This window comes from Massilia sp. 9I (genome assembly GCF_902506415.1).
Classification (GTDB): Bacteria; Pseudomonadota; Gammaproteobacteria; order Burkholderiales; family Burkholderiaceae_D; genus Telluria.
This window is the reverse complement of record NZ_LR733275.1, coordinates 4281242-4333833: the sequence shown is the minus strand read 5'-3', so window position 1 is coordinate 4333833 and position 52592 is coordinate 4281242. Positions and strand designations below refer to the sequence as shown.

Here is a 52592-nt window from a genome sequence, read left to right as displayed (position 1 = left end):
CCCCACCACCGCCGCCGGCCCCGCCCGCCGCGCCGGCCTTTTGAACAGGACCTCATGGATACATCAGTCAACTTCGATGCCGTCGACCGCCTGGTCGAATTCGGCCTGAGCGCGGCGGTCGCGCAGCGCATGGTCGCCTCGATGAACGGCGCCCTCGATGCGATGAACCTGCCGGGCCGCCAGCTCGGCGCTGTCGACACCGCGCCGCAGGGCTTCTGGATCGTCTACGAAGGCAAGCCGGCAGGCCCCTTCCAGGAAGCGCAGCTGATCCAGCTGATCGCGGGCGGCAAGCTGACCAAAGCCAGCTATGTCTGGAAGCCGGGCATGGCGCAATGGGCGACAGTCGAGAATTCGCCGGAAGTCCTGCGCCTGATCGTGCTCGCGCCTCCCCCATTCGTTCCCACGGAGTAGCCATGCGCATCCATCCATTGAACTTGCTCATCGCCCTGCTGGCGGCGGGCCTCCTGACCTTCGGCCTGGCCAGCAGCGACGCCAACAGCATCAAGGGCACGCTGGCCATCGGCAGCTTCCTGATCCTGGGCAGCACGCTCGGCGCCGCGCTGGGCCTGGAATGCGCCAACCCGCGCGCGGGCGTCAACCTGCGCATGGTGGCAGGGCTCTTCTTCGTGCTCGGGCTGGTGCTGCAGCTGGTGTTCTGCTTTGCCGGGTTCTCGCAGACCAGCTATGTGGTGGTGAACGGGATTGTCTTCCTGGGATTCCTGCTGGCGAGTAGCTCGGTCGCCAGCGCGCGTCAATAACTCCAAGCGCGCGCCTACTCTGGCGCCGTCACGTAGGGTGGGCGGGTTCTCCCGCCCACGCCGCCCTCTTCAGCCCTTTGCACCCGTAGCGTTGAGCATGCACTGCGACAGCTTGTCGAAGTGGAGCAAGGCGGCCTGGGTCAGGTCCACCTGCTTGCGGCGGGTGTCTTCGGTATCGGTCAGCATGATCCACCCCTTCTCGCGCATCGACTTCAGGCGGTTGTGCACGGTGGCGGGAGAGCCCAGCTGATCCTTCGCCATCATGTCGCGCACCGACAGGCGCTGGTTATCCTGGCGCGCGCGCGCCACCAGGGCCAGGATGCGCTCCTCGAGCGGATCGAGTTCCGGCAGCGTAGGCAATCCACGCAGCGCTTCGGTGAGCTGAAGAAAACGCAGGTAAATGTCGGCGGGGCGGGTTGGCTTCATTTTAGAACGGTTGCAAGTTAGCGAACGGATAAGCTATGCTCAGGTCCCTTGTATCGGCTGGATTGGCCATTTTACTGTAACGTTGTTCACAATGAGCCAATTTAGGTTGCATATGGCCATGGTCGCGGTGACCATGCTGTTGTTTTTCGCCGTGCTGAAAGTGAACCAGCTGCTGTTCGCAGCGCTCGAGTTCACGCCCGGGATCAACTGGATCTACCTGCCGGCCGGCGTGCGCCTGCTGGCCACCCTGCTCTTCGCCGAAGCCGGCGCCATCGGGCTGCTGTTCATCTCCTGGATCGTGTGCGTGGTCGAGTTCTTTCCGAACGACCCGGTGCGTTCTTTCGCGGGCGGCATCCTCGCCAGCGCCAGCCCCTACCTGGTCTACCGCGCGATGCAACACTTCTCCGGGTTGCAGCCTTCGCTGCAGAACCTGACGCCGAAGCGGCTGCTCATCCTATCGGTGATGTTCTCGCTGGCCAGCCCCTTCCTGCACCACCTGTGGTTTGCCCTGTACGAGCACAAGCAGGACCTGGGCGCCAGCTTCGTCGCGATGGCGGCGGGTGACCTTGGCGGGACCTTGGTGGTGCTGTATTTCGCCAAATTCCTCCTGTGGTGCGTCGAACGCGCCAGGCGCGCTACCTGACTGGCACCTGCCGCCGAACGGCATTTCTACCCTGACATTCGGTGCGCATGTTGATCGAATGGGTCTACGCTGCCGGTGGCGCGCGGGCGGGCTTGTGCGACCCCAAACCAGCTGGGCATTGAGGGCGTAAGGTCGTTGATGGGCTCGCCTGCTCGCGGGTGCAAGCCCTTGCGTCAAGGAAGTTGCTCATCAACAGTGCGGCAGCGTCCGGTGTTGCAAGTGTTGTCGCGCCGTACGAAAGAAGTCCGTGATGGCCGGTCTGGCCTGGCGGCGGGATGCCATCGTCGTGCCCCAGCCGCCATCCTTTCTGGAGATCGTCATGCAAACGCATCGTCATCAAGTATCGCTGTTCCTGCTGTCGCTCACCGTGTCGGTGGCGGCGACCGCCGCGCCCCATGTCGAATACCGGGTGACCGTCGTCGGTCCGCCGAACAGCCAGCCCACCGACATCAACCAGGCCGGCGCCGTGGTCGGCATCACGCCGAGCGGTTCGCTCACCTACCGCAGCTTCGTCAACTACGGCAAGGGGCCGCTCGACCTGGGCCTGCTGGGGGGCGCCTCTAATGTGGCGGTGGCGATCAACGACAAGGGCGAGGTGCTCGGCAACTGGACCACCAAGACGGGCCAACCGCGCGGCTACGTGTACTACCGCGGCAGCTTCCGGCAGCTCACGGGCCCTGGCGGCCGTGCCACCCGCTACGTGGACATCAACAACGCCGGGTATATCCTCGCATCGAGCAGCGCGCCGCCTTCGAAACCCGGCGCGGGCGATCCGACCGCCTACCTGCGCGCACCAGGTGGCAGCTACCAGCTCATTCCCGCGCTGCCGTACCCGAACCCAACCACCCAGGCGGAGGCGCTCAACAACTACAACCAGGTCACGGCGAATCCGGCCGGCTCATCTTTCCGGAAATCCCGTTCTACGCTTTCGTCTGGAGCAAGGGCGTGACGCGCCAGCTGGGCGACTTCGGCTACGCGCCCAACGACGGCCTGGACATCAACGACCGCGGACAAGTCGCCGGCTACACCTCGACGGCCACCTTCCGCGAGGCGCTTGCCACCATCTGGACATATGGCCGCCCGACCCTGATCGACTTGCGCCCGGCGGGCTCCAGCAACCGGTTCAGCACGGCCAACGCCATCAACAACTACGTTCATGTCGCCGGCAACAGCGACGACCTGGGCGCGTTCGTCTACCGCGGCAAGCGCAGGGAAAGCCTGAATGCGCTGATCGATCCGAAGTCAGGCTGGAGCATCACCTTCTCGCGGGGGATCAATGACGCCGGGCAGATTGTGGCGGACGGCGTGCGCGGTGGGGTGCAGTACGCGGTGCGGCTGGATCTGATACGGCCGCATGGGTTGGCGGCGCCGGCCATCGAAACTGATGATGAGGCGGACGTGATTGTTCGTCCCGAAGCGGAAGGTGGTGAGTGAAGAAGTAAGGCCGGTTGGCGCGGCGGCAAAGACAGGGGGTCGCGCCAACAAACGGTGAGCAAAACGATCGACAGTTCGCGCGCATTCGCGCAAGCAAGTAGGCGTCGACCTTCCTTAGGTTCTTCCTTCCGGGTGCTTGACTTACGTCAACCGTCCTTAGAAAACCATTTCCCCCACTCCCGAACGAGCGGGCCGGCTCCCAATCGCTGGTATTTAAGCCTGTGAATGACGGTCATGAATGAGCGAACGAGGTTAGGTCTGAAACCTGTACAGAAGTTCAACAATTTCATGGATGAGCCCGTGTTCAGATGTCGAACCCTACCCTCACTCTCCTCTAAAGAAGGCCGTCTACCGGCCTTCTCTGTTGCATTACCTGCCCCCCTGAACAAGACGTAACGCCGGTCGCTTGTCTTGGACCGCTGCGTTGATCTCATCCAGAGTATCCTGAGCAGCCTTTGCCCCAATGCGCTGAGCAACTTTCTTCATACCGCCGCCACGCTTCGTCCGTACAAGAAGCGCCGCTCCGCCTGATACAACGCGCCCTGTATCGGCGCGGACTTTCGAATACCACTCGTCATCGCTCATCATTACTCTCCTAAACTATGCCAAGGTCGGCAAGGGTAGTGTAAATATATCTTTGTAACTGTGCCGCACCCGTTGCACATATCTTGTACATCAATTCCCATACATGCCGAGCAGCAATGTATGCATGTATTAAGGCGCTCAGGGAGCCATCAGCAGCCCAGTCTAACGGCTGTTAGGTTCGAGTCGGCAGTCTTTGGTTACACAGAGCAATTCCAGAGTTGGTCAAAATTGTAGTAGTGCATGTCCTAAGCACGGCCAAGCGAACTTCGCCTTTACTGTGATAAGACTTCGCAGTTGATTCTTTTAATCGAAATTTGGGCGCTCGAGGCAGTAGCGGATGATTTTTATTTTCGGTACTATTTCACTCACAACTATAGGTCTATCGAGGAGAAACCGTGGGTGAAGCACGACGTCGTGGCAATCGGTCAGAACGCATAGACAAAATGCGCCAAGAATTCGGAGTAAAGGCGATTTCTGAAGCACGCTTCAACGCCTATGTGAGTTGGAGTCGCCTGCCACCAGCACGTATGATTTCTACAGAGCTAGAGTGGTACGCAGACCAAAACGAACGTGTGCTAGGCGTGGTCTCAGTTGATCATACCGATAGAGATTTTGCGTTCGTTGCCTTAGGGAGGGACGAAAAAGGCCGGTTCCGAACCGTTGATGTGGAAACAAGCTTCAGCTCTCTTGGCGACGCTCGACGTAAACTCTTTCACGCTCTGCAAAAACTTAGTTCTAGCGGCGATGAAACCTTTCCTCAAGGCGGCGCGGATCGAGGAGGGGTTGATCTGTTTGCGCCAGTTCATGGCGAAGAGAAACTCCATAAAGCTTTTAAATTGGTCGCAGAACATCCAAGCTGGTCGCCGGCAAAAGCAATTCTTTCAGAAATGATGAACCACTACGTCGATGTAGATGGCAACTTCGTCGAGCAATTTCAAAGCGAGGGCTTCGACTCTAGATTATGGGAATTATATCTGTATGCGTTTCTACTCGAAGAAGGTTTGTATGTCGAAAGGCCCGACCCAGCACCTGACTTCGTTGTGCGCCTTGGACGAAAGAAGGTTTTCATTGAAGCAGTTACTGTAAATCCTACCGATGGCGAAAAACCACCTACTGAGGAACACGGCGTCGTGGTTCGGAGCCAGGAGGAGATCGCTAAACTTCTTGAGGGGAAGATGCCAATTAAGTTCGGTAGCGCACTATATTCAAAGCTAAACCGCAAAACGCCCTATTGGACTCTTCCAGATGTGGCCAATCATCCCCTGATATTCGCTATTGCCGATTTTCACGAGCCACAATCAATGATGTGGAGCTCATCTGCGCTATTCAGGTATCTTTATGGTGTGAGTCATGACTTCAGTAAGGACGAGCACGGGCAACTTCTCATCAGTTCACTAAAGATAGAAAAGCACCAGCATAATGGCAAAGAGATCCCATCGGGCTTTTTCTTTCTGCCGAACGCCGAAAATGTTAGTGCTGTTTTGTTCAGCTCAACCGGTACTCTATCGAAGTTTAATCGCATGGGTCGATTAGCCGGGTTTGGAGTACCTAATATCATCATGACACGTTACGGCCTTTACCACGATCATGACCCAAATGCTGCTCTTCCAAAGCCATTTGTTCGGACCATAATGGAAGGACAAACTACTGAAACGTGGGCTGAAGGTATGTCAATGTTCCATAATCCAAACGCAAAGCATCCCGTTGACCCGGACTTGTTCCCCGGAATCGCTCATCACTGGTTTGAAGAAGGACTAATCAAAAGCACAATTCCGCCCTTTCATCCCTATTCGTCTATGACGATGAATGTATTGGTGACCGATAAAGAAGAAGACCTCGCTGATAAAGAAGGAACATCGGTTACCCCACCCATAGAATAAAACATTTCGCAGCTAGGCTAAGATTCCGAGTCGACCGCGGGCCGAATCGAGGAAGATTGAAAGAGACGTCATCCTGCCCGTTATTTATGGTGCAGATAGCCGGCACGTGTTCGATTCTGCAGTTACCCAACAATCTAGATATAGAGCCAGAAAATGTTTGTTTCAATAAAATCGCCCCTACGATTTCTCGTAAGGGCGTGATCGACTGCAAATTATAATGGTAGGCCTCCCCAGAGTCGAACTGGGCACCAACGGATTATGAGTCCGCTGCTCTAACCAAGCATGAGCTAGAGGCCCAGAAATCGGGACAGTGGCTAGAAAGAGTTCTCGCCACCTGCTTCAGCGGCGCGGTACCGTGAAGCAGAGTGGCGAGAGGATATTGCTTTTAGTGCAGGTCCGTCAAGGACCAGCTACAACAATCAGCTGCTGCCCTCGAGGAAGCTCTTCAGCTTGTCCGAACGCGAGGGGTGACGCAGCTTGCGCAGGGCCTTCGCTTCGATCTGGCGGATGCGCTCGCGGGTGACGTCGAACTGCTTGCCGACTTCTTCCAGCGTGTGGTCGGTCGACATCTCGATACCGAAGCGCATGCGCAGCACCTTGGCTTCGCGCGGGGTCAGAGAATCAAGCACGTCCTTCACTACACCGCGCATCGAGGCGTGCAGGGCCGCATCCGACGGCGCCAGCGTGTTGTTGTCCTCGATGAAGTCGCCCAGGTGCGAATCGTCGTCGTCGCCGATCGGCGTCTCCATCGAAATCGGTTCCTTCGCGATCTTCATGATTTTGCGAATCTTATCTTCCGGCATCTCCATCTTGATGGCGAGGGTTGCCGGATCCGGTTCAGCACCGGTCTCCTGCAGGATCTGGCGCGAAATCCGGTTCATCTTGTTGATCGTTTCGATCATGTGCACCGGAATACGGATCGTGCGCGCCTGGTCCGCGATCGAACGGGTGATGGCCTGGCGGATCCACCACGTCGCATAGGTCGAGAATTTATAACCGCGACGGTATTCGAACTTGTCCACCGCCTTCATCAGGCCGATGTTGCCTTCCTGGATCAGGTCGAGGAATTGCAGGCCGCGGTTGGTGTACTTCTTGGCGATCGAGATCACCAGGCGCAGGTTGGCCTCGGTCATCTCGCGCTTGGCCTTGCGCGCCTTCATTTCGCCGGCCGCCATCTGGCGGTTGATGTTGCGCAGGTCCGGCAGCGGCAGCACCACGCGCGCCTGCAGGTCGATCAGGCGTTGCTGCAGTTCCTTGATCGTCGGGATGTTACGGCCCAGGATGGCGCTGTAGGCGTGGCCGGCGTTGACTTCGCCGTCGACCCATTCCAGGTTCGTCTCGTTGCCCGGGAAGACCTTGATGAAGTGGGCGCGCGGCATGCCGCAGCGGTTCACGGCCACGTCGAGGATCTGCTTCTCGATGTGGCGCACTTCGTCCACCTGGCCGCGCAGGGTGTCGCACAGCTTCTCGACGACCTTGGCCGTGAAGCGGATGCCCAGCAATTCGTCGGAGATCGCGTCCTGGGCCTTGACGTAGGCCTTGGAGTTGTAGCCGTCCTTTTCGAAGGCCTTGCGCATCTTGTCGAACTGGTCGGCGATGTTGTTGAACTTTCCGAGGGCGGCCTGCTTCAACGCTTCGAGCTGCTCGGCCGAGTAGCCGGCCGCGCCCGAGGCGCTGGCGCCTTCCTCTTCTTCTTCCTCGGCTTCTTCCGCTTCGTCCTCGTCCTCGTCTTCGTCGTCGGTCGTGGTCGGGGCGACCGCGGTTGGCGAGGTATTCTCGTCATCGTCCGGGTCGACCATGCCGTCGACGATCTCGTCGATCTTGATCTCGTCCTTCTCGATGCGCGACGCGGTGTCGATGATCTCGGCGATCGTCACCGGGCAGGCGGAGATCGCCTGGATCATGTCCTTCAGGCCGTCCTCGATGCGCTTGGCGATCTCGATCTCGCCTTCGCGGGTCAGCAGCTCGACCGAGCCCATCTCGCGCATGTACATGCGGACCGGGTCGGTGGTGCGGCCGAAGTCGGAGTCGACGGTCGACAGCGCCGCCTCGGCGGCCGCTTCGGCTTCGTCGTCGCTGGTGACGTTCGGGACGTTGTCGGACAGCAGCAGGGTTTCCGCGTCAGGGGCGTGCTCGTAGACGGCAATGCCCATGTCGTTGAAGGTGCCGATGATGCCTTCGATCGCTTCCGGATCGACGATGTTGTCCGGCAGGTGGTCGTTGATCTCGGAGTACGTGAGGAAGCCGCGCTCCTTGCCCGACTTGATCAGGGCCTTGAGCTTGTTGCGGCGGATCTCGAGCTCTTCCTCGCTCGCTTCGGTATCCGACGAGAACGCGTCTTTCAGCAGCGCCTTTTCCTTGGCCTTGCGGTCCTTGGCCTTGGCCTTGTCCGCGGCTTTCAATTCGGCGCGCTCGACCGCGTTCAGTGCGGCGATCTCATCGTTCTCGGGCGTGAATTCCTTGGGCTTGCGGCCACGGCGTCCCGGGACCTTGACGGATGGCAGGACGTAACCGGACGTGTCGATGGCAGCCAGTGCGGCCGCATCGGTCGTCGCATTGACCGGTGCCGGGCTCGCCGTACGAACCTCGGCCTGGTCTTGGCCTTTGTCCACCTTGGCGGACGCTCTCGTGGTTTTTGCAGCCACTTTGGTTTCGGGTTTCTTGGTTGGCACAGGCGCTTTCGAAGTCACAACGACTAACTTTACGATGGTTAAAGATAAAGTTTTGTTACCTTACATCACCCTGCAGGCAATTTCCGTTGCCTCGCTAACTGAAACACCACGCCGCGATTGAAACGAAAAATGGTTTCAAAGGTTGCAATAGTTAGCGTTTTATTATAGCACGCACCCCTACTTTTTCCAGTTGCGAACACCGGCCGTAGAGGCCGTATCCACAGTGCTTAGCGGGCCGCCATGTCCGCCGCGGCCTCCCGAGCTAGGAGGTCCTGCTGGGCAGTAATTTCGCGATAGCGGACACTGACCTGATCTGGGGTCAGGCCCGAAGAAAACAACTGGTTAAGTTCTTGTTTTAACGCGTCCATTTTGATTTGACGCACAGCGCTAAGGAGCCAGATCCGGTCTGCGTCAATATCCGACTCCGGTTCAGCCGCGATTTCCGAAATCAAACTGTCGTATTCTCCCGTCACTTCTTTTAACTGTTGTGACAAGGCCGCGAACGTACCGTATTCGCCCAGGCTTTGCGCCAGCTGGACCAGGTGGCGCAAGGCATCCGCAGATTCCTGGCCGAAATAGTCGAAACAGGCCAGCGCCGAATCGTCCAGCAGCTGCGCCAGCTGCGGGTGCGAGACCAGGATGCGCAGCATCTGCAGCTCCAGCCCGACCGGTTTCGGACGGCCCTGACGCGGCGGCGCGCGGCGCACCACCGATACCGGCTTGGACAATTCAAACAGCGATTCGATCTCGGCCGGCGTCGATTCGGTGAGGCTGGCAAGGCCGCGCACGATCTGCAGCCGCAGCGCGGTCGGCGCCATTGCCTGCAGCATCGGCTTGGCCTCGTGCTGGGCATGCGCCCTGCCCTCCGGCGTCGTCAGGTCGTGTTCAAGGGTCACTTCGCGCAGCAGGAACTGCGACAGCGGCATCGCCTCGATGATTTCCTGTTCAAAGGCCTCGGCGCCGCGCTCGCGCACGAAGCTGTCCGGGTCGTGTTCCTGCGGCAGGAACAGAAACTTGATCGTCTTGTCGTCCGTCACTTGCGGCAGGCAGGCTTCCAGCGCACGGCGGGCGGCGCGGCGGCCGGCCTTGTCGCCGTCGAAGCTGAAGATCACGGTGTCGGTCTGGCGCAGCAGTTTTTGCACGTGGGTGCTGGTGCATGCGGTGCCGAGCGTTGCCACGGCCTGCGGGAAGCCGAGCTGGGCCAGCGCCACGACGTCCATATAGCCTTCCGTCACCAGCACGTAGCCGGCGTCGCGGATGCTTTGCCTTGCTTCGAACAGGCCGTACAGTTCCAGGCCTTTCTGGAACAGCGGGGTTTCCGGCGAGTTCAGGTATTTCGGTTCGCCGCCGTCCAGCACGCGGCCGCCGAAGCCGATCACCTGGCCCTTGGTGTTCCGGATCGGGAACATGACGCGCTCGCGGAAGCGGTCGTAGCGTTTCTTGTTGTTGCCGTCCTCGTCGACCTTGTCGATCACCAGGCCGGATTCGACCAGGGCCAGGGCCTCGTAGTCGGGGAAGACCGAGCGCAGGTTGTCCCAGCCACCGGGGGCGTAGCCCATGCCGAAGCGGGCGGCCACTTCGCCGGTCAGGCCGCGGTTCTTCAGGTAGGCGATGGCATTCGGCGCCTCGCGCAGCTGGGCGCGGTAGTAGGCGCAGGCCTGGTTGAGCGCTTCGGTCATCGCCAGCGACTGCGCCTGCTGGGCGGCGCGCTGCTGCGGCGGGATCTTGTCGTCCTGGTCCGGGACCACCATGCCCACGCCCTGGGCCAGGTCCTTGACGGCATCGACGAAGCCCATGCCGGAGTATTCGATCAGGAAACCGATCGAGGTGCCGTGGGCGCCGCAGCCGAAGCAGTGGTAGAACTGCTTCGTCGGGCTGACCGTGAAGCTGGGGGATTTTTCGTTATGGAATGGGCACAGGCCCATGTAGTTGGCCCCGCCCTTTTTCAGCTGGACGTAACGGCCGACGATGTCGACGATGTCGACACGGTTGAGCAAATCGGTAATGAATGATTGCGGAATCACTAGGAGGTACTCAGTGTTTGTCTCAACTCAGACTATACCGCAGCGCTGACTGCAAGTTGATTTATGACAAGGCTAACGGCAAGACGGGGCCGCTTGTCGGAAGTATGCGTCATGGCCATTTTATAGCCGGTTGACCGCGTGGGCGGCAAAGCCGCCCATCCTACGGTAGGGTGGGCAAGTTTCTTGCCCACGCGGTCAGGCGACAGGTGATCAGCCGCCGCTCAGCGCCTTCTTGACCAGCCCCGACACCACGGTCATGTCAGCACGCCCCGCCAGCTTCGGCTTGAGCACGCCCATCACCTTGCCCATGTCCTGCGGCCCGGCGGCGCCGGTCGATGCCACGGCGGCAGCCACTTCGGCCGCGATTTCCTCGTCCGACAGGCCGGCCGGCATGTAGGCCGACAGGATCGCCAGCTCGCCCTTTTCGATGTCCGCCAGGTCGGCGCGGCCGCCGGCTTCGAACTGGGTGATCGAATCCTTGCGCTGCTTGATCATCTTTTCGACGATGGCCAGGGTCTGGGTATCATCCACTTCGATCTGCTCGTCGACTTCCTTGCGCTTGATCTCGGCGAGGATCAGGCGGATGGTGGCCAGGCGGGCGCTTTCCTTGGCGCGCATCGCGGCTTTCATGTCCTCGGTGATTTGGGCTTTCAGGCTCATGGCTTCTCCGTGCAGTGGAACAAAAGTTTAAAGTTAAAAACGACAAAACCCGCCGCGGTAACAACCGGAGCGGGCTTGCGGACGCTCAGCGACTCGCCGGGACAGTGCTGTCGCCGGACCAAGCCGTGGATGCAGTCAGATTAGTACAGCTTCTTCGGCAGCTGCTGGCTGCGGATGCGCTTGTAGTGACGCTTCACTGCGGCGGCCAGCTTGCGCTTGCGCTCTGCAGTTGGCTTTTCGTAAAACTCGCGAGCGCGCAGTTCGGTCAGCAGACCGGTTTTTTCGATAGTGCGCTTGAAGCGACGCATAGCGACTTCGAACGGCTCGTTTTCTTTAAGGCGGATAGTGGTCATGTAAAAATGAAACCGTTGGATTTAGGAAGAACGAAAGTGTAGCACTATTTGCGGATCAGTGGAAGCTTTTAACAACGTGTCCCACAATTGCTACACAGCTTATACGCTGGTGCCGGCCGCGTAGCCCGAGGCCCAGGCCCACTGGAAGTTGTAGCCGCCCAGCCAGCCCGTCACGTCCACCGTTTCGCCGATGAAGTACAGGCCCGGCACTTTATTGGCCATCATGGTCTGCTGCGACAGTTCGCGCGTATCGACGCCGCCCAGGGTCACCTCGGCCTTCTTGTACCCTTCCGAACCGGTCGGGACAATCGCCCAGCGGTTGATGGCGTCGCCCAGCTTGCGCAGCTTGGCGTCGGCCATGTCGGCCAGGCGCATGTCCGGCGCAAAACCGTTGGCCACCAGCAGACCGTCGGCCAGGCGCGCCGGCAGCCACTGGGACAGCACGTTGCCGAGCTGCTTCTTGACCGTGGTCTTCGATGAAATCAGTTCCTCGGCCACGTCCATCTCCGGCAACAGGTCGAGCACGATCGGCGTGCCCGGTTCCCAGTAGCTCGAGATCTGCAGGATCGCCGGACCCGACAGGCCGCGGTGGGTGAACAGCAGGTCTTCGCGGAAGTGGCCGCGTTGGGTTTTATTCTTGCCCTTGCCGCCGCCGGTGCTCACTTCCACTTCCAGCGCGATGCCGGCCAGCGGCGCAAAGGCTTCCCAGCTCGGGCCGTCGAAGGTGAGCGGCACCAGGCCGGGGCGCGGCTCGACGATTTGCAGGTCGAACTGCTTCGCGATGCGGTAGCCAAGGTCGGTGGCGCCGATCTTCGGGATCGACAGGCCGCCAGTAGCGATCACCACGCTGTCGCAGGCGATGTCGCCGCCTTCCGCCGTGATGTGGAAACCCGTCTCGCTTTTTTCGATGCTGCCGATCTTGCAGGGCATGCGCCAGCTGACCTCGCCCGCAGCGCATTCGGCGCGCAGCATCTGAATGATCTGCTCGGACGAATCGTCGCAGAACAGCTGGCCCTTGTGCTTCTCGTGGTAAGCGATGCGGTATTTCTTCACCAGGCCGAGGAAGTCCTGCGGCGTGTAGCGCGACAGCGCGCTGCGGCAGAAATTCGGGTTCTGCGACAGGAAGTTGGCGGGGCCGGCGCCAATATTGGTGAAGTTACAGCGTCCGCCGCCGGAGATGCGGATCTTCTCCGCGAGGCGCGTGGCATGGTCGAGCAGCACCACGCGCTTGCCGCGCTGGGCGGCAATGGCCGCACACATCATGCCGGCGGCGCCTGCGCCGATGACCGCTACATCGTATTGTTTTGCCATGCTTGAGCGTGTTCCCGAATCGCCAAACCGGCCATTGTATATGGTTCAGGGGTATCGAGGAAAGCTAGCCCCCGTCCGCCGTCCTCACATCGAGGTCGCGCCCGTTGAGCACCGTCCCATCCCTGGCGATCGTGATGATGTGCATCCCCGTATCCGTCAGCCCCAGGCGCTTGAGCTGCTCCGGCGACACCCGCAGGAAGTACTCCCCCGGGAATATCCCGTTAATGACGAAGTAGCCATCCGCCGCACTGCTCATGCTGGCCACCACCTTGCGCGAGGCATCCACCAGCTCCAGCTTCAAATCCCCGATCGCCTTGCGCTTGCCGTCGGCATACAGGTAAGTGGTGCCATCCACCTCGCCGGTCACGTTGACCGCGAACTCCAGCTGGCTGACCTTGCCCGGCCGCGGCACGATGCGCACGCCCGGCACGCGCGGCTGCCATTGCGGGTCCTCGAGCGTGTTCGGATCCAGGCCGATGTCGGTGTTCTGGTGCGTCGGCAGGCGTGAGAGATAAGCGACGCCGCCGGCATCGGTGCGCACCGCGTAGTTGGCGCCGTTGACGATGAAACCGGCGCCGGGAATCGCTTCGTCCGCGCCATCCATGACGCCGTTCAGGTCCTTGTCGAGGAAGACGTGGATCGAGGCCGCGCCCATGGCGGCCATCGGCTGGGCATCCGTCATCAGGCGGCGGCTGCGCGGCTCCAGGCCCATCGCCATGAAGAACTGCAGGCCCAGGCCGTAGTCGTGGCGGTTCGAGTAGAAGCCGTTGATGCCCAGGCCGTAGCTGCCGAGGCTCTTGTTGACGCCGCCGAAGGCGCGCAGTTCGCGGTCCTGGAAGCTGCGCATCAGGCCGAGGTTGAGCAGGTAGCCGTCGTTCATCGCATAGTCCGCCGACACGGCCGCGCTGCCCAACGCAAGCTCCGGTGCGATCGTGTACTGCAACTGTCCGCTGACGCCCACGCCGGCCACGCGCCGGCTCACCTGGAACTGGCCGTCCGCGATCTCTTCCGTGCCCAGCCTGGCCCAGCGCAAGCCATTCGTCAGCGCGATGCCGTCGCGGTAGGCCGAGACACGTCCCTGCACCTCGATATTGCGGGTGCCGGAGGCCAGGCGGTCGTGCCGTACCTGCAGCGCCACCGGGAAGTACTGGCTGCCGCCCGCCACCACGCCTTCGGCGCGCAGCTCGTCGCGCACCTTCACCGGGTCGGCCACCTGGGTGAAGAATTCGCTTTGGAACTTGTCCAGCTGGGCGCGGGTGGCCGACAGCGAGACCTTGCCGATGCGAGTCTTCAGGCCCAGCTGCGCCAGGCTGCCGCCGTCCTGCGCCTTGACGGCATCGGCGGTGGCAATCAGGCCGTTCCAGTAGCCGCGCAAGCCCAGGTTGGCGTAGTTGCGGTGGGTGCCGTCGAATAGCGGCACGCGCTGCCAGCCGCCGGTTGCGTTGATGCGATCGCTCACACCCCATTCGAACTGGGCCAGCGCGCGCTCGCGCCCCAGCAGGTCGCGCTGAAGGCCGGCATCGTAGTACAGGGCGCCGCGCGGCACCGCGGCATCTTCCAGCAGGAAGCTCTGGCGTTCCACGCGCAGCTGGCCCAGCGGGCCGTGGAAGACCAGCCGGAATTCGTTGGGTCCATAGGCCAGCGGCATGTCCTCGAAGCTGTACTTGCCGTCCGGGCGCGACTGCTGGAAGCCGACCAGGGCCTCGTTGTAGAACAGCTCGACATCCCAGCCCGGCGGCAGCGGCCCTTGCAGGGTGTGGCGGTCGAAGCTGGTCGGCTGGTTGAGCGGGCGGTTGCTGACCAGGACGCCGTTGCCGGTGGGGCTGCTGACCGAGATGTTGGGCACGCCCGGCAGCGGCACGCTGCCGAACAGGGCGGTGCGCGCCCGCAGGGGGCCGAGCAGGCCGGCCTCCGGGTCGTTGCGCCCCAGCGTCAGGCGCAGGCCGCGCGAAGGATCATGGCGGTTGTGGCTGGCATACAGGGCCGCTTCCATACCGAGCAGGTCGGCCGTCAGGTAAGCGGTGTAATTGACTTCGGTCTGTTTGCGGCCATCGGTCTTGCTGGTCGACAGGCCGAAGGTCTGGTCCACGAAGGGTACGTCCATCACCCGATAGGGGATCGACAGGCGCGGGTAACCGGGGTCCTGGTAACCGCCCGGTGTGCCCGGCATGCCGCCGCGCTCGCGCCGCGCCAGCCTGGCTTGCAGCGGCAGCTGTTCGCGCGGGCGCACCTTGAGGGCGAGGTTCGGCATGTCGAGCTCGAGGTCGACCGGCAGCAGGCGCGCCAGCAGCTTGCTCGCCACGTAGATTTCATCGGACTGCAGCTTGAACTGCGCGCGGTCGAGCTCTTCCTTCCTGCCGGCGATCTCGACGACGCGTCCCGGCACGTCGAGGCTGAAGCCGCGCTCTTCGCTCAGGATGTAGCCGCTGGCCCTGCCCTCCCCTGGCGTCACGCGGATGGCCAGGGTCAGCAGGCGCGCCATTTCGCCCAGCGGCAGGTAGACGTCGCGCCCGATCTCGTAGCCATTGACGGCATCGGACAGCAGCTGGTTGCCGAGCCGGACTTCGAGCAGGACCAGGTTGGTTTCCGACGCCGGCATGGGCGCCGCCACCGCCGGCGTCGAAGCCGGCAGCGCCATCAAACCCGCTAGGAAGAAACCTGTCCGAATGACCTGCATGCGCGCGAAAACCCATGTTGCCGGTAAATTCCGGCAACACAATTATTGCTCAGAATATAAGTGTTGCGATAGCAGATCAGGGCAGATTCAGGCTGGCCTGGGCCAGCAGCTTGCCGCCCGCTTCCGGACGGTCGCGGTAGACCACCTCGATCGTGCCGCCGGACAGTTGCATGCCCTTCGGCAGCTCCAGCGGCAGCGCGGCCTGGCGCACACGGTTGGGGGTATACACGGCGATGCCGCCGGCCTGCGCCAGCGACACGGGCTTGCCGTCGCGCGCGGTGTAGGTGACGCTGACGTCGCCGTACACCGAGCTCGTGCCCTCGCGCTCGAAGCGCAGGGCCAGCACGGGACGCTTGGCGGCGTCCTTCTGCAGTGCCAGCCCGGCCAGGCTGACCGTGGCGCCGACATTACCGTGCCGCACGATGATCGGCATCGAGGCGCCGACCAGGGCATTCAGCTGCACGCCGATCTGGCCGCCCTCGGCGCCGCGGCTCTCGATGCTGGTGCTGGCATCCGTGTCCGGCAGCTTGTCGAACAGCAGGTGCGAACGGTATTCCCCCTCGGCCAGGTCAGCCGGTTTGCGCAGCATGATGCGCACGGTCTGGGCGGTGCCCGGCTGCAGCGTCACCTGGCGCGGCGAATAACGCAGCATGCTGTCGGCGAAGCGCTCGCCTTCGAGCGCGGTATCGGCCGGCTCGAACTGGCCGGCGTCCGTCATGCGGCGGTTGACCAGCGAGATCCGGTAACTGGCCGGCTTGCTGCCGCTGTTGATCAGCTCGACCTGGGCCGCGCGCTGGTTCTTGTCGAACACGATGCGGGTCGGGTGCAGCATCAGTTCCGCCTTGGCCGGCCAGCACAAGACCAGCAGCACGATGGCGAGCGTGGCGGAAAGCAGCAGGCGGAAACGGCTCATGGGAACCGGTAGGAAGCTCGGGGAAAACATGGTGATGGACCTACTGGAAATTGACGGTCAAAGAAAAGGTGCCGGTGTAATTGCCGGGGGGCTGGCTCGGCGCCACGGTCAGGGTGGCGCCCACCCCCAGGGTGGTACCGCCGTTCGGCACCGAAGCGATCGATGCGGGATTGGTGACAAAGGTGTTCACGGCCATGCTGTTGGCGCCGCTGCTGAGGCGGACGCTGCCGTTGGCGGGCGTCGAGATGATGACGGCCTTGTTGGTGGCGCCGCCGTTGCTCTTGCCGACATTGAAACCGGCCTGGCCCGCGCCCGGGGAATTCAGCAGCACCACCCCGCCGGTACGGGAGCGTACGCCGGTCGGACTGAGCACGACCGTGCCGCCGGTATTGGCGACGAAGCTGCCGAAGTCGAGGCCGCGTGTATTGGTGAGCACGATCTGCTGGGCATGCGCATGCCCGATCGCGAACAGCGCCGCCAGCACGATCGCGCTGGCGGGCAGACGTAGCGGGATGCGGCGCACCTGCATGGTCCCAGGGAGTGCCGCTGGCCGCGCTTAGTTGTACTCGACGGTAGCGCTGATCGTGCCGCTGTAGCTGCCGGCTGGCTGGTTGATCGCCACGTCCAGCACGCCGCCGACATAGATCGACTGCGCACCCGCAGTCAGGGCGCCGCTGGACACGTCGCCGGTCACGGCGCCGCCGCCGGTCAGGTCGGCGACGCGGGTGAAGGTCATGTTGTCCGTGCCCGAGACCAGCGTGGTCGATGACCCGGCCCACGAGATCGAGTAGGTCATGGTGCCGCTACCGGTGACGTCGAACTTGGCGGCGCCGACGGTGCCGCCGGTCAGCAGGGTCACGCCGCCGGTCTTGCTGCGGGTACCGTTGGTGCTGACGGTGACGGTGCCGATCGAGGCGCCCGCCGCGAAGGTGCCGAATCCGAGGTCGTTGGCCTTGCTGATCGCGATCGGGGTCACCACGGTGCTGGTCGAGGTGGCATTGGCCTGGGCGGCGATGGCGCTGCCGGCGGCGGCGCTCATTGCCAGCGCGAGCGCGGCGAGGGTCAGATGGGTCTTGGTAAAGCGGGCATGCTTGGTCATTCTGGTCTTCCTTCAGTATGGGACGGAGCGGCATGGAGCCGGACGATTCGTTATGACGACACCCCAAGGTCAGCGATAACAGGACAGAAACATTGCTGGCATTTGTTCGGTATCGTTTTGCTATGTTGCAAGAAAATAATAGCGGAGTTTTGCGCAAAATCACTGTTTCTGTAAGTCAACAGTAAGAAAAACATTGTCAAATTCGTCAATAATTGTTAATACATTACTTGTCTACACAAATGTAAAGACACCGATTACCTGAACTTCGGTGCATATAACGTGGATTCATGGCTTATCGGGACAAATTTGGGACAGGAAGGTTTCATAGATGACAAAACTTCCGAAACCAATAAACATTTGTTTATCACAACCAAATGTTGTTGCAATCCAACGTTGATAACCGTGTTGAAAGCACGGCAGCCACCGCGAAGGATGGCTTTCGAGACAGGAAGAAGGCCTGGCGGGCGCCAGGCAGGGCTCAGCTGCGCAGGGCGCGCGCGACCTGCAGGCAGTGCGCGACCTGGGCCGCGATCGGCGCCGGAATCGGCACCTCGCCGCGCAGGGCGGCGGCGATCCAGGCAGCGGTGGTGGCCGCATCGCGCGCGTCCGGCACCTCGGCCAGCAGGTCGGTCGGCGCGTCGCGTTCCACCAGCAGCGTGCGCAGGCCGCCGTGGAACCAGTCGATGCGCGGGGCGCGGTGCGGGTTGGCGACGGTCTCCCCTTCGGTGCCGCGCATCAGGAAGGCGTCGCCGCGCTGGGGCGGCGCGGCCGTGATGAAGTATTCGCCCAGGGTCTCCAGGTATTCCGGGTGGGTGTAGGAGACCAGGCGCAGCGCCGGGCCCTCGAAAGGCTGCAGGATCTTGACCAGGGTGTGGGTCGAATTGCGCACGCCCAGGATGCGGCGCAGCGACAGCATGTGGGCCAGGCTCGGGGCCAGATGCTCGATCGGGATGAAGGCGGGCCGGCGGTTGGCGGCGGCATCCAGGATGTCGCTTGATGAGCCGGCCTCGGCCAGGCCGAGTTCGGCCAGGATCTCGCTGGTGGTGATGCGGCCCGGATCGTGGCGCACGCCATGCACCAGGGTCGGGACGCCCTCGCGCGCCAGCAGCAGCGCCAGCAGCGGAGTCAGGTTGGCCAGCTTGCGCGCGCCGTTGTAGCTCGGAATCAGGACCGGCGCGAATTCGCCCGGCGGGCTGGGCAGCGGCGCGAACGAACTTTCCGCAGCATCCATGAAGCCGGCCAGCTCGTCCACGGATTCGCCCTTGATGCGCATTGCCAGCAGAATGGCGCCCAGCTCGAGGTCGGACACCCTGCCGCCAAGCATGGCCGCATACAGCGCACGCGCATCCTCGCGCGACATGCTGCGCGCACCCTTCACGCCGCGGCCGATCTCCTTGATGAAGGGGGCCGCGGCGAATCGTTCGGTATTCTTGTCCATGGCGCAAGCATACAATGCCTGCGCGGGCGTCGTGAGCGCACGGTGAGTTTTTGGCGGCCACTTGTGCAAGTGCAGCATTTTCGGTCTACACTGGATGGTTCCTCCAGAACCTATCGCATCATGATCAACACGCCAGCCATCGAAAACACCAACGTCAGTTCGTTCGCCGAGATGCCGACGCCGACGGAACTCCACGCCACGCTGCCGCTGTCGGACCGCGCCTTTGCCACTGTGATGGGGGGCCGCGAGACGCTGCGCAATATCCTGGACCGCAAGGACGAGCGCCTGTTCGTGGTGGTCGGGCCCTGCTCGATCCACGATCCGGAAGCCGGCCTCGACTATGCACGCCGCCTCAAGGCGCTGCAGGCCGAGGTGATCGATACCATGGTGCTGGTGATGCGCGTGTATTTCGAGAAGCCGCGCACCACCACCGGCTGGAAGGGCTACATCAACGACCCGTTCATGGACGATTCCTTCCGCGTCGACGTCGGCATGGAACGCGCGCGGCGCTTCCTGCTCGACGTCTGCGAGCTGGGCCTGCCGACCGCCACCGAGGCGCTGGATCCGATCTCGCCGCAGTACCTGGGCGATCTGATCGCCTGGACCGCGATCGGCGCACGCACCACCGAATCGCAGACCCACCGCGAGATGTCCTCCGGCCTGTCGACCCCGGTCGGTTTCAAGAACGGCACCGACGGCGACGTCAGCATCGCGGTGAACGCGGTGCTGTCCTCGGCCAACCCGCACGCTTTCCTGGGCATCAACGGCCAGGGCACGGTCTCGATCGTGCGCACCAGCGGCAACGCCTACGGTCACGTGGTGCTGCGCGGCGGCGGCGGCCGTCCGAACTACGATTCGGTGTCGGTGGCGATCGCGGAACAGGCGCTGAAGAAGGCCGGGCTGCCGGCCAACCTGGTGGTCGATTGCTCGCATGCCAACAGCTACAAGAAGCCGGAATTGCAGCCCTTGGTGATGTCGGACGTGATCCAGCAGATCAAGCACGGCAACCGCTCGCTGGTGGGCGTGATGATCGAGTCGAACATCGTCAGCGGCAGCCAGGCGATTCCGGAAGACCTGTCGCAGCTGAAGTACGGCTGCTCGGTAACCGACGGCTGCATCGGCTGGGAAGAGACCGAGGCAATGTTGCGCAGCGCGCATCAGGAACTGCTGCAACGCCCGTAATGCCCTTGATGGGTGGGCCGGCGGCCCACCCTGCTGTAAAATCTCCCTTTTCCTCCCTGCTGTTTCCCCCATGATTGTTCTCGGCGTCGAATCCTCCTGCGATGAAACCGGCCTGGCTCTGTACGACACCGAGCGCGGCCTGCTGTCCCATGCCCTGCACTCGCAGGTGGCCATGCACGAAGAGTACGGCGGCGTGGTGCCGGAACTGGCTTCGCGCGACCACATCCGGCGCGCCCTGCCACTGCTGGAAGAGGTGCTCAAGCGCGCCGACCTTCCGGCCTCGCATATCGACGCCATCGCCTATACCCAGGGTCCGGGCCTGGCCGGCGCGCTGCTGGTCGGTTCCTCGGTGGCCTGCTCGCTGGCGCTCGCCCTCGACAAGCCGGTGCTGGGGGTGCATCACCTGGAAGGCCACCTGCTGTCGCCGCTGCTGGCCAGCGAGCGCCCGGACTTCCCCTTCATCGCCCTGCTGGTCTCGGGCGGCCACACCCAGCTGATGCGGGTGGATGGCGTCGGCCGCTACACGCTGCTGGGCGAGACCCTGGACGACGCCGCCGGCGAAGCCTTCGACAAGTCGGCCAAGCTGCTGGGCCTCGGTTATCCGGGCGGTCCGGCGATCTCGCGCCTGGCCGAGTTCGGCGACCCGGCCGCCTACACCCTGCCGCGCCCGATGCTGCACTCGAAGGATTTCAACTTCAGCTTCTCGGGCCTGAAGACCGCGGTGCTGACGGTGGTGAAGAACCACGAGGAGAAAGTGGTCGCCAACATCTGCGAACAGGACAAGGCCAACATCGCGCGCGGCTTCGTCGACGCGATCGTGGAAGTGTTGACGGCCAAATGCGTGAACGCGCTGAAGCACACGGGATTGAACCGCCTGGTGATCGCCGGCGGCGTCGGCGCCAACCGCCAGCTGCGCGAATCGCTCAACGCGGCGGCGGCCAAACGCAAGTTCAAGGTGTATTACCCGGAGCTGGAATTCTGCACCGACAACGGCGCCATGATCGCGTTTGCCGGCGCCATGCGCCTCGAGCGCAATCCCGACCTGGCGCAGCGCGACTACGCATTCAACGTGCGCCCACGCTGGCCGCTGGACGAGCTGGAAGCCGCATAAAGCCTGTCTGGACAGGCTTGCAACACCCGTTATCAACATTGAACTTGCTTACTTAACATCGATCCTACCGTGTGACCGCCCCTTGCCAAACGATGGCAATATCCGACGGTTAAGTTTTACGGAGGTCGTGTGATGCGCGTAGTAAGTTGGAACATTCACTGGGGTTGTGGCAAGGACGGCAGGATCCGCATTCACGCGATCATCGATGTCCTGCGCCGGCTGAATCCGGACGTGATCTGCCTGCAGGAAGTGGCGGCCAACCACCCGGAACTGGAGGGAGGCGCAAGCGCCAACCAGTTCAAACAGCTGGGCGGCGCCTTCGGCGGTTTCCACATGATGGAGCATGCCCCGAGTGAACTCTACAAGAACAACTCCCCGCGCCTGTTCGGCAACCTGATCCTCTCGAAGTACCGCATCTCGCAGGTGCACCGCCACCTGCTGCCGTGGCCGGCCGACCCGGAAGGTCCGGCCGGCATGCCGCGCGGGCTGATGGAAACCGTCATCGATGCGCCCAGCGGCAAGCTGCGCCTGATGACCACCCACCTCGAATACCATTCGCCGCTGCAGCGCATGGCGCAGGTGCGCCGCATTCGCGAGCTGCACGGCGAAGCAAGCGCCAGAGCCCGCATCTTCCAGCCCGATCCGAACCTGGATGCGCCCTACCAGCTGGGCTTCCGTCCCGCATCGAGCATCCTGTGCGGCGACTTCAATTTCGCGCCGGACGACGAGGATTATCGCGCCCTGCTGGCACCGATGGACGATGGCGCACCGGCCTTCCTGGACGCCTGGCGTGTCGCGCACGGCAACGTGGCGCGCGCGCCGACCACCGGCCTGCACGGCTATCCCTGGCCGCAGCGCCCGGAATGCTACGACCACTTCTTCGTGACGGAAGACCTGGCGCCGCGGGTGGCGTCGGTGGACGTGCAGTCCGAGACCGCGGCCTCGGACCACCAGCCGGTGGTGCTGGATCTGAACTAGGCTTTTATTGCTGCTGCGCTTGCGCCTGCGGGGCGTCGCCGCGCGCGGCGATCTCGCGCAGCGCCTGCTCGAACACTTCCGGCGGCTGGCCGCCCGAAATCAGGTGGCGCTGGTTGATGATGATGGCCGGTACCGAATGGATGCCGGCGCGCTGGAAGAACTGTTCGCGCTCGCGCACCTCGTCGGCGTATTCATCGCTCGCCAGGATGCGCGCGGCGCTCTCGCGGTCCAGGCCGGCGCGCTCGGCGGCGCGCAGCAGCACGTCGTGGTTGCTGGGGTCTTCGCAGTTGGTGAAGTAGGCTTCGAACAGGGTCATCTTGAGGTCGCGCTGGCGGCCTTGTTCCTCGGCCCAGGACAGCAGGCGGTGCGCATCGAAGGTGTTGTAGATGCGGCCCCGCCGTTCCATGTCGAAAGTGAAGCCGACGTCCGCGCCGCGCTGGCGGATCGCCTCGCGGCTATTGGCCTGCTGCTCGGCGGTGGCGCCGTATTTTTCGGTGATGTGCTCGACGATGTCCTGGCCGTCCGGACCCATGTTCGGGTTCAGCTCGAAGGGCTGGAAATGCATGTCGGCCTCGACTTCTCCCTTGACGCGCGCCAGCGCCAGCTCCAGCGAGCTGAGGCCGATCGCGCACCAGGGGCAGGAGACGTCCGAGACGAAGTCGATGCGGAGTTGCTTGCTCATGCTGCCACCTTTCCTGTTCGTTGCGGCACGGGAGTGCCAGGTGGCGATATGGTAACGCGATGCGCAAAACGGTGCGCGCAAGCTCTCGGATGCTACCCCCGTGGCTATTTCTTCTTCGCGGCGGCGGCCTTGCTGCCGATCTTCGACTCTTTCCCCGCCATCAGGTTCGCGATATTGCTGCTATGGCGCCACAGGAGCAGCGCGCTCATCGCCGCCACCGCGAACAGGATCTCGTCCGCGCCGAACAGCAGGCCGTAATAGAAAGGCGCGAAGACCGAGGCGATCAGCGCCGCCAGCGAGGAATAGCGGAAGGCGTAGGCCACGATCAGCCAGGTCGCCAGGGTCGCCAGTCCCAGCCACGGGTTAATCCCCAGCAGCACGCCGAGCGCGGTCGCCACGCCCTTGCCGCCCACGAATTTGAAGAAGACCGGCCACAGGTGGCCCAGAAACACGGCGATCGCGACCAGCGCGATGCCGCCCTCGTCGAGCCCGAATTGCGGGCCGTAGTGGACCGCCAGCCAGACCGCCAGCCAGCCCTTGGCGGCGTCGCCGATCAGGGTGGCGATGGCGGCTTTCTTGCTGCCGCTGCGCAGCACGTTGGTGGCGCCCGGGTTCTTGGAACCGTAGGTGCGAGGGTCGGACAGGCCAAAGGCGCGGCTCATCACGACCGCGAAGGAAATCGAGCCGATCAGGTAGGCGGCGATGGTGGCAATCAGGGTATTCATCGGGTCTCTCTATTTGTTCTTATACGTCAGGCGCTCGGACTATACACATCGACCGTGCCCTGTGGCAAGTCACTCGGCCAGGGCGCACTGCACCGCGCGCGCAGCCAGGGTATCGGTCAGCACGCCCGGGGCGATGCCAATCAGATAACCCCGGCGGCCGCCGTTGATGTAGATCTTTTCCAGGCCCAGGATCGATTCCTCGACGTAGACCGGCATCGCCTTGCGCACGCCGAAGGGCGAGGTGCCGCCGACCAGGTAGCCGGAATGGCGCTGCGCCACCTCCGGGCGGCAAGGCTCGACCGACTTGCAGGGAATCGCGCGCGCCAGGTTCTTGGTCGAGACCTTGCAGTCGCCGTGCATTAGCACGATCAGCGGCCGCGCCGCCTCGTCCTGCATCACCAGGGTCTTGATCACATTGTGCTCAGGCACACCGAGTTCACGCGAAGAAACGGCTGTGCCGCCATGTTCTTCGTACTCGTACGGGTGCTCGGTAAAAACCACGCCATGCTTGCGCAGGAACTGGGTCGCGGGTGTCTCAGAAACGTGCTCTTTCTTGGCCATGCGTGGTACGCTAAAGACGAACATAAAGGGGTTTCTCTATTATGCAGGAAGAAATTCGCTTTGCCACATTCAACACTTTCAACCTGGCCCCGCCGGGCATGCGCTGCTACGAAAACCTGGAGCCGTGCTCGCCCGAGGAATACGAGGCCAAGCTGGACTGGACCGCGCACCAGATCGACCTGCTCAATGCCGATGTGATCGGCTTCCAGGAAATCTTCTCGCAGGCCACCTTGCGCGAGGTACTGTCCCGCACCCGGCGCTACCGCGAAGCGGTGCACCTGGGCTTCGACCCCGACCCGGACGCGCCGCGCCTGACGCCCAGCGTGGCCCTGGTGTCGCGCCTGCCGGTCATCAGTGCCGGCCATGCGCTGACCCTGTTCCCCGACAGCGTGTCGATGCCGCCGGGTAGCCGCGACCCGGACCGCTTTACGCGAGCCCCGCTGCATGCCGAAGTCGAACTTGCGCCAGGCATCACCATCGACGTCGTGGTGGTGCACCTGAAGTCGCGCCGTCCCGACTACCGCGCCAGCGATACCGGCGAAGACCCGAACCTGTACGCCCTCGCCTGCCTGCGCTCCCTGATCCGGCGCGGCACCGAAGCCACCGCGCTGCGCGTGCTGCTCACCGACATGGCGCGCGACAAGCAGCGCCCGCGCATCGTGCTGGGCGACTTCAATGACGTCGCCGATTCCGTCACCACCGAGATCGTGCTGGGCGAAGGCGCACCGCTGGCCGAGCGCATGTTCGACGCCGCGCGCCTGCACATCCACCAGGATAATCTGCGCAATGTCGGCTTCTCCATCGTGCACGAAAGCCGGCATTCGACCATCGACCACATCCTGGTGTCGCAGGAATTCAATCCCGCGCTGCCGCATGCGATCGGCGAAGTGGTGGACGTGGTCTACCTTAACGACCACCTGAACCTCGGGCTGCCGGAAGCCTCCGACCACGGCCAAGTGCTGGCGCGGATCCGTTTGTATCCGCAGCCGGGACAGTTCAAGCGGCTGGATTGAGGGCGCGGCTGTTACATTCCGCGCATCATCTCCAGTAAGTGAAACGCTAGACTGTCGCTTCGAACAAGGAGGTGCAGGTGGTGTCGACGACCCGGCTCGATCGCATTGCGGATGACTTGCTTGACGAAGCGCGCGCCAGCGCCTTCGGATACACCGACCCTTCCGGCGTCCCGGTGGCGCCCATGTACCGCTGCGAGGACATGGACCGCCTGCCGCAGGGCCTGCAGTCCGACATCGTGCGCAAGGCAAGCTGGGCGGTCGGATCCAGCCGCGCCTACCTGCTGGCCGCGCTCGGATGCATCGCGGTGGCGCTGCTCGCCTTTGTGCTGGCCGACATGGTACTGGGAGCAAGCCTGCCCTACCCCATGATATTCATGGTGGTGGTCTGGATCCCCCTGCTGCAGCTGGTGCTGGTGCGGCGCGCGGTCAGGCGCATCGCGGCGCGGGTCGCGGCCGGGTGGCCGGTCGCCACGCGCATTTAAATATCCGCCCTCAGCGCGCCGCCGGATTGAAGTCCGGCGGGCTGCTCGCTCCCGCTGCATAAAAACCCTGGTACTCGTCGCAGCCGTGCTGGCGCAGGAAGCGCAGTTGTTCCTCGGTCTCCACACCTTCGGCCACCACGCGCAGGCGCAGGCTGCGCGCCACCGCGATGATCGCCGGGATCAGGGCGGCGTCAACCGGATCGTGCTCGATGTCGCTGACGAAGCTGCGGTCGATCTTCAGCTTCGATAGGGGGAAGCGGCGCAGCGACGACAGGCTCGAGAGCCCCGTGCCGAAGCGGTCGATGGTCAGCTGCACGCCGCGCCTGCGCAGGGCGGCGACGGTTTCGTCGAGGCCGTGATCGCCGCGCATGATGGCGCCTTCCGTGATTTCCAGGTCGAGCCAGGCCGGCGCCAGCCCCGACTGCGCCAGCGCGGCGTCGACCGTCTCCAGCAGGCTGCCGTGCAGGAACTGGATGTCGGACAGATTTACCGCCACCGTCACCGCGTGCCCGGCATCGCGCCAGCTGCGCGCCCGGGTGCAGGCCTCAACCAGCACCCATTCGCCGATCGGGACGATCAGGCCGCATTCCTCGGCCACCGGCAGGAATTCGTGCGGCAGCAGCAGGCCGCGCTCCGGATGGCGCCAGCGGATCAGCGCCTCCATGCCGATCACCTTGCCGGAGCCGACGTCGAGTTCGGGCTGGTATTCGAGCAGGAATTCATTGCGCTCGAGCGCCTGGCGCAGGCGCTTTTCCAGCTCGCCGCGCTCGACCACGCGCGCGTTCATCTCGGGGCTGAAGAAGCGGAAGCTGCTGCGCCCGTTTTCCTTGGCGTGGTACATGGCCACGTCGGCGTGGTGCATCAGGGTGTCGACGTCCTGACCGTCGGTGGGGCAGATGGCGACGCCGATCGAGGCCGTCAGCGCGAGCGCCTGCCCGGCCACGTCGATGGGGCGGGACACGGCCTGCATCACCGCGGCGGCGACGTGCGCGGCCTGGTCGGCGCCGCCGATGTCAGCCAGCAGCACCACGAATTCGTCGCCGCCGAGGCGGCTGATGGTGTCGACCCGGCGCACGCAGCCGCGCAGGCGCGCCGCAACTTCGCGCAGCACCGCATCTCCGGTCTGGTGGCCGTTGTTGTCGTTGATCGCCTTGAAGCGGTCGAGGTCGAGGAACAGCACGGCGAAGCTGTCGCGCTGGCGGCGCCAGGTGGCCAGCGCGTGGTGCATGCGGTCGAGGAACAGGGCGCGGTTGGGCAGGCCGGTGAGCGTGTCGTGCTCGGCCTGGTGCCGCACCTGCTCTTCCACCCGCTTGCGCTCGCTGATATCGGACAGCATGGCCATGTAGCTGCTCGCTTCGCCGTGCGGGTCGCGGATGGTGGTGAGCGCAACCCAGGCCGTGTAGGCCTGGCCGTTCTTGCGCACGGCGGGCAGCTCGCCCTGCCAGCGGTCGTGGCCATCGAGCTGCGACCAGATGCTTTCGTAGAAGCCGTTGCCGTCCTGGCCAGGCGCCTGGCCCCAGGGCAGGCCGGCCAGGGTGGAACCGATGATGTCGGCGGCGGCGTAGCCGGTGATGCTGGTGAAGGCCTGGTTGACGGCCTGCACCCGGTATTCCGCGTCCATCACGATGATGGCTTCGTGCGCGTTCTCGAACACGCGCGCGGCCTGCACCAGGTTGGCCTCGACCTGCTTGCGCGCGGTGATGTCCACCTCCATGCAGAACACCTGCTGGGTGGCGCCGTCGCGCTTGACGGGGAAGTGGTTCGAATGCAGCCACAGGCGGCGGCCGGCCGCGGTCTCGACCTGCCAGTCGCGCGGCGCCGGGGCGCTGCCTTCGCGCCAGATGCCGGCGATGGTGGTGTCGAACTCGCCCTGGCGGTCGAGGTGCGAGACCAGCTCGCGGAAAGGACGCCCCAGCGCGTGGCTGGCGGGAATGCCGAACAGCTGGGCACAGGCGTGGTTCCAGAAGCGCACCACGCCACCCGCGTCAACCGAGTGCACGGCCACCGCAGGCGCCAGCTCGATCGCCGTCACGAAGCGGTACAGCCAGTCGAGCGCCTGGCGGCCAGGGCCGTCGGCATCGACCGCCTCGAGCGTTGCGGCGGGCACGGCGGTAGGCAACGCGGATTGCGGCTGTGGGTCGTGGCGGCCGGAAGCGCCGGGCAAGTCCAGCCCGTGCAGGCCGGGGGGCCAGCCGCTCGGGTCTCGGGCCTGGTGGTCGCTCACGGAAGAATCCTTTTCATGCGGAAAGAGTCATGACAGCGATGACAATCCCCCTATTCTTCTCCCTCCATCGAAGCGCCTTTTGCGGACACGCAAAGCCGCTCCCCAGCTGCATTTCGTCGCGCTTTTCGGCATTCCAGACCCGCCGGCCAACCGCCTGTCGCATCCGGCTGGAAGGGCGTGTGGCGGCTGGCTATATTGACAGCATGCGCAAGGAGCTCCACCCTGTTTCCAGGACGGAGCCTGAGCGCGAAAATTCCTTGGCTTCGCAGGGCGCGCTCAGGCGTCCTGCGGAGCCGATTCTTCAGGCTGGGCCGTGCTGTCGTCCGGGGCGGCAGCGCCACCTTCCGGGTCTTCGCGCTTGACCTCCTGCTTGCGCCGGGCCTTTTCCTCCGCCTTGCGTTTCTTTTCGAGTTCGCGCTGCCGCTTTTCGTACTGGAAGTTCGTCCGTGCCATGTTCACCTCGTTGTGTGGATGAGAGGGATGCTGCGGGTAGTACACGGCCATTATGACCGACTGGCTGCGCCGCGGCTTGCATTAACCACGCGGGTGGTGCTGGGCGTGCAGGTGCTTGAGGCGCTCGCGCGCAACATGCGTATAGATCTGTGTGGTCGAAATGTCGGCATGTCCCAGCAACAGTTGTACCACGCGCAGGTCGGCGCCGTGGTTCAGCAAATGGGTGGCAAAGGCGTGGCGCAGCGTGTGCGGCGACAGCGGCCCCTGGATGCCGGCCTTCTTCGCATGCTTCTTGATCAGGATCCAGAACATCTGCCGGGTCATGGCGCCGCCGCGGCCGGTGACGAACAGCGCATCGTCGACCTGCCCATTCAAAATGATGCCGCGCGCATCCTTCAGGTAGCGCTCCAGCCACAGGCGCGCTTCCTGGCCGAAAGGCACCAGGCGCGTCTTGCTGCCCTTGCCGGTCACGCGCAGCACGCCGTCGTTCAGGCTCACTTCGACAAGTTTCAAAGCGACCAGTTCCGACACCCGCAGCCCGCTTGCGTACATCAGCTCCAGCATGGTGCGTTCGCGCAGGCCCAGCGGCGTGGACAGGTCCGGCGCCGCAAGCAAGGCCTCGACCTGGGCTTCGGTGAGCGTATGCACGAAGCGCAGCGGCTGCTTGGCCGAAGCCATTTTGAGGCAGGGATCGCGCGGAATCTGGTTGCGGCGCAGCGCCAGCTGGTAGAAGCGTTTCAATACCGACAGGCGCCGGTTGGCCGTGCTGGGCCGGGTGTCGCCATGGCGCTCGGCGAAATAGGCGGCGATGTCTTCCGGCTCGACGCCCAGCAGCGAGCTGCGCTGGGGGCGCTTGGCGGCAAGCCAGCCGGCGAACAGCTTCAGGTCGCGGCGGTAGGCGTCGAGCGAATTTTTGGCCAGCCCCTGTTCCAGCCAGAGGGTGTCGCAGAACTCGTCGATCAGTCCCAGATCGATTGCTGCTGCCATGGGGATGCGGTGGCGCCTTCGTGGCGCAGCAGCCAGCGCTTGACCGAAAGGTGGAAACCGTTTTCGTCGTCCTGGTTCGAGAAGCCGCCCAGGCCGCCGGAGGCGGTCACGCGGTGGCAGGGAATGATCAATGGGAACCAGTTCGCGCCGCAGGCCTGGCCGACCGCGCGCGGCGCGGAGGCGATCGTCTTGGCCAGCTGGCCATAGGTCTTGACGCTGCCGCGCGGGATGGCCGAGATCTCGCCCCAGACGCGGCGCTGGAAATCGGTGCCGGCCTCGACCAGCGGCAGCTCGAAGCGGAAATCGGGGTCTTGCAGGTACTGCGCGACCTGTTGCGCGGCGAGCATCGCGACCTCGTTGTCGCCGGCCTTTTCCTCGAACGAGGGCGGCAGATACACCAGCTCGCGCACGCGTTCGTCCTGGGTACGGATGCCGATGGCGCCGAATGCCGCGGGGACAATGGCGTTGAACAAGGTGCTGGCCGGGTCGTTCTTCATCCCTTCATCTTAACCGCTGGGATGGCGCCCTGCCAGTCCTGGCAGGGGCGCGGACGAAAAAAAAGCGCACCCTCAGGTGCGCTCCAATTCGGGTCACGTCCCCGGCCGTTTAGCAGTGCTAACGGCTTCTGTAAAACGTGTGTCTCCTCGATTTGTCTCCGGTATGGATTACCGTGATTTTATCTATGCTCCCCAAAACCGTGTGTGTTCTGTTCGCGTACGCACCATGTGAGTGCGAGAAGGCCCCATCATAACGCAAGCTCCCTACGCAAGCGTATCTTTTTGACCACATTACAAAAATTATTTTAGTTATGAAGAAATCGCATGAGCGTTCGCTTCAGCTGCGCTTTCCCCTGTCATGCGGCTGTCATGAAAGACGCTTCAAGGATTCGCTTCGCGCCGGATCGCCTGCACCACGTCCTTGCCGATGCGCTCTTCCATTTGCGTGTACACCGGCTGCAGCGCGCGCCGCCACTCGGCCTGCTGCTGCGGCGTAAGCGTATGGATGGTGGTGGTGCCGGCGCGCCGGATCGATTCCAGCGCCGCGTCGTTGGTGCGTTGGGCGATGGTCTTTTCATAGACGGTCGCTTGCTCCATCGCCCGCTCCAGGGTCTTGCGGATGTCGCCCGGCAGGCCGTCCCAGAACTTCTTGTTGACGATCACGGCGTAACCCAGATAGCCGTGGTTCGACACCGTCAAGTGCTTCTGCGACTCGTGCATGCGCTGGGTGAACATGTTCGAGGGCGGGTTCTCGGTGCCTTCGACCACGCCATCGCGCAGGGCGGGCGCGGTTTCCGAGAAGGCCAGCGCTACCGGCTGGGCGCCGAGGGCGCGCATCTGCGCGTCCAGCACCTTGGAAGCCTGGATGCGCATGCGCAGGCCGCGGAAGTCGGCCGGCGTCAAGAGCGGCTTGTTCGCCGACATCACCTTGAAACCATTGTCCCAGTAGGCCAGGCCGGTAATGCCCTTCGGTTCGAGCTTGCGCAGCAGGCCGCGCCCGAGGCGGCCCTCGGTCACGGCATACAGGGCCTGCTTGGACGGGAAGATGTAGGGCAGGTCGAAGGCCTCGAATTCCTTCACGCCCAGCGGCGAGAACTTGGCCAGCGAGGGCGCCAGCATCTGCACCGCGCCCAGCTGCAGTGCTTCGAGTTCCTCGCGGTCCCTGTAGAGCTGGCTGTTCGGGTAGACTTCCACCTTCACCCGGCCCCCGGTCATCTGTTCGGCCAGCTGCTTGAAGCGTTCGGCGGCGCGCCCCTTGGGCGTGTCCGGCGCGACCACGTGGCTGAACTTGATGACGATCGGCGCCTGCGCCCATGCGCCGTGGCTTGCCAGGGCAAGCACCAGGGACAGGGCGGTCATTCGCAGGGCGGTTCGGTTCATGGGGCGGGAACGGGAATATGATGGATGGGACCAGTCTGCGCGGCAGTTCGCCGCTGCACCATCGTGGACTTCCACAATAGCCCGACAGTGTAACGAAAACCGGAGTCTTGATGAAATTTCCGTTCGCCCAGCAGCCGGAGCCGGCCGGCGCCACCGAGCGCGCGCGCTCCTGGCGCTGGCTGGTGCCCGTGCTGCTGGTGCTGCTGTTCCTGGCCGTCCTGATCTGGCTGCCCTGGCAGGCGCGCCAGATGGAAGCCAATGAGCGCCAGGAGCAACTGATCGCCGATACGCTCTGGGTCGAACAGACTCTGCGCTTCGAGCTGGCGCGCAGCGAGGAGGCGCTGGCCAGCCTGGGCAGCGACCTGGTGTCGCGCCCGCCCTCCCCCCAGGTGCTGAAGGCGCGCTTCCAGCAGATGTTCAACAACGGCCACGAGCTGGTGCGCATCGTCTGGTACGGCCCCGACGGCGCGGTGCTGGCCAACCACGGCCTGGACGCGCCCGCCGCCCTTCCCGCCCCGACCCGGCTGGCTGCGGACGTGGCCGGCGCGACCCGGCGCGGCCGCTACAGCGAAGCCTACGGCGCCACCTCGGCCACCTCGGGCATGATCGATTACTACCTGCCGCTGTACGCCGGCGGCCGGCTGGCGGGCAGCCTGGTCGCCACCTACAGCCTGCAGGTGCTGTTGGACGAGACCGTGCCCTGGTGGTTCGCCCAGGACAATGCCCTGACCCTGCTCGACCGCAACGAGCGCGCCGTCGCCCGCCGCGCCGCGGGCGGTCCGGGACGCGGGGTCTATACCCACCAGCGCGAGCTCGACCTGCCGGGCGCGCTGGTGGTGCTGTCCACCAACAGCGTCAAGCGCGCGCCCCAGCTGCTGCCGAATTTGCTGGTCGGCTCGGTGATCGTGCTGGCGCTCGGCCTGGTGCTGAGCCTGGGCTCGCTGTGGCGCCACATCTCGCGTACCCTGGCGGCCGAGCGCGCGCTGCGCCAGCAGATGGCCTTCCGCACCGCGATGGAGAATTCGCTGGTCACCGGCCTGCGTGCGCGCGACCTGGAGGGCCGTGTCACCTACGTCAACCGCGCTTTCTGCGAGATCGTCGGTCTGCCGGCGGAGGAAGTGGTCGGCAAAAAGCCGCCCATGCCCTACTGGGCGCCGGAAGTCATGCTCGACTATGAGGAGCGCTTCCGCGGCGTTTTGTCGGGCAATATCACGCCCCAGTTCGAGACCGTGTTCCAGCGCCCCGACGGGGTGCGGGTGCCGGTGCTGGTCTACGAAGCGCCGCTGGTCGATGCCGACGGGCGCCAGACCGGCTGGATGAGTTCGATCCAGGACATCACCGACCGCAAGCGCGCCGAGGAACTCAACCGCCAGCAGCAGGAAAAGCTGGAGACCAGCGCGCGCCTGGCAACCATGGGCGAGATGTCCTCGATGCTGGCGCACGAGCTGAACCAGCCGCTGGCGGCGATCTCCAGCTACACGGCCGGCGCTCTCAACGTGCTGGAGCGCACCGGACAATCCGGCGAGCCGGTCAATTCCGGCATGCTGCGGCATGCGCTGGAGCAGGCGCGCCAGCAGGCGCAGCGCGCTGGCCAGATCATCCGCAGCGTGCACGAATTCGTGAAGAAGCGCGAGCCGCGCCGCGAGCCGGTTTCGATCCGCAGCGTGGTCGAGGGCGTGCGCGCGCTGGTCGAACTGCAGGCGCGCCAGGCCGGCGCCACCTTGCGCGTCGAGCTGCCGCCCCAGCTGCCGCCGGTGCTGGCCGACCGCGTGATGCTGGAACAGGTGCTGCTCAACCTCACCCGCAACGCGATCGAGGCCATGGTCGACACACCTGTGGCGCAGCGCGTGCTGCGCGTCGCCGCGGCGCACGCCGACGGCATGGTGACGGTCTCGGTGATCGACCGCGGCCACGGCATCGCGCCGGAAGTGGCAGCCGGCCTGTTCTCGCCTTTCTACTCGACCAAGGCGGAAGGCATGGGCATGGGCCTGTCGATCTGCCGCACCGCGATCGAATTCCACGGCGGCACCCTGACGCATGCGGCGAACCCGGACGGCGGCACGGTGTTCAGTTTTGCGCTGCCGGCGCAAGCGGCGGACGGGGCGCTGGGCTAAAATCCGCCTGCGGCCCTTGCCGCGTACTACCAGAATATACGGAGACCACCCCATGCTGCACATCGTCGACGATGAAGACGTCATCCGCGACGCGCTCGCCTGGCTGGCGCAATCGCGCGGCCTGGAAGCGCGCGGCTACGCCAGCGGCGAGGAATTCCTCGACGCCATCGGCTCGTCCGCCGCGCTCGGCGCCGGCGGCGACTGCGTGCTGCTCGACGTGCGCATGCCCGGCATGAACGGCGTCGCCGTGTTCGATCAATTGGTCAAGAACGGCCTGATCGCGCGCCTGCCGGTGATCTTCCTGACCGGCCACGGCGACGTGCCGATGGCGGTCGATTCGCTCAAGCGCGGCGCCTTCGACTTCTTCGAGAAACCCTTCAACGACAACGTGCTGATGGACCGCGTCGAGGAAGCGCTGGCCGCTTCGCGCAAGGCGCTGGACGCGGCCGTGGTGCAGACCCGCCTGGCAACCCTGTCGGCGCGCGAGCGCGAAGTGCTGGACCTGATCCTGGCCGGCATGATGAACAAAGTGGTCGCCGACAAGCTCGGCATCAGTATGCGCACGGTCGAAGTGCATCGCGCGCACATCTTCGACAAGATGCAGGTCAAGACCGCCGTCGAGCTCGCCGGCCTGCTGAAATAAACGCCACCTTGCGTTCGTCTTTTTTGCCCTCAATTGCTCGTTGCCTCCTTCCATTTACGCGCGCCAAGCGTCCCAAGGATTTGAAGGAAGCCTTGTAAAATGAAGCGGAACGTGACGCGTCCGCCACACGGTGTGGCGCGCGGAGCTATTGCATTTAGGAATTCTCATGAGCGAAAAAACAGTTGCAGACAAGATGTTCCTGAGGACGGCGAAATCGATGCTGATCCTCAATGGCCAGGCCAACCCGGGCGTCGCGGCGCAGATGCCCGCCCCCATCGTGAAGGAAGGCGACGGCCCCTTCGACGTGATCCTCATGTTCGTGCTCAACCGCAAGGAGCTCGAGCAGTACCTGCCGATTGCCAAGGACAAGCTGGGAGAAAAAGGTTCGCTGTGGATCGCCTACCTGAAGCAGACCGCCTCCAAGGCGACCGACATCAACCGTGATTCGATCAATGCCTACGCAAAGGAAAACGGCATCACCGCGGTGGCGATGATCTCGATCGACGGCGACTGGTCCGGCCTGCGCCTCAAGCGCATCGAATAGCGTTCAGCTCTCAAGCCCATGCCGCGCCAGCGCCCAGGCCACGTGCTCGCGCACCAGGCTTGACGGGTGCGCGGCGCGGGCGCGCAGGGCCGCGACGATCGCCGCATCGCCCTTCCCCGCCGCAGTCGCGGCAGCATTGCCCAGTCCCACCGCCAGATTGCGCAGCCAGCGCTCGTGGCCGATACGCCGGATCGGACTGCCTTCCATCCGGCGGTTGAATTCCTCCTCTTCCCACCCGAACAGCTCCACCAGACTCGCATCGCCCAGGCCGTTGCGCTCGTCGAAGTCGGGCAGGCTGGCGCGCTGCGCGAACTTGTTCCAGGGGCAGGCCAGCTGGCAGTCGTCGCAGCCGTAGATGCGGTTGCCGATCAGCGGCCGCAGCTCTTCCGGGATGCTGCCTTTCAGCTCGATGGTCAGGTAGGAAATGCAGCGCCGCGCGTCCAGCCGGCCGGGGCCGAGGATGGCCTGGGTCGGGCAGACCTCGATGCAGGCCTGGCACTGGCCGCAATGCGCGCCCGTCGGCGGGTCCACGGGCAGCGCCAGGTCGACCAGGATCTCGCCAATGAAGAAGGTCGAGCCGGCCGCGCGCGACAGCAGCAGCGTGTGCTTGCCGCGCCAGCCCAGGCCCGCTTTTTCCGCCAGCGGCAGCTCCATCACGGGCGCCGAATCGGTAAACACGCGGTAGCCCAGCTCGCCGACCGCACCCTTGACCTTCTCGGCCAGCGCCTGCAGGCGGTTGCGCAGCACTTTATGGTAATCGCGGCCCCGCGCGTACACCGAGACCACGGCGGCGCCGGGTTCGAGCTGGCGCGCGTGTTCCTGCGCGCGCCAATCTTCGCCGCGCCCCATCGGCAGGTAATCCATGCGCGCCACGATCGCGCGCACCGTGCCCGGCACCAGTTCGCCAGGGCGCGCACGCTTCATGCCATGGCTTGCCATATAATCCATCTCGCCATGGCAACCGGCGTCCAGCCAGGCCTGCAGGCCGCTTTCCGCATGCGCCAGGTCGACGTCCGCGATGCGCACGTCGGCGAAACCGAGCTCCGCGCCCCATGTCTTGATGGTGCGGGCAAGTGCGTACAGGTCGGGTGGGGATGTCAACATGGCAGGATGGAACAACACGGCGCGAGCGCGCTAATCAACCCAGTATTTTATTCGATGCAGCCCTTCACAGCCTACTTGCCCGACGAATCCGCCACCGCCGCCCTCGGCCAGGCCCTGGCCCGGGCCTTGCAGCCCGGCCTGGTGATCTACCTGCACGGCGACCTTGGTGCGGGCAAGACGGCGCTCACGCGCGCGCTGATCCAGGCCGCCGGCCACCGGGGCACGGTCAAGAGCCCGACCTACACGCTGTCGGAACCCTACCGCGTGCAGCTGGGTGGCCAGGATGTCAACATCATCCACTACGACCTGTACCGGATGTCCAGCCCCGAGGAATTCCTCGACGCGGGCTTTCGCGAAGACTTCGACGGGAAGAACATCTGCATCGTCGAATGGCCCGAAAAGGGCGAACCGGTGTTGCCGCCACCCGACGTCCGCGTATTGCTTGAAGTCAGCGGTCTCGGCCGTGAGGTAGAATTGCAGGCGTTGTCCCAACTAGGCCTGCTATGCCTCGACCGTCTCGCCTACACCCCACCGACACCCTGATTCCCGGTTCGCCGCGCCGCCGCACCCTGCTCAAGGCCGGCGGCACGCTGCTGCTGTCCGTGATTGCGCCGCTGCCGGCCAGCGCCGCGCAGATCCTGGCCGTCCGTGTCTGGCCCGCGCCCGACTACACCCGCGTGACGCTGGAGAACGACAGCGACCTCAAGACCCAGCACTTCCTTGTGCCCGATCCGCCGCGCCTGGTGGTCGACATCGACGGCCTGGGCCTGAACAACACGCTCAAGAGCCTGGTCGCCAAGGTCGAGCCGAACGACCCCTACATCAAGGCGGTGCGGGTCGGCCAGAACCGCCCGAACGTGGTGCGCCTGGTGTTCGACCTGAAGGAAGACGTCAAGCCGCAGGTGTTCACGCTGGCACCGGTGGCCGGCTACCAGCACCGCCTGATCTTCGACCTGTATCCGACCAAGCCGGTCGACCCGATCGCGGCAATGATCGAAAAGGGCGAATGGACCGTTGATACCGCCGCCGCCGCGGAAAGCGCCAACCCGGCTTCGCCGCTGCCGGCCACGCCCCCGGCCCAGACCAGCGCCGGCCCGGATGCGATCGCCAAGCTCGAATCCGAGATGTCGGCCCTGAACGGTACTCCGCCGCCGCAAGCGGTGCAGCCGACGCCCTCGAAAGGCGCGAAGGCGCCGCCGCAGAAGGTGGTGCGGATGGTGACCATCGCCCTCGACCCGGGCCATGGCGGCGAAGACCCGGGCGCGATCGGCGCCAACGGCAGCCGCGAGAAGGACATCGTGCTGGCCGTGGCCAAGCGCCTGAAGGACAAGCTGGAGCAGCTGCCCAACACCCGCGTCATGCTCACCCGCGATGGCGACTACTTCGTGCCGCTCGGCCAGCGCGTGCAGAAGGCGCGCAAGGTGCAGGCCGACCTGTTCGTGTCGATCCACGCCGACGCCTGGGTGTCGCCGACGGCGCGCGGCTCCTCGGTGTTCGTGCTGTCCGAAAAAGGCGCCAGCTCGAGCGCGGCGCGCTGGCTGGCGGACGGCCAGAACAAGGCCGACCTGATCGGCGGCGCCAACTTCGCGGTGCAGGACAAGCAGATCGCCAGCGTGCTGCTCGACCTGTCGACCACGGCCCAGATCAACGACAGCCTCAAGCTCGGCAAGGCCGTGCTGAGCGAGATCGGCGGCATCAACCGCCTGCACAAGGCCGCGGTCGAGCAGGCCGGCTTCGCCGTGCTGAAGGCGCCTGACATCCCGTCGATTCTGGTGGAAACTGCATTCATCTCGAACCCTGACGAAGAGGCCAGGCTGCGCGACGACGGCTACCAGAACCAGCTGGCCGACGCCATCACCAAGGGCATCAAGCGCTACTTCGCCGACAACCCGCCGATGGCCAAGAGCCGTCTGACCTGACCATGACCCTCGCCACCCACACCACCTTCGGGCAGCTGCCCGCGATCCACCTGAAGGCGCCCGACGGCGCCGAAGCCATCGTGACCCCGTACGGCGCGCACCTGGTGTCGTGGAAGGGTGCGGACGGACGCGAGCGCATGTTCGTCAGCGCCAAGTCCGCCCTGGATGGCAGCAAGGCCATCCGCGGCGGCGTGCCGGTGATCTTCCCGCAGTTCGCCGAACGTGGCAAAGGCATGCGCCACGGCTTCGCCCGTGTGAGCCACTGGCGCCTGGACGACAGCGGCCTGGAAGACGGCGCCGCCTGGGCCAGCTTCGACCTGGCGGCGGGCGACCTGCCCACCAGCGTGGCCGACGCCTGGCCGCATACCTTCGCCCTGTCGCTGCGGGTGGCGGTGCGCGCCAACGAACTCACGATGACGCTCACCGTGCGCAACCTCGGCGCCTCGCCCTTCCCGTTCTCGGCGGCGCTGCACACCTACCACCTGGTGCCGGACGTGTGCGACGTGCGCATCGAGGGCATCTCGTCGGACGAGATCTCGATCATCGACAAGCTGGACGAGGTCTACCAGCACGTACCCGGGCGCGCCCAGATGACGACCGGCGCCGGCACCCTGGTGCTGGAGCAGAGCGGCTTCCTGGATGCGGTGGTGTGGAACCCGGGCGCGGTCGATGCGGCGGCGCTGGCGGACATGGAAAACGACGAGTACAAGCGCTTCGTGTGCATCGAGCCGGCGCTGCTGGATCCGGTCACGCTCGATGCGGGACAGACGTGGACGGGAAGCTACCGCGTGAGCTGATGAAAAAAGCCGGGCACTGCCCGGCTTCTTTTTTGCGCATGCGGCGCCTCAGTTCGATTCCTTGACCATCCTGCCATTGCTCGGCTGGACCGGCCGCGCATTCAGCGGATATAGGCGCGAGAACAGCGCCATCTGCGCCGGCGAAGCCTGCATCGGCTGCTTCATGACGATCCACAGCACGTCCTCGGTGCAGGGCGGCTCGCTCAAGGAACCCATATAGGTGAAGTACTCGCGCTTCTCCGGCAGGCCTTCGTTCGGATCGAGCACGATCGACGGCGACACGCTCTGCTGCTTTTCCAGCGGTAGGTGGTTCCACACGGTCTGGATCAGCGAATTGGCCTTGCCGCGCTCGAGCAGCACGGCCAGCACCAGCAGCTTGCCCTCGAAGCTGCGGTGGACGAAGTGGATCACCATCTCGGTGCCCTTGCCATTGATCTTCTCTTCCGACGGGCGGTGGAAGTGGAACTGCTGCAGCTCATAGCTCATGTTGCCGACCGTGAGGAAGTTGCCGCCGCCGACCGTCACCTGGATGGTGTGGCCGTTGTCGATCTCGCTGAACGAGGTCGGGCGGTAGTCGAAGGCGATGTGTTCGAGGTCCACCTTCATGCCGTCGCGCAGGTCGATCGGCGACTGGCGGTTGCCGGTGCTGCACTTGGCCCAGCTGGAATTGATGTTGGACCAGTTGGCCGGGCCGTATTCGCCCTCGTAGGACCAGTGGGTGCCGTTCTTCGGCTTGTTGGCGGCGGCGATCGCGGCCTCGGCTTCCTTGCGGCGCTTGGCGTCGAGTGCCTTCTTCGCCTTGGCGGCCGCGGCGGCGCGCGAAGCCTGCTGCTCGCGCAGCTGGGCCAGGCGCTCGGCGATGCGGACCGACAGGTCGACTTCGTTCTGCTCCTCGTCGGCGGCAGCAGGTGCGGCCTTGGCCGGCTCCGGCTTGGCCGGGCGTGCGTCGGCCTGGGCGGCCAGGGCCTTGATGTCCGGCTTCACCGAAGCATTGGCCTTGCCTTCGAGGATGGCCTTGACGTTCGCGGTCTTGCCGTCGACCGGCTTGGCGGCGGCGGGAGCTGAGTCGCGCGCGCTTGCCGAGGCCATGACAAGGCTGCAAGCTAACAGGGCGATGAGGTGGCGCATGAGAATCCAGAAAATGAGTCTGTCCTCATGCTTATCGGCAATAAGAGCACCAAACTTGAGTGCGCTGAAACGACAACGCCCCGAAAAGTTCGGGGCGCTGCCAGGATGCCAATACCTGTTATCGGATGCTTATCGGCCGCTCATCTGCTAATCATGCGGCGGCCGAACTTGTACAGCCCGCCGATCGCCAGCGGCACGATCGCCGCGCACACGCCCACCAGCACGATCTCGGTCAGGTGGTCCTTGATGATCGGGATGTTACCGAAGAAGAAACCGGCGGTGACCAGGCTGGCCACCCACAGCACGGCGCCCGTCACGTTGAACATCTGGAAGCGCGCATGCGTCATTTCCGACACGCCGGCCACGAAGGGCGCAAAGGTGCGCACCACCGGCACGAAGCGGGCCAGGATGATGGTCTTGCCGCCATGCTTCTCGAAGAAGTCGTGGGTACGCTGCAGCGCATCCTTGTTGATCCAGCGGTAGTTGTGCGTAAACACGCGGTGGCCGATGGCCTGCCCGATGTAGTAATTCAGGGTGTTGCCCGTCACTGCCGCCGTAATGAGCAGCGCCATCAGAAGCGGGTAGTTCATCTGGCCGGTGGCGCAAAAGGCGCCGGCAATGAACAGCAGGGTGTCGCCAGGGAAGAAAAACAGGAGCACCAGGCCGGTTTCGCAAAACACGATTGCGAACAGCACGATGTAGACATAGGTGCCGTACTGGTCCAGCAGCGTGCCCAGCGTCTTATCGACATGCAGCACCATGTCGAATAATTGCATCAGATCCATAATTTTCCTAAAAGGTAGCGGCGCATCATACCATCTCTCGCTCTCCCGGCAGACTGGAAGGCGCAGTCCTCCGGCGGATATTTTCGCGGTCCATGACTTTATGTTCTGGCCAGATTCCGGATTACAATCGACCGGATAACCACCATTTCCGGAGACTGCATGACCGCATCCACCACCGCCGTTCGCCTTGCCGCGGCCGCCCTCGCCCTGCTCGCCACCAGTGCCCAGGCTGCGCCGGCCAAAGCCGCCAGGGAACTGCCGCCCCGCCCGACGGTGGCCGACGTGCTCAAGGCCTCCAAGCCCGCCGACTGGCGCCCGCTCGATCCCGAAAACACGCTGTACATGGACCTGCCGACCGGGCGCGTCATCATCGAGCTGGCCCCGAACTTCGCCCCGAATACCGCCGCCAACATCCGCGCGCTGGTGCGCGAGAAGTATTTCGACAACCTGTTCATCATCCGCTCGCAGGAAGGCTTCGTGGTGCAGTGGGGCGACCCGGACGAGGAGAACCCGAAGCCCTTCCAGGCCGCCAAAACCGTGAAGGCCGAGTTCACGGCGCCGATCAAGTCGGTCGGTAACTTCACCCGCCTGAAGGATGGCGACGTGTATGCGCCCCAGGTCGGCCACGTGAACGGCTTCCCGGCCGCGCGCGACCCGGCCACCGGCCAGGCCTGGCTGGTGCACTGCCCCACGATGATCGGGGTGGCGCGCGATACCGGCGCCGACACCGGCAATGGCTCCCAGCTCTACACGGTGATCGGCCACGCGCCGCGCGCACTGGACCGCAACATCACGGTGGTCGGCCGGGTCGTGGTCGGCATGCCGCTGCTGTCGGTGCAGCCGCGCGGCACCGGAGCCCTGGGCTTCTACGACTACGAGCAGCCGGAACAGCGCACGCCGATCAAGCTGGTGCGCATGGCGGCCGACGTGCCGGAAGCCGAGCGCAACAAGTTCGAAGTGATGCGCACCGACAGCGCGACCTACCAGGCCGTGGTCGATGCCCAGCGCCACCGCGGCGGCCCGTGGAACAAGGTCTCGCCCGGCAAGATCGACTTGTGCGGCGCCACGATCCCGGTGCGCGAACAAAAATGAGACGGTGGAAGGGCCCGGGCGCACGCCGTCAACTATAATTTGCCGCATGAACGCGCCCGTCCCCACTCACCGCCCCATCCAGCAGCTCCCCGACCAGCTGATCTCCCAGATTGCCGCCGGCGAGGTCGTCGAGCGGCCTTCCGCCGTGGTCAAGGAACTGCTGGAAAACGCACTCGACGCGGGCGCGACCCAGATCACCGTGCGCCTGGAAGAAGGCGGCGTCAAGCGCATCGCCATCACCGACAACGGGCGCGGCATCGAGCCGGAACAGCTGCCACTGGCCCTGGCGCGCCACGCCACCTCCAAGATCGCCTCGCTGCACGACCTGGAAAACGTCGGCACGCTCGGCTTTCGCGGCGAAGCGCTGGCCTCGATCGCCTCGGTGGCCGCGGTACGCATCACCTCGCGCACGCCGAACGCCGCCCACGCCTATGAAATCGTCGGCTCGCACGAAGGCACGGTGGCGCCCTCGTCCGGCGCCTTCGGCACCACCATCGACGTGCAGGACCTGTACTTCAACACCCCGGCGCGCCGCAAGTTCCTGAAATCCGAGCAGACCGAATACGGCCATTGCGCCGAAGTGGTGCGCCGCATCGCGCTGTCGCGCCCGGACGTGTCGTTCAGCCTGACCCACAACGGCCGCACCATCGACCACTGGAACGTGAGCGAAGCGGCCAAGCGCAGCAGCCAGATCCTCGGCAGCGAGTTCGCCGAAGCGCGCCTGGCGCTGGACGAAGCGGCCGGCCCGCTGCGCCTGCACGGCTACGTCGGCCTGCCGACCGCCTCCAAGGCGCGCGCCGACGGCCAGTTCTTCTACGTGAACGGCCGTTTCGTGCGCGACAAGCTGCTGGTGCACGCAGTGCGCGCGGCTTACCAGGACGTGCTGCACGGTGACCGCTTCCCCTGCTACGTGCTGTCGCTCGATCTCGATCCGGCCCTGGTCGACGTCAACGTCCACCCCTCGAAGATCGAGGTGCGCTTCCGCGACGGCCGCGCGGTGCACCAGTTCGTGTTCCACGCGGTGCAGCGCGCGCTGGCGCAGACCTCGGCTACTGCGCATGGCAGCGCGCCGGCGCCGATTTCGGCCGCCGAGGTGCGGCCATCCGGTACCCCGGTGTGGGCGCCGCGTCCGCATGAGCAGACCTCGTTCGGCTCGCAGCTGGCGCCGAGCTTCTCGCCCTCGCCGTTCGCGCCGGGCAGCCGCTGGGACGATGCGCGTCCGCAGCCGTCGAATGGCGGCGTGGCCCAGACGACCGAAGCCTATGGCGCGCTGTTCGCAGCGGACGCGCCGGCCAGGGCCGCGGCCCCGGTGGGCGTGCCGCTGTCCGCATCGGACCGTCCGCTCTCGAACGACGACTTCCCGCTCGGCTTCGCGCTGGCCCAGCTGCACGGCATCTACATCCTGGCCCAGAACACCAAGGGCCTGGTGCTGGTCGACATGCATGCCGCGCACGAGCGCATCCTGTACGAGCAGATCAAGAACGCGCTCGACGCCCGCGCCGAGGGTGAAGAACTGCAGGTGCAGCAGCTCTTGATCCCGGTGACCTTCTACGCCGACGCCGTCGAGGTGGCGACCGCGCAGGACCACCAGGAGACCCTGAAGACGCTCGGCTTCGACATCGCCGCGCTGTCGCCGACCACCCTCGCCGTGCGCACCGTGCCGACCCTGCTGAAGAACGCCGACGCGCAGACCTTGGCGCGCGACGTGCTGCGCGACGTGCGCGAATACGGCGGCTCGCGCGTGCTGATCGAGCGCCGCAACGAGCTGCTCGGCACCCTCGCCTGCCACACGGCGGTGCGCGCCAACCGCATCCTCTCCACCCAGGAGATGAACGCGCTGCTGCGCCAGATGGAAATCACCGAACGCTCCGACCAGTGCAACCACGGCCGCCCGACCTGGGTGCAGCTCGAGATCGCCGCGCTCGACAAACTCTTCCTGCGCGGCCAGTGATGGACAAACGTAGCAAGAAGCCGATGGCCGTGGCCATCATGGGCCCGACCGCGTCCGGCAAGACCGCGGCCGCGCTGGCGATCGCCAAGACCCGCCCGGTCGAGATCATCTCGGTCGATTCGGCCCTGATCTACCGCGGCATGGACATCGGCACCGCGAAACCGAGCGCGGAAGAACTGGCGAGCGTGCCGCACCACCTGATCGACATCATCGACCCGTTGGAAGCCTATTCGGTGATGCAGTTCCGCGAGGATGCGATCCGCCTGGTGGGCGAGATCAGCGAGCGCGGCGCACTGCCGCTGCTGGTGGGCGGCACGATGATGTACTTCAAGGGGCTGACCGACAGCCTGGACGAGCTGCCGACCGCGGATCCCGCAGTGCGCGCGCAGATCGACGCGCAAGCCGCGCAGATCGGCTGGCCCGGCATGCATGCGCGGCTGGCGACGCTCGACCCGGTCACCGCCGAGCGCCTGAAACCGAACGACGCCCAGCGCATCAACCGCGCGCTCGAGATCATCCAGCTGACCGGCAAGCCGATGTCGGAACTGCTGGGCAAACGCGAAAAGCCCGAGCTGCCCTTCGACCTGATCTCGTTCGCACTGGAACCGTCCGACCGCGCGGTACTGCATCGACGCATCGCGCTGCGCTTCGACCAGATGCTGGGCGAGCGCGACGACGAGGGCCTGGTGGCGGAAGTGGCGCGCCTGCGTGCCCGTGGCGATCTGTCCCCGAGCCTGCCCTCGATCCGCTGCGTCGGCTACCGCCAGACCTGGGACTACCTGGACGGCAAGATCGACCGCGCCGAGCTGCGCGAACTGGGCATCATCGCCACGCGCCAGCTGGCCAAACGCCAGATCACCTGGCTGCGCGCGATGCCGGAGCGGATCGTGATAGACTGCCTCGGTCCGGACCCGACGGGCGAGCTGGTGACGCGGCTGGCTCAGTTGGAAAAATGACATCGGCACAAGATTTTTGCGCATCGGATCGGCGTCCAGCCTTGACAGGCGACGCGCTGGCCCCGATAATGCCTGCCGTTGCGGTGATATAGCTCAGTTGGTTAGAGCACAGCACTCATAATGCTGGGGTCGGTGGTTCAAGTCCACCTATCACCACCACAGAATTCCAAACGGATGGCTTGGCTCTCGCAGTCAGGCCATTTTGTTTTAGCCCTTTCGGTGATATAGCTCAGCTGGTTAGAGCACAGCACTCATAATGCTGGGGTCGGTGGTTCAAGTCCACCTATCACCACCACAACGGAAACGGCCCGGTTCTCGCGAACCGGGCCGTTTTTTTGCAGAATCTGCGTGTCAATGCTTCTTGCCGCCACCAGAGATCTTGTTCTCGGTGGCCCAGGCGCGCCGCTCGGCTTCCTTCTTGCCGACGCCCTTCTTCTCGTAGCCTTCCTCGATGTGCTTGACCTGGCGCTTCTGCTTGTCCGTGTAGGACGACTTATCACCTTGAGGCATGATGATTCTCCTATAGTGTTAGCTCACACCGTCAGGCTACGCTCCCGGCCGCCCACGTAACGTTCGGTATCTCACGCAAAACGACGTTCTACTCATCCGTAAACGATTCGTCGAGCGCGTAGTCGCCGCGCGCCAGGCCTTCCAGCACCTCGCCCGCCTGCTGCAGGTAGTCGGACGGCACCAGGATGCGCACGCCGCCCAGCGCCGGCGCCAGCAGCAGGTCAGCTTGCATCAGGTGGGCGTCAGCCAGCACGGCAGGGATGCCGGCCGCCACCAGGCAGCCCTGCGCCAGCGTCGCGTCGATCGGAACCAGGTAACGCGCAATGATGAACAGGTCGCGCCCGGGAATCTGCTCGACCTCCGGGTTCGCCGCCAGCCACGCATCCAGTGTGAGTTGTTCCATACTGACTCCAGTCAATTTTTTACCGATCGGTCAAAACAGCGCGGGCGCCTGCGACAGCAGATACAGGGTTACGCCGATGAGGCCACCGACGATGGTGCCGTTGATGCGAATGTACTGCAAGTCCTTGCCGATGTTGAGTTCGATCTGCTCGGACATCTCCCGATCGTCCCACTGCTTCACCGTGTCGGCGATATGGCGGGTCAGGAAGCCGGCGAATTCGGGTGCGATGCCGCGCGCGGCCGATTCTAGGTTCTCGCTCAGCGAGGCGCGCAGCTGCGGATCCTCGGCCAGCACCTTGCCGACCCAGGCCCCGGTGGCCACCAGGCGCCGGCGCAGGTTCGAATCCTCGCTGTGCAGATCCGTTTTGAGCCAGCCTTTGAGTTCCTCCCACAGCGTGGCCAGGTAGCTGTTGAGGGTCTCGTCGCCCAGCAAATAGGCCTTGACCTCGTCGGCCTTCGCCGCAAAGGAGGGATCGGCCTTGAGCCGCTCGATGAAGTCCTGGGTGAAGGCATCGAAGCGCTGGCGCAGCGGATGATGCGGGTCGGCCGCCACCTTGTTGAGGATGCCCGAGGCGAGGCGCACCGCCAGGTCGGCGCCCTTGCGGCCGATAAGCTCCGAGGGCAACATGCGCTCGATGAAGGCGTAGTCCTCCTTGAGCCAGTCGACGATGCCCTGCGAGATGGTGGCCTGGGTCTCCAGGTTGTCGAGCAGGTGCGCCAGCTGGGTGATGCCTTCGTTGAGCAGTTCCTGGTGGCGCCCGTCGCGCGTCAGGCTCTCGAGGATGGTGCCGGCCGACTTCGACAGGTCGACGCTGTTCACCATCGCATGCACCGCGCGCCGGATGAAGCCCTGCACCGCGCTGTCCTCGATGAAGTCGAGCATCCAGGCGCCGACCCGCACCAGGTGCTGTCCCAGCAGCTCGGTATTGGCCGGCTTGATGAGCCAGTCGGCCACCTTCTGCACCGGGTCGTGGCGCTGGATCAGGCGGACGATGGATTCGGTGTCGAGGAACTTCTCGTGCACGAAGCGCGCCAGGTTGTCGGCGATGCGCTCCTTGTTCTTGGGGATGATCTCGGTATGGCGCGAAACGATCGGGATCGGCACGCGCCGGAACAGGGCCACCACGGCGAACCAGTCGGCCAGCGCCCCGACCATGGCGGCTTCGGAAAAGGCGCGCAGCAGGCCGGTCCACCAGTTCTGCGGCAGGAACAGGGTCAGCACGAACAGCGAAGCCGCGCCCGCGAAAAACGCGAGCGCGAGCAGTTTCGATCGCCGCAGTTCGGCTTCCTTCGTCATAGGCTCCGTAGGGTGGGCGGGTTTCCCGCCCACGCGGTGATAGTCAAACGATGCATTACGCAGCCCGATGATCTTGCTGCTGGTTGACCGCGTGGGCGTTCGTCAGTGAGGCCATTGTCCTCACTGACCCCGCCCACCCTACAATGCTAAATGACTTCGCCTTTTCTCAGCGCTTCGATTGACTGCTGGGTAAAGCCCCAATCGGCCAGAATGGCGTCGCTGTGCTCCCCAGCGCTGGCGGGCGCCGCGGGCGTGGGCGGCGCCGTGCGGGAAAAGCGCGGCGCGGGCGCGGGCTGGGTCACGCCGTCGATGTCGACGAAGGCATGGCGCGCCGCATTGTGCGGATGGCGCGGCGCTTCCTCCAGGTCGAGCACCGGTGCGAAGCAGACCTCGGTGCCTTCCAGCAGGCGGCACCAGTCGTCGCGCGTGCGGGTGGCGAACAGCGCGGCGAAGCGCTCCTTTAGCTCGGGCCAGTGCGACTTGTTCCAGCGCTTGGTGAACAAGGGATCGTCCTGCCCCGTCAGCTTGAGCAGGGTGGCGAAGAACTGCGGCTCGATGGCGCCGATCGAGATGAACTTGCCGTCCTGGCAGGCGTAGGTGTCGTAGAAGGGCGCGCCGCCATCGAGCAGGTTGCCTTCGCGCTGGCCGCTCCAGGCACCGAACGCGCGCAGGCCGTACATCATCGAGCCGAGCAGCGCCGCGCCTTCCGTCATGGCGGTGTCGACCACCTGGCCCTTGCCCGACTTGCGCGCTTCCAGCACCGCGCAGACGGCGCCGAAGGCCAGCATCATGCCGCCGGCGCCGAAGTCGCCCACCAGGTTCAGCGGCGGTGGCGGCGGACTGTCGGCGCGGCCCATCGAGTACAGCATGCCGGACAGGGCGACGTAGTTGATGTCGTGTCCCGCCGCCTGCGCCAGCGGTCCGGTCTGGCCCCAGCCGGTGACGCGGCCATAGACCAGCTTCGGGTTGCGCTCCAGGCAGGCGTCCGGCCCCAGGCCGAGGCGCTCCATCACGCCGGGGCGGAAGCCTTCCAGCAGCACGTCGGCCTGTTCGATCAGGCGCAGCGCGGTCCCCCGCCCGGCCGGTTTCTTCAGGTCGAGCGCCAGCGAGCGGCGCCCGCGCGCCATCACGTCGTGGCGCGTGCCGAGCATCGGGTAAGGATTGTCCTCGCCCGGCTTGGCCTTGCGGTCGATGCGGATCACTTCCGCGCCCATGTCGGCGAGCATCATCGCGGCGAAGGGACAAGGCCCGATGCCGACCATCTCGACGACCCGTACTCCTGACAATGGTCCTGCCATCTCGGTCTCTCCTCTATTCTTATTAGAGCGAACGGGCAATGATCTCTTTCATGATCTCGTTGGCGCCGCCGTAGATGCGCTGCACGCGCGCGTCGACGTACATCTGGGCGATCGGGTATTCCAGCATGTAGCCGTAGCCGCCGAACAGCTGCAGGCACTGGTCCACCACCTTGCACTGCAGGTCCGAGATCCAGTACTTGGCCATCGAGGCGCGCACCGTGTCCATGCGCCCTGCCAGCATCTCCTCGATGCAGCGGTCGATGAAGATGCGCGCCACCGTGGCCTCGGTCTTGATTTCGGCCAGCACGAAGCGGGTGTTCTGCATCTCGATGAGGGCCTGGCCGAAGGCCTTGCGCTCGCGCGTGTGCTCGATGGTGAGCTGCAAGGCGCGCTCGATCGCGGCCACGCCGCACACGCCCAGGATGGTGCGTTCGTAGGGCAGCTCGGTCATTAGCTGGGCAAAGCCCCGGCCCTCCTGGCCGCCCAGCACGTTCTCGAGCGGCACATGGGCCTCGTCGAAGAACAGCTCGCAGGTGTCCTGGCCCTTCTGGCCCACTTTCTCCAGGATGCGGCCGACGCGAAAGCCCGGATTGTCCTTGGTCTCCAGCAGCAGCAGCGAGACGCCCTTGGCGCCCGCTGCCGGATCGGTCTTGGCCACCACCAGGATCAGGTCGGCCATGTAGCCGTTCGAGATGAAGGTCTTGGAGCCGCTCACGCGGTAGCCGTCCGCGCCGCGCACGGCTGTCGTGCGGATACCCTTCAGGTCGGAGCCGGCGCCCGGTTCGCTCATGGCGATGGCCGCGATCATCTCGCCGCTGGCGAGCTTGGGCAGGTATCTGCGCTTCTGCTCCTCGGTGCCCTGGTTCAGCAGGTAGTGCGCGACGATGGCGTGGACGTGGATGCCGAAGGCGGTGTCGCCGCCGTAGGACAGTTCTTCGAACACCACCGCCATGTGGGCGAAGCTGCCGCCGGCGCCGCCGTAATCTTCCGGGATGTCGGCCAGCAGCAGGCCCATTTCGCCGGCCTTGTGCCAGAGTGCGCGGTCGACGTGCTGCTGCTTGCGCCAGGCTTCCTGGTGCGGCGTGATCTCACCCGCCACGAAGCGGCGCACGGCGTCGCGAAACGCGGCCAGTTCCTCGTTCATCCAGGGGGACGTCATCAAGTCCATGTGTCTGCCCTCAGCCGTTGCGGTACATGGTGACGACGCAGGCGCCGCCCAGGCCCAGGTTGTGCTGCAGGGCGACGCGCGCGCCCTCGACCTGGCGCGCCTCGGCACTGCCGCGCAGCTGGTGGGTCAGTTCGTAGCACTGGGCCAGGCCGGTGGCGCCCAGCGGATGGCCTTTCGAGAGCAGCCCGCCGGACGGGTTGGTGACGACCCGGCCGCCATAGGTGTTGTCGCCCTCGACGATGAACTTGTCGGCGCCGCCTTCCGGGCACAGGCCCAGGGCTTCGTAGGTGATCAGTTCATTGTGCGCGAAGCAGTCGTGCAGCTCGACCACGTCGAGGTCTTCCGGGCCGAGGCCGGACTGCTCATAGACCTTCTGCGCGGCGGCGCGGCTCATGTCGTAGCCGACCAGGCGCATCATGTCGCCGGCCTCGAACGTCGCCGCGGTGTCGGTGGTCATGGCCTGGGCGGCGATGTGGACGTCGCGGCGCAGGCCGTGCTTTGCTGCGAAGGCTTCCGACACCAAGAGGGCCGCTGCCGCGCCGCAGGTCGGCGGGCAGGCCATCAGACGCGTCATCACGCCCGGCCAGATTTCGGGCGCCTCGAGCACGTCCTGCATCGTGACCTCTTTGCGGAACAGCGCCAGCGGGTTGTTCACGGCGTGGCGGCTGGCCTTGGCGCGGATGCGGGCAAAGGCCGCCAGCGGCGTGCCGTATTTCTCCATGTGCGCCAGCCCGGCGCCGCCGAAATAGCGCAGCGCCAGCGGGATCTCGGGCTTGCCGACCAGGCGGTCGGTGACGGCGTCGAAGGCGTCGAAGGGCGTCGGGCGGTCGGTGAAGACGGAGCCGAGCGCGCCGGGGCTCATCTGCTCGAAGCCGAGCACCAGCACGCACTCGGCGGCGCCGCTGGCGATCGCCTGGCGGCCCAGGAACAGCGCGGTCGAGCCGGTCGAGCAGTTGTTGTTGACGTTGACGATCGGGATGCCGGTCATGCCAACGGCGTACAGCGCCTTCTGGCCGCTGGTGGAGTCGCCGTAGACGTAGCCGGCGTAGGCCTGCTCGACCAGGTCGTAGGCGACGCCGGCATCCTGCAGGGCGGCGCGGGCGGCCTGGGCGCCCATCTCGTGATAAGGGCTGCTCGCGCCCGGCTTGGCGAAGGGGATCATCCCGACGCCGCTGACGTACACCTTGCTCATGCTGTCTCCGTTCTTTTTAATTAGGTCGCGCGACCTACTACTGGTCAATTATAGGTCAGGCGTACTATTTTTTGTATCCCTCTGCGATAATCGCGCCATGTCCCACATGCTCGACACCACCCTGCGCAACAAAGCCTCGACCACCACCGAAAAAGGGCTGGGGCGGGCGCGCGACATCCTGCTGGCGGCGCGCGCGCTGCTCGCCAGCGAAGGCTATGCCGGGCTGTCGATGCGGCGCGTGGCCCAGGACGTCGGGATGAGCCTGTCGAACGTGCAGCACTACTACGCCAGCAAGGAGCAGCTGCTGGAAGCCCTGCTTCTCACTACCATGGACGAGTCCCAGGCCAAGATCGACCGCATCGCGGTGACGATGGCCGGCCGGCCGCAGATCGAGCGCTTCCTCAGCACTGTCGACATGTTCCTCGACGAGATCACCGATCCGGTCACGCACGCGATCTTCTTCGAGATCTGGGCGCTGGCCTCGCGCCATCCCTTCGCTTCCAACCTGATGGGCAAGATGATCGGGCGCGAACGCCGCGCCGTGTATGGCCTGATCCGCGGCCTGAATCCGGCCATCGACGACGAACGCTGCATGGAGCGTGCGGTACTGATCGTGGCCCAGATCCAGGGCCTGATGCTGTTCCGCCTGGACCGCCACGCGCGTCCGGAGCAATACGCGAGCGTGCGCGCATCCTTGCACAACGTGCTGCTATCGCTCGCGACCGTGCCGTGATTTGCTGTTAATTACCGCAAAGTCGGTAATAAAAATACCGTCGAGCAGGCCTCCGTACTTTATACTCAAAGGCTTATCAACCTGCCACGGAGGCCGCACGGATGCACCATGAACTCAGCCTGATCACCACCATTGCTGCCGCACTCGGCTTCGGCCTCCTGTTCGGCATGCTCGCCATACGCCTGAAACTGCCCGCGCTGGTCGGCTACCTCGCCGCCGGCGTCCTGATCGGCCCCGCCACCCCGGGATTCGTCGCCGACGTGCAGCTGGCTTCCCAATTGGCGGAAATCGGTGTGATGCTGCTGATGTTCGGTGTCGGCCTGCACTTCTCGCTGGGCGACCTGCTCGACGTGAAGAAGATCGCCCTGCCCGGCGCGCTGCTGCAGATTACGGTGGCGACCCTGATGGGCATGGGGCTGGCGCATTGGTGGGGCTGGGGCCTGGGCGCCGGCCTGGTGTTCGGCCTGGCGCTGTCGGTGGCCAGCACCGTGGTGCTGCTGCGCGCCCTGGAAGCGCGCGGCGTGCTCGATTCCCTGAACGGCCGCATCGCGGTGGGCTGGCTGGTGGTCGAAGACCTGGTGATGGTGCTGGTGCTGGTGATGCTGCCGGCGCTTGCGGGCCCGTTGGGCGGCAAGGGCGACGCCGGCGCCGAGCTGTGGCCGGCGTTGGGCAAGACCCTGCTGCAGGTGGGCGCGTTCGTGGCCTTCATGCTGATCGTCGGCCGTAAAGTGTTCCCCTGGTTCCTGTGGCGCGTCGCCAAGACCAATTCGCGCGAACTGTTCACGCTGTCCGTGATCGCGGCGGCGGTCGGCATCGCCTACGCGTCCTCGCACCTGTTCGGCGTCTCGTTCGCGCTGGGCGCCTTCTTCGCCGGCATGGTGCTGCGCGAATCGGAGCTGAGCCACCGCGCCGCCGAAGAGTCGCTGCCGCTGCGCGACGCGTTCTCGGTGCTGTTCTTCGTCTCGGTCGGCATGCTGTTCGATCCGATGGTCGTGGTCGACTATCCGCTGCAGGTACTGGCGGTGGTGGCCATCATCCTGTTCGGCAAATCGCTGGCGGCCTTCGTGCTGGTGATTGCGCTGCGCTACCCGATCAATACCGCGATCACGGTGTCGGCGAGTCTGGCCCAGATCGGCGAGTTCTCCTTCATCCTGGTGGCGCTGGGCATGCAGCTCGAACTGCTCCCTGCCCTGGGCCAGAACCTGATCCTGGCCGGCGCCATCATCTCGATCGCCGTCAATCCGCTGATGTTCAGCCTCGGCGCGCCGCTGGAAAAGTGGCTGAAATCGAAGCCGGAACTGGCGCGCAAACTGGAGCGCCCGGCCGATCCGCTGGCCGAGCTGCCGATGGAAACGGCGCATGAAAAACTCAGCGGCCAGGTGGTGCTGGTCGGCTTCGGCCGCGTGGGCCGCCGCATCGCCGACGACCTGACCGCGCGCGGCGTGCACTTCGTGGTGGCGGAACAGAACCGCGAAGTGGTCGAGCAGCTGCGTGCGCGCGGCGTTCCGGCGGTGGCCGGCAATGCCGCCGAACCGGCGGTGCTGATCCAGGCCCACATCACGCATGCGGCGCTCTTAGTAATCGCGACCCCGGACACCTTCCACGTGCGGCGCATGGTGGAGATCGCGCGCATGCTCAATCCCGCGGTCAAGGTGGTCGTGCGCAGCCACAACGAGGGCGAAGCGGCGCTGCTGCGCGAGGATACCGGCGGCAAGGTCTTCGTCGGCGAGCAGGAACTGGCCTCGAGCATGACGCGGCATGTGGTGGACACGCTGAAGGAGCACGCGGCGGCGCACTGAACATAAAAAAAC

The 52592-nt window shown here is 64.8% G+C and carries 50 protein-coding genes and 3 tRNA genes; 24 read left to right on the top strand and 29 right to left on the bottom strand.

Features of this window, described 5'->3' with window-relative positions; genetic code table 11:
- Positions 1-54 precede the first annotated feature (54 nt).
- Both GV068_RS19390 and GV068_RS19385 read left to right on the top strand, forming a co-directional pair.
- Complete coding sequence (locus GV068_RS19390; protein ID WP_159701599.1) at positions 55-411, top strand: DUF4339 domain-containing protein; 357 nt, start codon at positions 55-57, stop codon at positions 409-411.
- A gap of 2 nt (positions 412-413) precedes the next feature.
- Positions 414-758: a hypothetical protein gene (locus GV068_RS19385; protein WP_159701596.1), complete on the top strand. Its 345-nt coding sequence runs from the start codon at positions 414-416 to the stop codon at positions 756-758.
- Positions 759-827: 69 nt separating this feature from the next.
- Here the strand turns inward: GV068_RS19385 and GV068_RS19380 are convergent, their stop codons facing one another.
- On the bottom strand, positions 828-1184 hold the full coding sequence (locus GV068_RS19380; protein WP_159701593.1) for a winged helix-turn-helix domain-containing protein: 357 nt from the start codon (positions 1182-1184) through the stop codon (positions 828-830).
- A gap of 118 nt (positions 1185-1302) precedes the next feature.
- On the opposite strand from GV068_RS19380, the gene GV068_RS19375 reads away from it, so the two are divergent.
- From GV068_RS19375 to GV068_RS19360, 4 genes are all read left to right on the top strand, one after another.
- On the top strand, positions 1303-1827 hold the full coding sequence (locus GV068_RS19375) for a hypothetical protein (protein ID WP_229464341.1): 525 nt from the start codon (positions 1303-1305) through the stop codon (positions 1825-1827).
- 319 nt (positions 1828-2146) lie between these two features.
- On the top strand, positions 2147-2776 hold the full coding sequence (locus GV068_RS19370; RefSeq protein ID WP_159701587.1) for a hypothetical protein: 630 nt from the start codon (positions 2147-2149) through the stop codon (positions 2774-2776).
- Positions 2773-3261, top strand: coding sequence for a hypothetical protein (locus tag GV068_RS19365; RefSeq protein WP_159701584.1), 489 nt, complete (start codon positions 2773-2775; stop codon positions 3259-3261). Before GV068_RS19370 ends, GV068_RS19365 begins: the two co-directional genes overlap by 4 nt.
- 980 nt (positions 3262-4241) lie before the next feature.
- Complete coding sequence (locus GV068_RS19360; RefSeq protein WP_201303318.1) at positions 4242-5726, top strand: hypothetical protein; 1485 nt, start codon at positions 4242-4244, stop codon at positions 5724-5726.
- Positions 5727-5944: 218 nt separating this feature from the next.
- On the opposite strand, the gene GV068_RS19355 is transcribed toward GV068_RS19360, so the two are convergent.
- The 11 genes from GV068_RS19355 to ybiB all read right to left on the bottom strand — a co-directional run bounded on the left by GV068_RS19355 (position 5945) and on the right by ybiB (position 18873).
- A tRNA-Ile gene (locus GV068_RS19355) sits at positions 5945-6023 on the bottom strand.
- A 122-nt stretch (positions 6024-6145) separates the two neighbouring features.
- A complete protein-coding gene (gene rpoD / locus GV068_RS19350) occupies positions 6146-8338 on the bottom strand; it encodes an RNA polymerase sigma factor RpoD (protein WP_373888421.1) in 2193 nt (730 codons plus the stop codon).
- A gap of 287 nt (positions 8339-8625) precedes the next feature.
- Positions 8626-10422, bottom strand: a complete 1797-nt coding sequence (gene dnaG, locus GV068_RS19345) for a DNA primase (protein WP_159701578.1) — start codon at positions 10420-10422, stop codon at positions 8626-8628.
- A 210-nt stretch (positions 10423-10632) separates the two neighbouring features.
- On the bottom strand, positions 10633-11082 hold the full coding sequence (locus tag GV068_RS19340; protein ID WP_159701575.1) for a GatB/YqeY domain-containing protein: 450 nt from the start codon (positions 11080-11082) through the stop codon (positions 10633-10635).
- A 140-nt stretch (positions 11083-11222) separates the two neighbouring features.
- Entirely contained in the window at positions 11223-11435 is a 213-nt protein-coding gene (rpsU, locus tag GV068_RS19335; RefSeq protein WP_005665410.1) for a 30S ribosomal protein S21, read from the bottom strand.
- A gap of 99 nt (positions 11436-11534) precedes the next feature.
- Complete coding sequence (locus GV068_RS19330; RefSeq protein ID WP_159701572.1) at positions 11535-12746, bottom strand: NAD(P)/FAD-dependent oxidoreductase; 1212 nt, start codon at positions 12744-12746, stop codon at positions 11535-11537.
- Positions 12747-12810: 64 nt separating this feature from the next.
- Positions 12811-15384: a hypothetical protein gene (locus tag GV068_RS19325; RefSeq protein WP_159701569.1), complete on the bottom strand. Its 2574-nt coding sequence runs from the start codon at positions 15382-15384 to the stop codon at positions 12811-12813.
- Positions 15385-15499: 115 nt separating this feature from the next.
- Entirely contained in the window at positions 15500-16336 is an 837-nt protein-coding gene (locus GV068_RS19320; RefSeq protein ID WP_159701566.1) for a molecular chaperone, read from the bottom strand.
- A gap of 40 nt (positions 16337-16376) precedes the next feature.
- Positions 16377-16865, bottom strand: coding sequence for a DUF4402 domain-containing protein (locus GV068_RS19315; RefSeq protein ID WP_159701563.1), 489 nt, complete (start codon positions 16863-16865; stop codon positions 16377-16379).
- 27 nt (positions 16866-16892) lie between these two features.
- Complete coding sequence (locus tag GV068_RS19310; RefSeq protein WP_159701561.1) at positions 16893-17435, bottom strand: DUF4402 domain-containing protein; 543 nt, start codon at positions 17433-17435, stop codon at positions 16893-16895.
- A gap of 478 nt (positions 17436-17913) precedes the next feature.
- Complete coding sequence (ybiB, locus tag GV068_RS19305; protein ID WP_159701559.1) at positions 17914-18873, bottom strand: DNA-binding protein YbiB; 960 nt, start codon at positions 18871-18873, stop codon at positions 17914-17916.
- A 120-nt stretch (positions 18874-18993) separates the two neighbouring features.
- On the opposite strand from ybiB, the gene GV068_RS19300 reads away from it, so the two are divergent.
- From GV068_RS19300 to GV068_RS19290, 3 genes are all read left to right on the top strand, one after another.
- Positions 18994-20055: a 3-deoxy-7-phosphoheptulonate synthase gene (locus GV068_RS19300; RefSeq protein ID WP_308637437.1), complete on the top strand. Its 1062-nt coding sequence runs from the start codon at positions 18994-18996 to the stop codon at positions 20053-20055.
- A gap of 70 nt (positions 20056-20125) precedes the next feature.
- Positions 20126-21166 (top strand): tRNA (adenosine(37)-N6)-threonylcarbamoyltransferase complex transferase subunit TsaD, encoded by a 1041-nt coding sequence (gene tsaD, locus GV068_RS19295; RefSeq protein ID WP_159701557.1) that lies wholly within the window; start codon positions 20126-20128, stop codon positions 21164-21166.
- 132 nt (positions 21167-21298) lie between these two features.
- Entirely contained in the window at positions 21299-22144 is an 846-nt protein-coding gene (locus tag GV068_RS19290) for an endonuclease/exonuclease/phosphatase family protein (RefSeq protein ID WP_159701555.1), read from the top strand.
- Between the two features lie 4 nt (positions 22145-22148).
- Here the strand turns inward: GV068_RS19290 and GV068_RS19285 are convergent, their stop codons facing one another.
- The 3 genes from GV068_RS19285 to GV068_RS19275 form a co-directional block, all read right to left on the bottom strand.
- Positions 22149-22826: a DsbA family oxidoreductase gene (locus GV068_RS19285; protein WP_159701553.1), complete on the bottom strand. Its 678-nt coding sequence runs from the start codon at positions 22824-22826 to the stop codon at positions 22149-22151.
- Between the two features lie 104 nt (positions 22827-22930).
- The gene (plsY, locus tag GV068_RS19280; RefSeq protein WP_159701551.1) at positions 22931-23551 is read right to left on the bottom strand and encodes a glycerol-3-phosphate 1-O-acyltransferase PlsY; all 621 of its coding nucleotides are present in this window, start codon (positions 23549-23551) and stop codon (positions 22931-22933) included.
- A gap of 69 nt (positions 23552-23620) precedes the next feature.
- Positions 23621-24112 carry an aminoacyl-tRNA deacylase gene (locus tag GV068_RS19275; RefSeq protein WP_159705253.1) on the bottom strand — a complete coding sequence of 164 codons (492 nt, stop codon included), beginning with the start codon at positions 24110-24112 and terminating at the stop codon, positions 23621-23623.
- Between the two features lie 41 nt (positions 24113-24153).
- Between GV068_RS19275 and GV068_RS19270 the strand changes: the two genes are divergently transcribed.
- Entirely contained in the window at positions 24154-25125 is a 972-nt protein-coding gene (locus GV068_RS19270; protein ID WP_159701549.1) for an endonuclease/exonuclease/phosphatase family protein, read from the top strand.
- A 77-nt stretch (positions 25126-25202) separates the two neighbouring features.
- Entirely contained in the window at positions 25203-25607 is a 405-nt protein-coding gene (locus GV068_RS19265) for a hypothetical protein (RefSeq protein ID WP_159701547.1), read from the top strand.
- Between the two features lie 10 nt (positions 25608-25617).
- On the opposite strand, the gene GV068_RS19260 is transcribed toward GV068_RS19265, so the two are convergent.
- The 5 genes from GV068_RS19260 to GV068_RS19245 form a co-directional block, all read right to left on the bottom strand.
- Positions 25618-27831 carry a bifunctional diguanylate cyclase/phosphodiesterase gene (locus tag GV068_RS19260; RefSeq protein WP_229464339.1) on the bottom strand — a complete coding sequence of 738 codons (2214 nt, stop codon included), beginning with the start codon at positions 27829-27831 and terminating at the stop codon, positions 25618-25620.
- Between the two features lie 276 nt (positions 27832-28107).
- The gene (locus GV068_RS25035) at positions 28108-28284 is read right to left on the bottom strand and encodes a hypothetical protein (protein ID WP_201303316.1); all 177 of its coding nucleotides are present in this window, start codon (positions 28282-28284) and stop codon (positions 28108-28110) included.
- Positions 28285-28365: 81 nt separating this feature from the next.
- A complete protein-coding gene (gene xerD, locus GV068_RS19255; protein ID WP_159701544.1) occupies positions 28366-29271 on the bottom strand; it encodes a site-specific tyrosine recombinase XerD in 906 nt (301 codons plus the stop codon).
- Positions 29244-29768: a methylated-DNA--[protein]-cysteine S-methyltransferase gene (locus GV068_RS19250; protein ID WP_159701541.1), complete on the bottom strand. Its 525-nt coding sequence runs from the start codon at positions 29766-29768 to the stop codon at positions 29244-29246. The genes xerD and GV068_RS19250 overlap by 28 nt, the downstream gene beginning before the upstream one ends.
- A 381-nt stretch (positions 29769-30149) precedes the next feature.
- Positions 30150-31127, bottom strand: a complete 978-nt coding sequence (locus tag GV068_RS19245) for a TRAP transporter substrate-binding protein (RefSeq protein ID WP_159701538.1) — start codon at positions 31125-31127, stop codon at positions 30150-30152.
- A gap of 131 nt (positions 31128-31258) precedes the next feature.
- Here GV068_RS19245 and GV068_RS19240 point away from each other — a divergent pair, with 131 nt between their 5' ends.
- The 3 genes from GV068_RS19240 to GV068_RS19230 all read left to right on the top strand — a co-directional run bounded on the left by GV068_RS19240 (position 31259) and on the right by GV068_RS19230 (position 34449).
- A complete protein-coding gene (locus GV068_RS19240) occupies positions 31259-33262 on the top strand; it encodes a nitrogen regulation protein NR(II) (RefSeq protein WP_159701535.1) in 2004 nt (667 codons plus the stop codon).
- Positions 33263-33314: 52 nt separating this feature from the next.
- Positions 33315-33905 (top strand): response regulator transcription factor, encoded by a 591-nt coding sequence (locus GV068_RS19235; protein ID WP_159701532.1) that lies wholly within the window; start codon positions 33315-33317, stop codon positions 33903-33905.
- A 166-nt stretch (positions 33906-34071) separates the two neighbouring features.
- Positions 34072-34449 carry a DUF3052 family protein gene (locus GV068_RS19230; protein ID WP_159701529.1) on the top strand — a complete coding sequence of 126 codons (378 nt, stop codon included), beginning with the start codon at positions 34072-34074 and terminating at the stop codon, positions 34447-34449.
- A gap of 3 nt (positions 34450-34452) precedes the next feature.
- Here GV068_RS19230 and queG read toward each other — a convergent pair whose 3' ends face one another.
- The gene (queG, locus tag GV068_RS19225; RefSeq protein ID WP_159701526.1) at positions 34453-35553 is read right to left on the bottom strand and encodes a tRNA epoxyqueuosine(34) reductase QueG; all 1101 of its coding nucleotides are present in this window, start codon (positions 35551-35553) and stop codon (positions 34453-34455) included.
- 54 nt (positions 35554-35607) lie between these two features.
- On the opposite strand from queG, the gene tsaE reads away from it, so the two are divergent.
- Genes tsaE through GV068_RS19210 form a run of 3 tightly spaced genes read left to right on the top strand, consistent with a single transcriptional unit; the run spans position 35608 to position 38269 of the window.
- Complete coding sequence (gene tsaE / locus GV068_RS19220) at positions 35608-36096, top strand: tRNA (adenosine(37)-N6)-threonylcarbamoyltransferase complex ATPase subunit type 1 TsaE (RefSeq protein ID WP_159701523.1); 489 nt, start codon at positions 35608-35610, stop codon at positions 36094-36096.
- Positions 36057-37472, top strand: coding sequence for an N-acetylmuramoyl-L-alanine amidase (locus tag GV068_RS19215; RefSeq protein ID WP_159701520.1), 1416 nt, complete (start codon positions 36057-36059; stop codon positions 37470-37472). The genes tsaE and GV068_RS19215 overlap by 40 nt, the downstream gene beginning before the upstream one ends.
- Before the next feature lie 2 nt (positions 37473-37474).
- Positions 37475-38269 (top strand): D-hexose-6-phosphate mutarotase, encoded by a 795-nt coding sequence (locus tag GV068_RS19210; RefSeq protein ID WP_159701517.1) that lies wholly within the window; start codon positions 37475-37477, stop codon positions 38267-38269.
- A 48-nt stretch (positions 38270-38317) separates the two neighbouring features.
- Here GV068_RS19210 and GV068_RS19205 read toward each other — a convergent pair whose 3' ends face one another.
- Together GV068_RS19205 and GV068_RS19200 are read right to left on the bottom strand one after the other, a co-directional pair.
- Complete coding sequence (locus tag GV068_RS19205; RefSeq protein ID WP_159701515.1) at positions 38318-39397, bottom strand: carbonic anhydrase; 1080 nt, start codon at positions 39395-39397, stop codon at positions 38318-38320.
- A gap of 140 nt (positions 39398-39537) precedes the next feature.
- A complete protein-coding gene (locus GV068_RS19200; RefSeq protein ID WP_159701513.1) occupies positions 39538-40182 on the bottom strand; it encodes a VTT domain-containing protein in 645 nt (214 codons plus the stop codon).
- A gap of 159 nt (positions 40183-40341) precedes the next feature.
- Between GV068_RS19200 and GV068_RS19195 the strand changes: the two genes are divergently transcribed.
- From GV068_RS19195 to GV068_RS19175, 5 genes are all read left to right on the top strand, one after another.
- Complete coding sequence (locus tag GV068_RS19195; protein WP_159701511.1) at positions 40342-41274, top strand: peptidylprolyl isomerase; 933 nt, start codon at positions 40342-40344, stop codon at positions 41272-41274.
- A 46-nt stretch (positions 41275-41320) separates the two neighbouring features.
- The gene (mutL, locus tag GV068_RS19190) at positions 41321-43225 is read left to right on the top strand and encodes a DNA mismatch repair endonuclease MutL (RefSeq protein ID WP_159701509.1); all 1905 of its coding nucleotides are present in this window, start codon (positions 41321-41323) and stop codon (positions 43223-43225) included.
- Positions 43225-44181 (top strand): tRNA (adenosine(37)-N6)-dimethylallyltransferase MiaA, encoded by a 957-nt coding sequence (miaA, locus tag GV068_RS19185; RefSeq protein WP_159701507.1) that lies wholly within the window; start codon positions 43225-43227, stop codon positions 44179-44181. The genes mutL and miaA overlap by 1 nt, the downstream gene beginning before the upstream one ends.
- Positions 44182-44263: 82 nt before the next feature.
- A tRNA-Met gene (locus GV068_RS19180) sits at positions 44264-44340 on the top strand.
- A gap of 59 nt (positions 44341-44399) precedes the next feature.
- A tRNA-Met gene (locus GV068_RS19175) sits at positions 44400-44476 on the top strand.
- Between the two features lie 56 nt (positions 44477-44532).
- On the opposite strand, the gene GV068_RS25030 is transcribed toward GV068_RS19175, so the two are convergent.
- From GV068_RS25030 to GV068_RS19150, 6 genes are all read right to left on the bottom strand, one after another.
- Positions 44533-44691 (bottom strand): hypothetical protein, encoded by a 159-nt coding sequence (locus GV068_RS25030; protein ID WP_036215215.1) that lies wholly within the window; start codon positions 44689-44691, stop codon positions 44533-44535.
- 88 nt (positions 44692-44779) lie between these two features.
- Positions 44780-45094, bottom strand: coding sequence for a putative signal transducing protein (locus tag GV068_RS19170; protein ID WP_159701505.1), 315 nt, complete (start codon positions 45092-45094; stop codon positions 44780-44782).
- 30 nt (positions 45095-45124) lie between these two features.
- Positions 45125-46390: a DUF445 domain-containing protein gene (locus GV068_RS19165; protein WP_159701503.1), complete on the bottom strand. Its 1266-nt coding sequence runs from the start codon at positions 46388-46390 to the stop codon at positions 45125-45127.
- Between the two features lie 146 nt (positions 46391-46536).
- Positions 46537-47688 (bottom strand): CaiB/BaiF CoA-transferase family protein, encoded by a 1152-nt coding sequence (locus tag GV068_RS19160; RefSeq protein ID WP_159701501.1) that lies wholly within the window; start codon positions 47686-47688, stop codon positions 46537-46539.
- Between the two features lie 22 nt (positions 47689-47710).
- On the bottom strand, positions 47711-48856 hold the full coding sequence (locus GV068_RS19155; protein ID WP_373888420.1) for an acyl-CoA dehydrogenase family protein: 1146 nt from the start codon (positions 48854-48856) through the stop codon (positions 47711-47713).
- A gap of 10 nt (positions 48857-48866) precedes the next feature.
- Entirely contained in the window at positions 48867-50048 is a 1182-nt protein-coding gene (locus GV068_RS19150) for a lipid-transfer protein (protein WP_159701499.1), read from the bottom strand.
- A 97-nt stretch (positions 50049-50145) separates the two neighbouring features.
- On the opposite strand from GV068_RS19150, the gene GV068_RS19145 reads away from it, so the two are divergent.
- Both GV068_RS19145 and ybaL read left to right on the top strand, forming a co-directional pair.
- A complete protein-coding gene (locus tag GV068_RS19145) occupies positions 50146-50781 on the top strand; it encodes a TetR/AcrR family transcriptional regulator (protein WP_159701496.1) in 636 nt (211 codons plus the stop codon).
- A gap of 101 nt (positions 50782-50882) precedes the next feature.
- The gene (gene ybaL / locus GV068_RS19140; protein ID WP_159701493.1) at positions 50883-52580 is read left to right on the top strand and encodes a YbaL family putative K(+) efflux transporter; all 1698 of its coding nucleotides are present in this window, start codon (positions 50883-50885) and stop codon (positions 52578-52580) included.
- The last annotated feature ends 12 nt before the right edge of the window (positions 52581-52592 follow it).

Coding starts and splice junctions, on each gene's coding strand:
- GV068_RS19390 (WP_159701599.1), top strand. CDS start 55: ATGGATACATCAGTCAACTTCGATGCCGTCGACCGCCTGGTCGAATTC.
- GV068_RS19385 (WP_159701596.1), top strand. CDS start 414: ATGCGCATCCATCCATTGAACTTGCTCATCGCCCTGCTGGCGGCGGGC.
- GV068_RS19380 (WP_159701593.1), bottom strand. CDS start 1,184: ATGAAGCCAACCCGCCCCGCCGACATTTACCTGCGTTTTCTTCAGCTC.
- GV068_RS19375 (WP_229464341.1), top strand. CDS start 1,303: ATGGTCGCGGTGACCATGCTGTTGTTTTTCGCCGTGCTGAAAGTGAAC.
- GV068_RS19370 (WP_159701587.1), top strand. CDS start 2,147: ATGCAAACGCATCGTCATCAAGTATCGCTGTTCCTGCTGTCGCTCACC.
- GV068_RS19340 (WP_159701575.1), bottom strand. CDS start 11,082: ATGAGCCTGAAAGCCCAAATCACCGAGGACATGAAAGCCGCGATGCGC.
- rpsU (WP_005665410.1), bottom strand. CDS start 11,435: ATGACCACTATCCGCCTTAAAGAAAACGAGCCGTTCGAAGTCGCTATG.
- GV068_RS19330 (WP_159701572.1), bottom strand. CDS start 12,746: ATGGCAAAACAATACGATGTAGCGGTCATCGGCGCAGGCGCCGCCGGC.
- GV068_RS19325 (WP_159701569.1), bottom strand. CDS start 15,384: ATGGCGCTGCCGGCTTCGACGCCGGCGGTGGCGGCGCCCATGCCGGCG.
- GV068_RS19320 (WP_159701566.1), bottom strand. CDS start 16,336: ATGAGCCGTTTCCGCCTGCTGCTTTCCGCCACGCTCGCCATCGTGCTG.
- GV068_RS19315 (WP_159701563.1), bottom strand. CDS start 16,865: ATGCAGGTGCGCCGCATCCCGCTACGTCTGCCCGCCAGCGCGATCGTG.
- GV068_RS19310 (WP_159701561.1), bottom strand. CDS start 17,435: ATGACCAAGCATGCCCGCTTTACCAAGACCCATCTGACCCTCGCCGCG.
- ybiB (WP_159701559.1), bottom strand. CDS start 18,873: ATGGACAAGAATACCGAACGATTCGCCGCGGCCCCCTTCATCAAGGAG.
- GV068_RS19300 (WP_308637437.1), top strand. CDS start 18,994: ATGATCAACACGCCAGCCATCGAAAACACCAACGTCAGTTCGTTCGCC.
- tsaD (WP_159701557.1), top strand. CDS start 20,126: ATGATTGTTCTCGGCGTCGAATCCTCCTGCGATGAAACCGGCCTGGCT.
- GV068_RS19290 (WP_159701555.1), top strand. CDS start 21,299: ATGCGCGTAGTAAGTTGGAACATTCACTGGGGTTGTGGCAAGGACGGC.
- GV068_RS19285 (WP_159701553.1), bottom strand. CDS start 22,826: ATGAGCAAGCAACTCCGCATCGACTTCGTCTCGGACGTCTCCTGCCCC.
- plsY (WP_159701551.1), bottom strand. CDS start 23,551: ATGAATACCCTGATTGCCACCATCGCCGCCTACCTGATCGGCTCGATT.
- GV068_RS19275 (WP_159705253.1), bottom strand. CDS start 24,112: ATGGCCAAGAAAGAGCACGTTTCTGAGACACCCGCGACCCAGTTCCTG.
- GV068_RS19270 (WP_159701549.1), top strand. CDS start 24,154: ATGCAGGAAGAAATTCGCTTTGCCACATTCAACACTTTCAACCTGGCC.
- GV068_RS25035 (WP_201303316.1), bottom strand. CDS start 28,284: ATGGCACGGACGAACTTCCAGTACGAAAAGCGGCAGCGCGAACTCGAA.
- xerD (WP_159701544.1), bottom strand. CDS start 29,271: ATGGCAGCAGCAATCGATCTGGGACTGATCGACGAGTTCTGCGACACC.
- GV068_RS19250 (WP_159701541.1), bottom strand. CDS start 29,768: ATGAAGAACGACCCGGCCAGCACCTTGTTCAACGCCATTGTCCCCGCG.
- GV068_RS19245 (WP_159701538.1), bottom strand. CDS start 31,127: ATGACCGCCCTGTCCCTGGTGCTTGCCCTGGCAAGCCACGGCGCATGG.
- GV068_RS19240 (WP_159701535.1), top strand. CDS start 31,259: ATGAAATTTCCGTTCGCCCAGCAGCCGGAGCCGGCCGGCGCCACCGAG.
- GV068_RS19235 (WP_159701532.1), top strand. CDS start 33,315: ATGCTGCACATCGTCGACGATGAAGACGTCATCCGCGACGCGCTCGCC.
- GV068_RS19230 (WP_159701529.1), top strand. CDS start 34,072: ATGAGCGAAAAAACAGTTGCAGACAAGATGTTCCTGAGGACGGCGAAA.
- queG (WP_159701526.1), bottom strand. CDS start 35,553: ATGTTGACATCCCCACCCGACCTGTACGCACTTGCCCGCACCATCAAG.
- tsaE (WP_159701523.1), top strand. CDS start 35,608: ATGCAGCCCTTCACAGCCTACTTGCCCGACGAATCCGCCACCGCCGCC.
- GV068_RS19215 (WP_159701520.1), top strand. CDS start 36,057: ATGCCTCGACCGTCTCGCCTACACCCCACCGACACCCTGATTCCCGGT.
- GV068_RS19210 (WP_159701517.1), top strand. CDS start 37,475: ATGACCCTCGCCACCCACACCACCTTCGGGCAGCTGCCCGCGATCCAC.
- GV068_RS19205 (WP_159701515.1), bottom strand. CDS start 39,397: ATGCGCCACCTCATCGCCCTGTTAGCTTGCAGCCTTGTCATGGCCTCG.
- GV068_RS19200 (WP_159701513.1), bottom strand. CDS start 40,182: ATGGATCTGATGCAATTATTCGACATGGTGCTGCATGTCGATAAGACG.
- GV068_RS19195 (WP_159701511.1), top strand. CDS start 40,342: ATGACCGCATCCACCACCGCCGTTCGCCTTGCCGCGGCCGCCCTCGCC.
- mutL (WP_159701509.1), top strand. CDS start 41,321: ATGAACGCGCCCGTCCCCACTCACCGCCCCATCCAGCAGCTCCCCGAC.
- miaA (WP_159701507.1), top strand. CDS start 43,225: ATGGACAAACGTAGCAAGAAGCCGATGGCCGTGGCCATCATGGGCCCG.
- GV068_RS25030 (WP_036215215.1), bottom strand. CDS start 44,691: ATGCCTCAAGGTGATAAGTCGTCCTACACGGACAAGCAGAAGCGCCAG.
- GV068_RS19170 (WP_159701505.1), bottom strand. CDS start 45,094: ATGGAACAACTCACACTGGATGCGTGGCTGGCGGCGAACCCGGAGGTC.
- GV068_RS19165 (WP_159701503.1), bottom strand. CDS start 46,390: ATGACGAAGGAAGCCGAACTGCGGCGATCGAAACTGCTCGCGCTCGCG.
- GV068_RS19160 (WP_159701501.1), bottom strand. CDS start 47,688: ATGGCAGGACCATTGTCAGGAGTACGGGTCGTCGAGATGGTCGGCATC.
- GV068_RS19155 (WP_373888420.1), bottom strand. CDS start 48,856: ATGGACTTGATGACGTCCCCCTGGATGAACGAGGAACTGGCCGCGTTT.
- GV068_RS19150 (WP_159701499.1), bottom strand. CDS start 50,048: ATGAGCAAGGTGTACGTCAGCGGCGTCGGGATGATCCCCTTCGCCAAG.
- GV068_RS19145 (WP_159701496.1), top strand. CDS start 50,146: ATGTCCCACATGCTCGACACCACCCTGCGCAACAAAGCCTCGACCACC.
- ybaL (WP_159701493.1), top strand. CDS start 50,883: ATGCACCATGAACTCAGCCTGATCACCACCATTGCTGCCGCACTCGGC.